The organism is Mycobacterium sp. E787 (assembly GCF_001668725.1).
Taxonomy (GTDB): domain Bacteria; phylum Actinomycetota; class Actinomycetes; order Mycobacteriales; family Mycobacteriaceae; genus Mycobacterium.
Genome location: NZ_LZKL01000007.1, coordinates 1 through 57671, shown reverse-complemented (window position 1 = coordinate 57671; position 57671 = coordinate 1). Strand labels below are relative to the sequence as shown.

General features: G+C 70.8%; 53 protein-coding genes and 1 pseudogene (1 of these 54 running past the window's edge). 18 read left to right on the top strand and 36 right to left on the bottom strand.

Annotated elements, in window-relative coordinates:
- The 5 genes in view from A5705_RS00310 to cydC are tightly spaced (at most 49 nt apart) and all read left to right on the top strand, a layout consistent with a single transcriptional unit that may run on beyond the window.
- Positions 1 to 199: the final stretch of an HdeD family acid-resistance protein gene (locus A5705_RS00310; RefSeq protein ID WP_156762976.1), read on the top strand. Its footprint begins 398 nt before the window's first position; 199 of the gene's 597 nt are visible here — the last part of the coding sequence; its start codon lies off the left edge, out of view; the stop codon is at positions 197 to 199.
- A 49-nt stretch (positions 200 to 248) separates the two neighbouring features.
- Positions 249 to 1715, top strand: coding sequence for a cytochrome ubiquinol oxidase subunit I (locus A5705_RS00305; RefSeq protein ID WP_067878474.1), 1467 nt, complete (start codon positions 249 to 251; stop codon positions 1713 to 1715).
- A gap of 11 nt (positions 1716 to 1726) precedes the next feature.
- Complete coding sequence (gene cydB / locus A5705_RS00300) at positions 1727 to 2776, top strand: cytochrome d ubiquinol oxidase subunit II (RefSeq protein ID WP_067878472.1); 1050 nt, start codon at positions 1727 to 1729, stop codon at positions 2774 to 2776.
- A 47-nt stretch (positions 2777 to 2823) separates the two neighbouring features.
- Complete coding sequence (cydD, locus tag A5705_RS00295) at positions 2824 to 4437, top strand: thiol reductant ABC exporter subunit CydD (protein ID WP_068274429.1); 1614 nt, start codon at positions 2824 to 2826, stop codon at positions 4435 to 4437.
- A 31-nt stretch (positions 4438 to 4468) separates the two neighbouring features.
- Positions 4469 to 6097 carry a thiol reductant ABC exporter subunit CydC gene (gene cydC / locus A5705_RS00290; protein WP_068274426.1) on the top strand — a complete coding sequence of 543 codons (1629 nt, stop codon included), beginning with the start codon at positions 4469 to 4471 and terminating at the stop codon, positions 6095 to 6097.
- Positions 6098 to 6102: 5 nt separating this feature from the next.
- Here the strand turns inward: cydC and A5705_RS00285 are convergent, their stop codons facing one another.
- From A5705_RS00285 to A5705_RS00275, 3 genes are all read right to left on the bottom strand, one after another.
- The gene (locus A5705_RS00285; RefSeq protein ID WP_068274423.1) at positions 6103 to 7020 is read right to left on the bottom strand and encodes an LLM class F420-dependent oxidoreductase; all 918 of its coding nucleotides are present in this window, start codon (positions 7018 to 7020) and stop codon (positions 6103 to 6105) included.
- Positions 7021 to 7065: 45 nt separating this feature from the next.
- On the bottom strand, positions 7066 to 7242 hold the full coding sequence (locus A5705_RS00280; protein WP_231982336.1) for a hypothetical protein: 177 nt from the start codon (positions 7240 to 7242) through the stop codon (positions 7066 to 7068).
- 206 nt (positions 7243 to 7448) lie between these two features.
- The gene (locus A5705_RS00275; protein WP_067878453.1) at positions 7449 to 8300 is read right to left on the bottom strand and encodes a LysR family transcriptional regulator; all 852 of its coding nucleotides are present in this window, start codon (positions 8298 to 8300) and stop codon (positions 7449 to 7451) included.
- Positions 8301 to 8470: 170 nt separating this feature from the next.
- Between A5705_RS00275 and A5705_RS00270 the strand changes: the two genes are divergently transcribed.
- A complete protein-coding gene (locus tag A5705_RS00270; protein ID WP_082956206.1) occupies positions 8471 to 9394 on the top strand; it encodes a DMT family transporter in 924 nt (307 codons plus the stop codon).
- On the opposite strand, the gene A5705_RS00265 is transcribed toward A5705_RS00270, so the two are convergent.
- From A5705_RS00265 to A5705_RS00220, 10 genes are all read right to left on the bottom strand, one after another.
- Positions 9391 to 10785 carry a bifunctional lysylphosphatidylglycerol flippase/synthetase MprF gene (locus A5705_RS00265; RefSeq protein ID WP_067878450.1) on the bottom strand — a complete coding sequence of 465 codons (1395 nt, stop codon included), beginning with the start codon at positions 10783 to 10785 and terminating at the stop codon, positions 9391 to 9393. The two genes, A5705_RS00270 and A5705_RS00265, sit on opposite strands and share 4 nt — an antisense overlap.
- Positions 10786 to 10935: 150 nt before the next feature.
- Positions 10936 to 11811, bottom strand: coding sequence for an acyl-CoA thioesterase II (locus A5705_RS00260; RefSeq protein WP_067878447.1), 876 nt, complete (start codon positions 11809 to 11811; stop codon positions 10936 to 10938).
- Positions 11812 to 11834: 23 nt separating this feature from the next.
- Positions 11835 to 13253: a pyruvate kinase gene (gene pyk, locus A5705_RS00255; protein ID WP_067878444.1), complete on the bottom strand. Its 1419-nt coding sequence runs from the start codon at positions 13251 to 13253 to the stop codon at positions 11835 to 11837.
- 63 nt (positions 13254 to 13316) lie between these two features.
- Positions 13317 to 13703, bottom strand: coding sequence for a DUF2752 domain-containing protein (locus tag A5705_RS00250; RefSeq protein ID WP_067878441.1), 387 nt, complete (start codon positions 13701 to 13703; stop codon positions 13317 to 13319).
- 182 nt (positions 13704 to 13885) lie between these two features.
- A complete protein-coding gene (locus tag A5705_RS00245) occupies positions 13886 to 15520 on the bottom strand; it encodes a prolipoprotein diacylglyceryl transferase (protein ID WP_068274420.1) in 1635 nt (544 codons plus the stop codon).
- A complete protein-coding gene (trpA, locus tag A5705_RS00240) occupies positions 15517 to 16332 on the bottom strand; it encodes a tryptophan synthase subunit alpha (protein WP_068274415.1) in 816 nt (271 codons plus the stop codon). The genes A5705_RS00245 and trpA overlap by 4 nt, the downstream gene beginning before the upstream one ends.
- A complete protein-coding gene (gene trpB, locus A5705_RS00235; protein WP_197521216.1) occupies positions 16329 to 17603 on the bottom strand; it encodes a tryptophan synthase subunit beta in 1275 nt (424 codons plus the stop codon). The genes trpA and trpB overlap by 4 nt, the downstream gene beginning before the upstream one ends.
- Before the next feature lie 32 nt (positions 17604 to 17635).
- Positions 17636 to 18454 (bottom strand): indole-3-glycerol phosphate synthase TrpC, encoded by an 819-nt coding sequence (gene trpC / locus A5705_RS00230; RefSeq protein ID WP_067878427.1) that lies wholly within the window; start codon positions 18452 to 18454, stop codon positions 17636 to 17638.
- Between the two features lie 100 nt (positions 18455 to 18554).
- Complete coding sequence (locus A5705_RS00225; RefSeq protein ID WP_068274409.1) at positions 18555 to 19232, bottom strand: TIGR02234 family membrane protein; 678 nt, start codon at positions 19230 to 19232, stop codon at positions 18555 to 18557.
- Entirely contained in the window at positions 19225 to 20775 is a 1551-nt protein-coding gene (locus A5705_RS00220; protein ID WP_068274407.1) for an anthranilate synthase component I, read from the bottom strand. The genes A5705_RS00225 and A5705_RS00220 overlap by 8 nt, the downstream gene beginning before the upstream one ends.
- 94 nt (positions 20776 to 20869) lie before the next feature.
- On the opposite strand from A5705_RS00220, the gene A5705_RS00215 reads away from it, so the two are divergent.
- Positions 20870 to 21334: a peroxiredoxin gene (locus A5705_RS00215; protein WP_067878418.1), complete on the top strand. Its 465-nt coding sequence runs from the start codon at positions 20870 to 20872 to the stop codon at positions 21332 to 21334.
- A gap of 4 nt (positions 21335 to 21338) precedes the next feature.
- On the opposite strand, the gene A5705_RS00210 is transcribed toward A5705_RS00215, so the two are convergent.
- Positions 21339 to 22436 (bottom strand): calcium:proton antiporter, encoded by a 1098-nt coding sequence (locus tag A5705_RS00210; protein WP_067878414.1) that lies wholly within the window; start codon positions 22434 to 22436, stop codon positions 21339 to 21341.
- 73 nt (positions 22437 to 22509) lie between these two features.
- Positions 22510 to 22866, bottom strand: a pseudogene (locus tag A5705_RS00205) (SAM-dependent methyltransferase); the annotation flags it as partial.
- A 154-nt stretch (positions 22867 to 23020) separates the two neighbouring features.
- Here A5705_RS00205 and A5705_RS00200 point away from each other — a divergent pair.
- Positions 23021 to 24541 carry a serine/threonine-protein kinase gene (locus A5705_RS00200; RefSeq protein WP_068274405.1) on the top strand — a complete coding sequence of 507 codons (1521 nt, stop codon included), beginning with the start codon at positions 23021 to 23023 and terminating at the stop codon, positions 24539 to 24541.
- Here A5705_RS00200 and hisI read toward each other — a convergent pair.
- The 9 genes from hisI to A5705_RS26800 form a co-directional block, all read right to left on the bottom strand.
- The gene (gene hisI, locus A5705_RS00195; protein ID WP_067878404.1) at positions 24538 to 24885 is read right to left on the bottom strand and encodes a phosphoribosyl-AMP cyclohydrolase; all 348 of its coding nucleotides are present in this window, start codon (positions 24883 to 24885) and stop codon (positions 24538 to 24540) included. The two genes, A5705_RS00200 and hisI, sit on opposite strands and share 4 nt — an antisense overlap.
- Positions 24882 to 25667 (bottom strand): imidazole glycerol phosphate synthase subunit HisF, encoded by a 786-nt coding sequence (hisF, locus tag A5705_RS00190; RefSeq protein ID WP_068274404.1) that lies wholly within the window; start codon positions 25665 to 25667, stop codon positions 24882 to 24884. Before hisF ends, hisI begins: the two co-directional genes overlap by 4 nt.
- 1 nt (position 25668) lies before the next feature.
- On the bottom strand, positions 25669 to 26469 hold the full coding sequence (locus A5705_RS00185; protein ID WP_067878398.1) for an inositol monophosphatase: 801 nt from the start codon (positions 26467 to 26469) through the stop codon (positions 25669 to 25671).
- Positions 26470 to 26473: 4 nt separating this feature from the next.
- Positions 26474 to 27205 (bottom strand): bifunctional 1-(5-phosphoribosyl)-5-((5-phosphoribosylamino)methylideneamino)imidazole-4-carboxamide isomerase/phosphoribosylanthranilate isomerase PriA, encoded by a 732-nt coding sequence (gene priA / locus A5705_RS00180; RefSeq protein WP_067878395.1) that lies wholly within the window; start codon positions 27203 to 27205, stop codon positions 26474 to 26476.
- 82 nt (positions 27206 to 27287) lie between these two features.
- On the bottom strand, positions 27288 to 27908 hold the full coding sequence (hisH, locus tag A5705_RS00175) for an imidazole glycerol phosphate synthase subunit HisH (RefSeq protein WP_068274401.1): 621 nt from the start codon (positions 27906 to 27908) through the stop codon (positions 27288 to 27290).
- A complete protein-coding gene (gene hisB / locus A5705_RS00170; protein ID WP_067878388.1) occupies positions 27905 to 28525 on the bottom strand; it encodes an imidazoleglycerol-phosphate dehydratase HisB in 621 nt (206 codons plus the stop codon). Before hisB ends, hisH begins: the two co-directional genes overlap by 4 nt.
- A complete protein-coding gene (locus A5705_RS00165; protein WP_068274398.1) occupies positions 28522 to 29655 on the bottom strand; it encodes a histidinol-phosphate transaminase in 1134 nt (377 codons plus the stop codon). Before A5705_RS00165 ends, hisB begins: the two co-directional genes overlap by 4 nt.
- Positions 29652 to 30998, bottom strand: coding sequence for a histidinol dehydrogenase (hisD, locus tag A5705_RS00160; protein WP_068274395.1), 1347 nt, complete (start codon positions 30996 to 30998; stop codon positions 29652 to 29654). Before hisD ends, A5705_RS00165 begins: the two co-directional genes overlap by 4 nt.
- Before the next feature lie 59 nt (positions 30999 to 31057).
- Positions 31058 to 31756, bottom strand: a complete 699-nt coding sequence (locus tag A5705_RS26800) for a carboxymuconolactone decarboxylase family protein (protein ID WP_082956198.1) — start codon at positions 31754 to 31756, stop codon at positions 31058 to 31060.
- A gap of 219 nt (positions 31757 to 31975) precedes the next feature.
- Here A5705_RS26800 and A5705_RS00150 point away from each other — a divergent pair, with 219 nt between their 5' ends.
- The gene (locus tag A5705_RS00150; RefSeq protein ID WP_067878379.1) at positions 31976 to 32395 is read left to right on the top strand and encodes a nitroreductase family deazaflavin-dependent oxidoreductase; all 420 of its coding nucleotides are present in this window, start codon (positions 31976 to 31978) and stop codon (positions 32393 to 32395) included.
- A gap of 119 nt (positions 32396 to 32514) precedes the next feature.
- Here A5705_RS00150 and A5705_RS00145 read toward each other — a convergent pair whose 3' ends face one another.
- On the bottom strand, positions 32515 to 33543 hold the full coding sequence (locus A5705_RS00145; protein WP_067878376.1) for a zinc-binding dehydrogenase: 1029 nt from the start codon (positions 33541 to 33543) through the stop codon (positions 32515 to 32517).
- Between the two features lie 40 nt (positions 33544 to 33583).
- On the opposite strand from A5705_RS00145, the gene A5705_RS00140 reads away from it, so the two are divergent.
- The gene (locus A5705_RS00140) at positions 33584 to 34150 is read left to right on the top strand and encodes a TetR/AcrR family transcriptional regulator (protein ID WP_067878373.1); all 567 of its coding nucleotides are present in this window, start codon (positions 33584 to 33586) and stop codon (positions 34148 to 34150) included.
- Positions 34151 to 34238: 88 nt separating this feature from the next.
- On the opposite strand, the gene nadC is transcribed toward A5705_RS00140, so the two are convergent.
- The 3 genes from nadC to nadA are packed head-to-tail and all read right to left on the bottom strand — an operon-like array spanning position 34239 to position 37728.
- Entirely contained in the window at positions 34239 to 35093 is an 855-nt protein-coding gene (gene nadC, locus A5705_RS00135) for a carboxylating nicotinate-nucleotide diphosphorylase (protein ID WP_197516966.1), read from the bottom strand.
- A 2-nt stretch (positions 35094 to 35095) separates the two neighbouring features.
- Positions 35096 to 36670 (bottom strand): L-aspartate oxidase, encoded by a 1575-nt coding sequence (locus A5705_RS00130; RefSeq protein WP_369803330.1) that lies wholly within the window; start codon positions 36668 to 36670, stop codon positions 35096 to 35098.
- A complete protein-coding gene (gene nadA, locus A5705_RS00125; RefSeq protein ID WP_067878367.1) occupies positions 36670 to 37728 on the bottom strand; it encodes a quinolinate synthase NadA in 1059 nt (352 codons plus the stop codon). Before nadA ends, A5705_RS00130 begins: the two co-directional genes overlap by 1 nt.
- A gap of 46 nt (positions 37729 to 37774) precedes the next feature.
- On the opposite strand from nadA, the gene A5705_RS00120 reads away from it, so the two are divergent.
- Both A5705_RS00120 and A5705_RS00115 read left to right on the top strand, forming a co-directional pair.
- Positions 37775 to 38485, top strand: a complete 711-nt coding sequence (locus A5705_RS00120) for an NUDIX domain-containing protein (protein WP_067878365.1) — start codon at positions 37775 to 37777, stop codon at positions 38483 to 38485.
- 158 nt (positions 38486 to 38643) lie between these two features.
- Positions 38644 to 39984, top strand: coding sequence for a lipase family protein (locus tag A5705_RS00115; RefSeq protein WP_067878362.1), 1341 nt, complete (start codon positions 38644 to 38646; stop codon positions 39982 to 39984).
- Between the two features lie 28 nt (positions 39985 to 40012).
- Here A5705_RS00115 and A5705_RS00110 read toward each other — a convergent pair whose 3' ends face one another.
- From A5705_RS00110 to bioB, 3 genes are read right to left on the bottom strand one after another with little or no spacing between them, the layout of a single operon-like run.
- Positions 40013 to 40672: a DUF2567 domain-containing protein gene (locus A5705_RS00110; protein WP_067878359.1), complete on the bottom strand. Its 660-nt coding sequence runs from the start codon at positions 40670 to 40672 to the stop codon at positions 40013 to 40015.
- Positions 40669 to 40896: a hypothetical protein gene (locus A5705_RS00105; RefSeq protein WP_067878355.1), complete on the bottom strand. Its 228-nt coding sequence runs from the start codon at positions 40894 to 40896 to the stop codon at positions 40669 to 40671. Before A5705_RS00105 ends, A5705_RS00110 begins: the two co-directional genes overlap by 4 nt.
- A 25-nt stretch (positions 40897 to 40921) precedes the next feature.
- Positions 40922 to 41962 (bottom strand): biotin synthase BioB, encoded by a 1041-nt coding sequence (bioB, locus tag A5705_RS00100; RefSeq protein WP_067879132.1) that lies wholly within the window; start codon positions 41960 to 41962, stop codon positions 40922 to 40924.
- Between the two features lie 129 nt (positions 41963 to 42091).
- Between bioB and A5705_RS00095 the strand changes: the two genes are divergently transcribed.
- From A5705_RS00095 to A5705_RS00080, 4 genes are all read left to right on the top strand, one after another.
- Positions 42092 to 42277 carry a hypothetical protein gene (locus A5705_RS00095; protein ID WP_067878352.1) on the top strand — a complete coding sequence of 62 codons (186 nt, stop codon included), beginning with the start codon at positions 42092 to 42094 and terminating at the stop codon, positions 42275 to 42277.
- Between the two features lie 80 nt (positions 42278 to 42357).
- On the top strand, positions 42358 to 44196 hold the full coding sequence (locus tag A5705_RS00090) for a hypothetical protein (RefSeq protein ID WP_068274390.1): 1839 nt from the start codon (positions 42358 to 42360) through the stop codon (positions 44194 to 44196).
- 4 nt (positions 44197 to 44200) lie between these two features.
- A complete protein-coding gene (locus A5705_RS00085; protein WP_068274389.1) occupies positions 44201 to 44557 on the top strand; it encodes a hypothetical protein in 357 nt (118 codons plus the stop codon).
- The gene (locus A5705_RS00080; protein ID WP_068274387.1) at positions 44554 to 45909 is read left to right on the top strand and encodes a hypothetical protein; all 1356 of its coding nucleotides are present in this window, start codon (positions 44554 to 44556) and stop codon (positions 45907 to 45909) included. The genes A5705_RS00085 and A5705_RS00080 overlap by 4 nt, the downstream gene beginning before the upstream one ends.
- On the opposite strand, the gene A5705_RS00075 is transcribed toward A5705_RS00080, so the two are convergent.
- From A5705_RS00075 to A5705_RS00060, 4 genes are all read right to left on the bottom strand, one after another.
- On the bottom strand, positions 45906 to 46415 hold the full coding sequence (locus tag A5705_RS00075) for a 2'-5' RNA ligase family protein (protein WP_068274385.1): 510 nt from the start codon (positions 46413 to 46415) through the stop codon (positions 45906 to 45908). The two genes, A5705_RS00080 and A5705_RS00075, sit on opposite strands and share 4 nt — an antisense overlap.
- A complete protein-coding gene (gene bioD, locus A5705_RS00070; RefSeq protein ID WP_068274383.1) occupies positions 46415 to 47095 on the bottom strand; it encodes a dethiobiotin synthase in 681 nt (226 codons plus the stop codon). Before bioD ends, A5705_RS00075 begins: the two co-directional genes overlap by 1 nt.
- A gap of 9 nt (positions 47096 to 47104) precedes the next feature.
- The gene (locus A5705_RS00065) at positions 47105 to 48250 is read right to left on the bottom strand and encodes an 8-amino-7-oxononanoate synthase (RefSeq protein ID WP_068274379.1); all 1146 of its coding nucleotides are present in this window, start codon (positions 48248 to 48250) and stop codon (positions 47105 to 47107) included.
- Between the two features lie 100 nt (positions 48251 to 48350).
- Positions 48351 to 52766, bottom strand: coding sequence for a PE family protein (locus A5705_RS00060; RefSeq protein ID WP_068274377.1), 4416 nt, complete (start codon positions 52764 to 52766; stop codon positions 48351 to 48353).
- A gap of 1021 nt (positions 52767 to 53787) precedes the next feature.
- On the opposite strand from A5705_RS00060, the gene A5705_RS00055 reads away from it, so the two are divergent.
- Both A5705_RS00055 and A5705_RS00050 read left to right on the top strand, forming a co-directional pair.
- Entirely contained in the window at positions 53788 to 54066 is a 279-nt protein-coding gene (locus A5705_RS00055) for a hypothetical protein (protein WP_156762974.1), read from the top strand.
- A 267-nt stretch (positions 54067 to 54333) separates the two neighbouring features.
- Positions 54334 to 54990, top strand: coding sequence for an isoprenylcysteine carboxylmethyltransferase family protein (locus A5705_RS00050; RefSeq protein ID WP_156738371.1), 657 nt, complete (start codon positions 54334 to 54336; stop codon positions 54988 to 54990).
- A gap of 45 nt (positions 54991 to 55035) precedes the next feature.
- On the opposite strand, the gene A5705_RS00045 is transcribed toward A5705_RS00050, so the two are convergent.
- On the bottom strand, positions 55036 to 57671 hold a 2636-nt coding region (locus A5705_RS00045; RefSeq protein ID WP_068274374.1), incomplete at its 5' end, for a condensation domain-containing protein.

Here is a 57671-nt window from a genome sequence, read left to right as displayed (position 1 = left end):
CGGCTGGTCGATTTTCGTCGGCGTGATCAGCCTGCTCGCCGGTGTCGTCGTGCTGGCGTCGCCGTTCGCGTCGATCGTCACCCTGGCGATCGTGGTCGGCGTCTGGTTCGTGGTGATCGGCGTCTTCGAAATCGTGTCGTCGTTCAGCATCCGCAAGGCGTCCAAACAACTCACACGGCAAGGCATGGCGCCGGTCTGACCCAACTACTACACTGTGTCGTAGCTGGCCGTAGTCAGGAGAGATGACAATGAACGTCGTCGACATTTCGCGGTGGCAGTTCGGTATCACCACCGTCTACCACTTCATCTTCGTACCGCTGACCATCGGCCTGGCTCCCCTGCTCGCCGTCATGCAGACGCTCTGGGTGGCCACCGGAAACGCCGCCTGGTATCGCCTGACCAAATTCTTCGGCAAGCTGTTCCTGATCAACTTCGCCATCGGCGTGGCGACGGGCATCGTGCAAGAATTCCAATTCGGCATGAACTGGAGCGAGTACTCCCGGTTCGTCGGCGACATCTTCGGCGCCCCGCTCGCGATGGAGGGCCTGTTCGCCTTCTTCTTCGAATCCACCTTCATCGGCCTGTGGATCTTCGGCTGGAGCCGGCTGCCGCGGCTGATGCACCTGGCGTGCATCTGGATCGTGGCGATCGCGGTGAACGTGTCGGCCTTCTTCATCATCGTGGCGAACTCGTTCATGCAGCATCCCGTCGGCGCGCACTACAACCCGACGACGCACCGCGCCGAGTTGAACAGCATCGGCGCGCTGCTCCGCAATAACACTGCGCTGGCCGCGTTTTCGCACACCGTGACCGGCGCGTTGCTGACGGCGGGGACCTTCGTGGCCGCCGTGAGCGTGTGGTGGCTGATCCGTTCGCGTAACACGGCGTCCACCGTCCCCGAGGCGGATGCCCGCACCGTGTTCCGCCCCGCGGCCATCCTGGGCTGCTGGGTGGTGCTGCTGGCCGCCGTCGGGCTGTTCTTCACCGGCGACCGCCAGGGCAAGCTGATGTTCGTTCAGCAACCGATGAAGATGGCGTCGGCAGAATCGTTGTGCAGCACCGAAACCGACCCGAACTTCTCGATACTGACCGTCGGCACGCACAACAACTGCGACAGCATCACCCGCGTGATCGAGGTGCCCTACGTGCTGCCGTTCCTGGCCGAGGGCCGCACCAGCGACGTCACGTTGCAGGGGGTGCGCAATATCCAGCAGGATTTCGAGCACCGATTCGGTCCGAACGACTACCGGCCCAACCTGTTCGTCACGTATTGGTCGTTCCGCGCGATGATCGGCTTCCTGGCCATTCCGGTGTTGTTCGCGCTGGCGACGTTGTGGTTCACCCGGGGCGGCCGGGCGCCCGGCCAGCGCTGGTTCTCCTGGGTGGCGCTGCTCACCATTCCGACGCCGTTCCTGGCCAACATCTCCGGGTGGGTGTTCACCGAAATGGGCCGCCAGCCATGGATCGTCGCGCCGAACCCGACGGGCGATCAGCAGGTGCGGTTGACCGTTCGCGAAGCCGTCTCCCAGCACGCCCCCGGCATGGTCGTCACGTCCCTGGTGACCTTCACCGTCGTCTACGCGGTGCTGGCGGTCATCTGGTTCTGGCTGCTCAAGCGCTACGTCGTCGAAGGGCCGCAGGAACACGACGCCGAACCGGCACCGCCTCGCGCACCCAGCGACGACGAGGTGGCACCGCTTTCGTTCGCGTATTAAGGAGCTGACCGGTGGCATTGCAACAGTTGTGGTTCGGCATCATCGGGATGCTGTTCCTCGGTTTCTTCATTCTGGAGGGCTTCGACTTCGGCGTCGGCATGCTGATGGAGCCGTTGGCCCGCCTCGCTCCTTCAGGCACCGGCGAACCGGAACTGCGGCGGCGCACCGTCCTCAACACCATCGGCCCGGTCTGGGACGGCAACGAGGTGTGGCTGATCACCGCCGGCGCCGCGATGTTCGCCGCCTTTCCCGGCTGGTACGCCACGGTGTTCTCCACGCTGTATCTCCCGTTGCTGGCGATCCTGTTCGGCATGATCGTGCGCGCCGTGGCGATCGAATGGCGCGGCAAGGTCGACGACACGAAATGGCGCGCCTGGGCCGATTTCGGGATCGCCGCCGGATCGTGGCTGCCCGCGGTGTTGTGGGGGGTCGCGTTCGCCATCCTGGTCCGCGGTCTGCCGGTGGACGCCACCGGCCATGTCGACTTGTCGGTCACCGACGTGCTCAACCCCTACACCCTGCTGGGCGGTCTGGCCACCGCGGGGCTGTTCTGGTTCTACGGCGCGGTGTTCGTGACCCTGAAGACCTCGGGCACCACCCGCGATGACGCGCACCGATTCGGTGTGTGGCTGTCGCTTCCGGTGACCGGATTGGTTGCGGCGTTCGGGCTTTGGACGCAGCTGGCACACGGCAAGGGCTGGACCTGGTTGGTACTGGGCGTTGCCGTCGCCGCGCAGCTCGCGGCGGTGCTGTTGGTGTGGCGGCGCGGGTCGGACGGGTGGGCGTTTGCCTGCACCGCCCTGGTGGTCGCGGCCGTGGTCATCCTGCTGTTCGGCTCGCTGTATCCGAACCTGGTGCCCTCGACGCTGAACCCCCAGTGGAATGTGACGATCTACAACGCCTCGTCGACCCCCTACACCCTCACGATCATGACGTGGGTGACCGCGATCATGGCGCCGCTGACGGTGGTCTACCAGGCGTGGACGTATTGGGTCTTCCGGCAACGTCTTTCGTCAGACCGGATACCGCCGCCGATCGGGCTGGCAAGGCGTCCGTCCTGAGCAGCCGGGCGCCGCTGGACCCGCGACTGTGGCGGGCGTCGGCCGCGTTGCGGCGCTACCTGGTCACCGCCGTGGCCTGCGGGGTGGTGATCTCGGGCTGCGCGATCGGCTCGGCCATCGTGCTGGCGGCCACGGTCGCGCGCGTGGTCGCACATCCCCCGGCGCGCGGCCTGCGCGTGTGGCTGGCGCCACTGTCAATCCTGCTGGCACTGTGGATCGTTCGCACGGTGACGCAATGGCTGCAGGCCCGCCTGGCTCAGCGGGGAGCCGGCGCGGTCATCGCCGACCTCAGCGCCCAGGTGCTGTCGGCGGTGACGGCGCGGCAGCCACGCGAACTGGCCGCCCAGCGTGACGCCGCCGCCGTCGTGGTCACCCGCGGCCTCGACGGGCTGCGCCCCTACTTCACCGGCTACCTGCCCACCCTTCTGCTCGCCGCGATCCTGACCCCGGCGACCGTCGCCGTGATCGCGGCCTACGACCTGAAATCGACCGTGATCGTGGCGGTCACCCTGCCCCTCATACCGATCTTCATGGTGTTGATCGGGCTCGCGACGGCCGATCGCTCGGCGGCGGCGCTGCAGGCTATGACGACCCTGCAGGCCCGACTGCTGGACCTGATCGCCGGCATTCCGACACTGCGGGCGCTGGGACGCGGCCGGGGCCCCGAAGACCGGATCGCCGAACTCGCCGCCGCCCACCGCCGCTCGGCGATGGCGACGCTGCGGATCGCGTTCCTCTCGGCGCTGGTGCTCGAACTGCTGGCCACGCTCGGCGTGGCGCTGATCGCGGTCGGCATCGGCCTTCGCCTGGTGTTCGGCGAGATGACGCTGACCACCGGGCTGACGGTGCTGCTGCTGGCGCCGGACGTGTATTGGCCGCTGCGCCGGATCGGCGTGGAATTCCATGCCGCACAGGACGGTAGGACCGCCGCCGACAAGGCGTTCGCCCTCATCGGCGAGCCGGCCGGCCCAGCGGCGGGCAGTCGGACCGTGGACGCGAGCGGCGCCGAGATCCGCTTGGACAGCCTCAGCGTGGCAGGCCGGGACGGCCGCGCCCCGCGCGACCTCACGGCGGTGATCGAGCCGGGGCGGGTGACGGTGCTGACCGGACCCAACGGCGCCGGCAAGAGCACCACGCTGCAGGCCATCGCCGGCATCACCGTGCCGTCGTCGGGCCGGGTCACCGTGGCCGGGGTCGACGTCGCCGACCTGGATCCCGCCGCGTGGTGGCGCCAGCTGTCGTGGCTGCCGCAGCGCCCGGTGCTGGTCCCGGGCACCGTGCGCGACAACCTGGTGTTGCTTGGCGGCGTGGACGATCTCGACGAGGCCTGTGCGGCATCGGGTTTCGACGCGGTGCTGGCAGACCTGCCCGACGGAATGGACACGACGCTCGGGCGCGGCGGCGTCGGGCTGTCGCTGGGACAGCGGCAACGGCTGGGCCTCGCGCGCGCGCTCGGGTCGGCGGCGCCGGTGCTGCTGCTCGACGAGCCCACCGCGCACCTGGACGCGCGCACCGAGCAGCGGGTGCTGCGGGCCGTCGTCGCCCGGGCACGCGCCGGAGCCACGGTCGTCGTCGTCGGCCACCGGGAGCCCGTCGTGGCGGTCGGCGACCGGGTGGTCGAGGTGGCCGCGGAGGCCGGGGTCGATCATGTCGCGGTCTGATCCTCCCGTAGGCGCCGCGGGTCGCCGCGAGATGGCCGTGCAAGCGTTGACGCTCCTGCGCCCGCGGCTGCCGCGGGTCCTGGCGGCCGTGGCACTGGGCGTGCTGTCGCTGGGCAGCGCGCTGGCCCTGGCCGGGTGTTCGGCATGGCTGATCACCCGGGCCTGGCAGATGCCGCCCGTGCTGGACCTGTCCGTCGCGGTCGTCGCCGTGCGCACGTTCGCGATTTCGCGGGGCGTGCTGCACTACTGCGAGCGGCTGGCCACCCACGACACCGCGCTGCGCGCCGCCGGCAGCGCGCGGGCGCAGATCTATCACCGGCTCGCCGGCGGTCCGGCGGCGGCCGCCGTCCGCCTGCCCAGCGGTGAGCTGGTGGCCCGGGTGGGCGCCGACGTCGACGAGCTGGCCAACGTCCTGGTGCGCGCCGTGGTGCCGATCGCCGTCGCGGCGGTGCTCGGCTTGGCCGCCACCGTGGCCGTCGCGGTCATTTCGCTACCGGCGGCGACGGTGTTGGCGATCTGCCTGCTGGTCGCCGGCTTCGTCGCCCCCAGGCTGGCCGGCCGGGCCGCGGCCACACAGGAAGAGGTTGCCCGCCAACACCATTCAGATCGCGACAAATCCGCGATGATCGCCCTCGAGCACGCGCCGGAGCTGCGCGTCGCCGGCGCCCTGCCCGGCGTCATCGCCGATTCGCAACGCCGCCAACGCGCCTGGGCCGACGCCCTGGACGCCGCCGCCCGACCGGCCGCCATCGCCGAGGCGATGCCGACCGCTGCGATCGGGGCCAGCGTCCTGGGTGCGGTGGTGGCCGGGATCGCGTTGGCGCACAGCGTCGCACCCACCACCCTGGCCGTGCTGATGTTGTTGCCGCTGTCCGCTTTCGAGGCGACGACGCCGCTACCGGCCGCCGCGGTCCAGCTGACGCGCTCGCGGATCGCCGCGCGACGCCTGCTCGACCTGGCCCCGCCGGACCGCCCGGCCGAGCCCGGCGAGGTCGTGCCCGCGTGCGGGGCGCTTTCCGTCGACGTCCGTTCCGGTCACGCGGATTCGGCGCGATCGGTCCCGGTGCGACTCGACCTGGCGCCGGGTGCCCGGCTCGCGGTGACCGGCCCCAGCGGTTCGGGCAAGACGACGCTGCTGATGACGCTAGCCGGGCTGATCCCCCCGCTGGACGGGCGGGTAACGCTGGACGGAACCGACCTCGGGCGCTTCGGCGAGGACGAATTGCACAGGGCCGTCAGCTTTTTCGCCGAGGACGCGCACGTCTTCGCCACCACGGTCCGGGACAACCTGCTGGTCGCCCGCGGCGACTGCCGCGACGACGAGCTGACGGCGGCGCTGCGCGCCGTGGGCCTCGGCGGGTGGCTCGCCGGTTTGCCCGAAGGCCTGTCGACGGTGCTGACCGGTGGCGCGCAGGCACTCTCGGCGGGACAGCGTCGGCGACTGCTGCTGGCCCGCGCCGTCATCTCGCCGGCCCGCGTCGTGCTGCTCGACGAGCCCACCGAACACCTCGACGCGGCCGACGCCGACCGGGTGCTGAGCGACCTGCTGGGCCCGGACGCCGGCCTGATGTCGGCGGAGCGGACCGTCGTGGTGGCCACCCACCACGTGCCTGAGGGTATTCGGTGTCGGGAACTTCACGTCGATCACGTCGCGGCCTGACAGGCTCACAACGAGGCGGTAAGGCTCCACAATGCTTCGCGATCAACCGATTCCGAGCGGTCCACCGGGCTGATCACGACGTCCGTCGCGCCCGCGTCCAGATAACGCCGCAGCTGCCGCAGCACCGATTCCCGGGTCCCGATCGCGGCGAGTTCGGTGATGTTGGCGACGCCCTCCCTTGCAATGACGTTCCGGTACGACGGGATGGTCTGGTAGAAGCTCAACTGCTCGCCAGCGGTGGCGCGCGCGGTGTCCGCGTCGTCGGACAGCAGCACGGGAACCGCGGCGATGATCCGCGGTGACGGGCGGCCTGCGTCGGCGGCCGCTTTGGCGATCGCCGGCGCGATGAATTCGGCGATGGTGCGAGGCCCGGCGAGGTAGGGCAGCGTGCCGTCCGCGAGTTCGCCGGTGACGCGCAACGCCTTGGGCCCCATCGCGGCGACGTACACGGGCACAGGCGTTCCGCCGGCCACCGCCACAGGAAACGCGGGGCTGGCGCTCAGCTCGGCGCCATGGACGTCGACGCTGCCGGTGTCGAAGACGGCGCGCAGGATGGTGAGATGCTCGCGCAGCCGCTGGATCGTGTTCGACCAGTCGGTGCCGAACGTCTGGCGTTCTATCGCACGGGCGCCGAGGCCGAGTCCGAGGCTGAAGTTGCCGTGCGAGGCGGCTTGCGCCGTCTGAGCCAACGAGGCGACGATCAACGGGTGTCGCGGGTTGATCGGCACCACCGACGTGCCCACCCCCAGCCCAGGCACGGCGGCCCCGATCAGGCCCGCCAGCGCGATCGCGTCGTAATGGGCCTGCTGGGCCAGCCAGATCTGGCGGACGCCGAGTTCGTATGCACGCCTTGCCTGTCCAATCACGTCATCGACGAGGTTTTCGGCATCCTGGCGCGCCGTGATGATGATTCCAGTGGTCATGACGCAACCAACGCACCCGGGTCGGCCGGGGATTCCCCTCGGATCTTATTGATCCCAATCCAGGCGGCGCAGGACGTCCTCGATTGTCTCGGCGTTGCCGTACGGATCGCGCAGCCGCGCCGGACAACGCCCCCACAGCACCAGCGGCAGCTCGTGGGGCAGTAGCTCTATCACCACGCCGTCGCGGCCCGCGGTGGCCGACAGGCCGCGGCCCGGCGCCACAACCAGATCGGACCGGCCATCGCTGCGCAGAACAACCGGCCGCGACACCACGTCGGCGCCGTCGACTGTAGTTGCGACAGGCTCACGATGAATGCGCGCATGGCCTCGTCGCGCAATCCCGATGTTTCGGCCATGGGGCCCACCCAACAGGCCCGCGCGGCCGGAGGCTAGCGGCTTTGCGACATCACAGCCGGCCTTGGCTACCTTCAGTTCTCGGCGGCCAGCACGTCACGCACCGCGGCGTCGACGGTGCTGAGCAGGTCGGCGTCGATGCCGGTCCGACCGCGAACCAGTATCGAGGCGAAATTGGCCGGCGGCAGGCCCTCGGCCGGGCACAGGCCATCGGGAAGCTTTCCGATCATCGGGAGCAGCGCCACCCCGAGACCCGACCGCACGGCCGCGTAGAGCCCGGACAGATCGCCGCACTCGACGGCGATCTCGTAGGCGATGTCGCGCCTTTCGAGGATCGAAAACGCCGGTTCCCGCAACGTGCACGGTTCCGAGAAGATCACCAGCGGCAGCGGATCGCGCGTCGACGCCGCGAAGGTGCGGGCCGAAACCCATTGCAGCGGGACCGATCCCGACGCGTTGACGCGATCCAGGCCCGCTCCGTCGAGCATGACCGCCACGTCCACCAGCCCGCGTTCGATGGAGTCGGCCAGCGACACATTGCGGTCGAGCCGAAAGCGCACCCGCCGGTCGGGAAGTCGCTCGCGCAGCGCCCCGGTCAGGCCGGCCAGCATCACGTCGGCGCCGTGCTCGGTAGCGCCGATCGTCAACAGCGCCTGTTCGGTTGCGCCCAGGTCGTCGAGCGCCGCGTCGTGGGCGGCCAGGATGGCGCGGGCGTGCCGCAGCACCTTGTGGCCGGCTTCGGTGAACACCATGCCGCGGCCCGAGCGTTCGACCAGTGTCTGGCCGACCACCGCTTCGATCCTGCGCAGGTGCTGGCTGACGGCGGACTGGCTCACGTGCAGCGCGGCGGCGGCACGGTGAAATCCGCCACAGTCGGCGACGGCGACGAGGCTGCGCAGGGGTGCGATGTCCAGGACCTGAGCCATGTCTGCACCCTAATTCGATTCGTATTCACGATCAATAGCCGAGGTAACCATGTCGAAAATTGGATTTTGGACCAATCACCGATAAGTGCTCACGATCGATCCCGACCCGTAATAATCGTTGGACTCGGTCAGTCGAGCACGCGAACATGGGTGGCATGGACTTGCCGCGCATGCCACTGTCCACCGCTTCCGCGGTGACCCTCCTCTACGCGTTGGGCTATCCGATCGGGGCCCTGGCCGTGGCGGCGATGACGCCGATGGCCGCCCTGGTCCTCCGGTTCGCTTTGGCCGCTTTGATTTTGGCGGCCTGGACCCTGCTGGCCAAGGCGCCCTGGCCGCGGGGGGTGCAGTTCGGCCACGTGCTGGTGGCCGGCCTGCTGATCCAAGCCGTCCAGTTCTGCTGCCTCTACGAGGCTCTTCAGCTGGGCTCGCCCGCGGTGCTCGGGGCGGTGGCGATCGCGATGAATCCCGTGACCACGGCAATCCTCGGTGCGGTGTTCCTGCGGGACCCGCTCGGCCCGCAGCGGTTGGCCGCACTGGTCCTCGGCGTCGTCGCGGTGCTCGCCGCCTGCGCCCGACGGCTGATGAGCACTCACGGCCTCGACCCCGTCATCGTGCTGCTCGTCGTTGCCCTGCTTGGTCTTTCGGCGGGCGGCGTCTATCAGCAGCGGTTCTGTGCCGGGGTCGACTTCCGCGCGATGAGCGCGATGCAGAACGCGGTGGCGCTGATTCCCGCGGCGGCCCTTGCGGCCCTCACGCCCTTCGCCGTCCACGACGGGATCAAGGCGGCGATGGCGGTCGGCGGCATCGTGCTGTTGAATGCCACGCTGGCGGTCAGCCTGTATGTGCGCGCCATCAATACCCACGGCGCGGCGGCGGTGGCGATGCTGTTCGCCGTCATTCCCGCGGTCGCCGCGGTGCTGTCGTGGCTGATGCTCGGCCAGCGGCCGGATCCCGGCGTCGGGGTCGGCCTGGTGGTCGGCGGACTCGCCTGCTGGCTCAACAGCAGGGCGTCCGGCCGGCGCCGCGACGCCAAGCCCCCCGCCAAAGCCCCGGAGGCCCAGGCGCTTTCCAGGGCCTGCGCCGTCGGCTAGAGGTGCCGCCGGCGCGGCATGAACTCGAGCGTCAACAACACGACCACCAACGGAAGCAGTTGGGTCATCGAGATCAGCGCGTAGCGCCGCGCGTCCATGGCGTGAAACTTGCGTACGTAGCGGTACAGCGACTCCAGCGCGATCAGCGGGTCGAGAATGTGGATCAGCCGGTAGAAGACACGCTGGACCCGGCCGCGATTCTTGTCCTCGAAGATCTCGGGGAACGCCGCGAATGACAGCGATACCCGCTGCGCCCCAGCCTCTTTGGCGGCCATGATCATGTCGATGCTGAGCCGTTCGTCGATCCCGTTGGGGGACCCGCGGCGGCGCCAGGGGACGTCAAGCGTGACGTCGCTGCCTCCGCCGGCGGTCGCGTAGCGGTGGAAGCCCTGCACGCGACCGTCGGCGTCCCTGGCGATGATCAGCTGAATGCCGGGGAACCGTCCTTCCAGCACGCCGTCGAGGTTCATGTAGAAGCCGCGGTCGTGGTGGGCGCCGCTGGGAGAGGCCCGCACCACCTCGGTGAGCTCCGCGAGCAGCTTCTCGTCGAGTTCCTGCTCGGCCACGATCTCGGTGGTGATGCCGGCGTTGTGCGTGCGCTTCACGGCCTGACGCAGGTTGCGGAACTTGCGGCCCACCATGTCGAAGCCGGCCACGTCGACGACGACGTCGCGGCCAATCGGGACCGCCCGCAGCGATTGTCCGATGACCGCGGGGTCACGCCACAGCTCGAGTCGCCGCTCGCTGCACCCGACCACCGCGATGCGCCAGCCGTGCGTGTGACACATGGCGGCGAAGTCGGCGACCAACTCGGGGAATCTCGCCTCGTCACCGATCGGGTCGCCGCCGACCGCCGCGTACCCCAGCCGGGTCCGGTAGGCCAGCGCGGCCCTGCCGTCGGCGGTGAAGTGGTAGCACTTGCCCGTCTGCATGGCGAAGGGCGCCAACGGGTCGTCGCCGGTGGCGTCGATCAACGACCACACCCGGGGCAGGTCATCGGGCCTCGGACGGGCCGACGTCGGCCACATCAGCACCATCCCGGAGGCGACGATCAGCACATTGCCGAGCAGGTCGAAGGACAGCACGTGCGCCCCCAGCCCGGCGACCACGAAAAGCGCGGCGGCAACGGCGTGCACGGTCGTGACCGGGCGTCCCAGGAAGATGCCGCGCGCGATGAACGCCACCGCGCCCAGCACGGTCAGCGACCAGCCCAGCCGGTCGGCGTAATGCCAATAGGGCTGCTGGTGGTGGCGGGCAAGGACGACAATCAGCCAGCCCGCAGCGCAGAGCAGGGCCAATGCCCCCATCCAGCGGGCCGCAAGTGAATCGACATGGACGACTACGCGTTCCCGCGCGCGGGGCTTCGCTGAGAGGTCGACGGGTCCGTTCACTCTCACCTCCCGATGCGATCAGTTCACTTCGGCAGTTTGTTCCCGCCCACTCGCACCGAATACCCGGCTGTGTAGAACTTACGCCGGATTGCGGCCGCGGTGGGCTCGAATCAGGCGGTTTTCCTGCAGGTATGCCGTACTGTGACCTGTTTATCGTCCGGAGGGCGGGAAATATATCAACACGCCCTCCTGGACGACCGTGGCGACCATCTGCCCGGCGGGGTCGAAGAAATGCCCGGTGCCCAGCCCGCGCGAGTCCGCGGCCACCGGCGACGACGTCGAGTACAGCACCCAGTCGTTGAAGTTGACCTGCCGGTGAAACCACACGGAATGGTTCGCGGACGCGGCGAAGATGCGGTCGAAACCCCAGGACAGCCCGTGGGTGGTGATGACCGAGTCCAGCACCGTGGTGTCCGAGGAGAACAGCATGGTGGCGGTGTGCAGGACGGGGTCGTCGGGCAGCACACCCAGCGCCTTCATCCAGACCCGGTTGTGCGGGAGCCGCTCACCCTTGTCGCGCATCACCCAGGACGGGTCGTTGGTGAAGCGCCACTCGATCGGCTGCAGGGCGTTGACGAAGTGCGGGACGGTCTTTTCGTACCCGCGCAGCAATTCGCCGAGCGGTGGCTGCGTGTGGGGCTGCGCCACCTGCGGCGGGTCGACGGCGTGCTCGAGGCCCGGACCGCCCTGCATGTACGAGATCAGCGCCGAGGACAACACGACGCCGCCCTGCACCGCGTCGACGCGCCGGTTGGCGAAGCGGCGTTCGTCTCGCAGCCGCACCACGTGGAATTCGATGTCCTTGGCGGTGTCTCCACCGTTGACGAAGTGCACCGACAGCGCGCTGGGCGGCAAGTCGTCGCGGTTCAGCGTGCGGCTGGCGGCGACGAACGACTGCGCCATGAGCTGGCCGCCGAAGGTGCGCATCGGGTTCTTGCTGGGGTGGGAGCCGAGGAAGCGATCGTCGGATACGCGGTTGAGGTCCAGTACCGCCAGCAGTTCCTCGAAATCAGAGGTGGTCTTGATCGCGGCCTCTCCTCTCCGGCGAGCTAGACGTCGTCCTCCCCGATCCGGTGCACATGGATCAGGTTTGTCGACCCTACTGTGCCAGGCGGCGCGCCGGCCACGATGACCACCAGGTCACCGCGCTTGTAACGACCGAGTTCGAGCAGCGACTTGTCGACCTGGCGGATCATGCCGTCGGTCGACGTCATCATCGGGACGATGAATGTCTCGGTGCCCCACGTCATCGCGAGCTGGCTGCGCACCTCGGGCCACGCGGTGAAGGCGAGCAGCGGCAGCGGGGTGTGCAGGCGCGCCAGCCGCTTCACCGTGTCGCCGGACTGGGTGAAGGCGACCAGGGCCTTGGCGTCGAGCCGCTCGCCGATGTCGCGGGCGGCATACGAGATCACCCCGCGTTTGGTGCGGGGCACATGCGTCAACGGCGGCGCGGCCGTGGAGTTCTCCTCGACCGCGCAGACGATCCGCGACATCGTCCGGACGGCCGCCAGCGGATACTTGCCCACCGACGTCTCCCCCGACAGCATCAGCGCGTCGGCGCCGTCGAGCACGGCGTTGGCGACGTCGGAGGCCTCGGCGCGGGTGGGCCGCGAGTTCTCGATCATCGAGTCCAGCATCTGGGTGGCCACGATGACGGGTTTCGCGTTCTCCCTGGCGATTTGGATCGCCCGCTTCTGCACCAGCGGAACCTCCTCGAGCGGCAGCTCGACGCCCAGGTCGCCGCGGGCCACCATGATGGCGTCGAACGCCAGCACGATCGCCTCCAGATTGTCGACGGCTTCGGGCTTTTCCAGCTTGGCGATCACCGGTACCCGGCGCCCGATGCGGTCCATCACCTCGTGCACCAGCTCGACGTCGGATGGCGAGCGCACGAACGACAGCGCGACCAGGTCGACGCCCAGGTTCAGCGCGAAGGTCAGATCCTCGATGTCCTTGTCGGACAAGGCGGGGGCGGAGACGTTCATGCCGGGCAACGAGATGCCCTTGTTGTTGCTGACCGGGCCGCCTTCGACGACGGTGCAGACCACGTCGTCGCCGTCGATGGCGTCGACCACCAGGCAGACCTTGCCGTCGTCGACCAGGACGCGGTCACCGACCATGGCGTCCTGGGCCAGCTTTTTGTACGTCGTCGAGACCCGGTCGTGGCTGCCCTCGCAGTCGGCGACGGTGATGCGGACCGTTTCCCCGTCGGCCCAGAACGTGGGCCCGGTGGCGAAGCGTCCCAGCCTGATCTTGGGGCCCTGGAGATCGGCGAGCACGCCGACCGCGCGGCCGGTCGTGTCGGAGGCGGCCCGCACGCGGTCGTAGGCGGCCTTGTGATCGGCGTAGTCGCCGTGGCTGAAGTTCATTCGAGCGACGTCCATTCCGGCCTCTACCAGCGCCAGAATCAGTTCGTCGGAGTTTGTTGCCGGGCCAAGGGTGCAGACGATCTTCCCGCGTCTACTCACGGCGAACCAGCATAGTCGTGCCGGGCGAGAGCAGCCCGAGTTCACCGATTCGACGCAACCCGGCTACCCGCTGAGGACGGTCGGGATCAGCGGGAAGCCCGGCAGGTTGCGCAGCACCGTCCACGCGATCGCCACGACGGTGAGCGTCACCACCGCCGGCGTCGACAGCACCGGCCGGCCCCGCCGCCGGCGAAACACGATCCAGCCGGCCAGCGCCGGGATGGCCAGGAGCACGAAGACGTTGTCGTTGACGGTGGCCGCGAGGTCGCCGTGCAGCAGGTCGTGCGTCATGCGAAGCCCACCGCACAGCGGGCAGTTCCAGCCGGTGAGCCATTTGAACGGGCACAGCGGATACACCGAATTCGTGTTGTGCGGGTCGACCAGGCCGACGTAGCCGACCGCACCGGCCAGCAGCAGGCCGGTGCCGGCCGCGGCGTACGTGCGGTTCACGTCGTCAACCTTAGTCGGGCGGGCGTCGACTACTCGAGGGAATACGGCGCAATCCGCGCCACTATTCGACCTTCGCGGCGAGTGTGAATCCTGGGCGATGACACGCCGACGAACGCCGCCGCCAGCTCACACCAAAAGCCCTGAGTTCACCCTTCGACCCGCCCGCGCCGGGCAGGTCGGCGCTACGGGCCGCGTCGATTTCTCAGTCGGAAGCTCAATCGCCGCCTGGTGGTGCCGGCCCCGCTGTCCTCCGCGGGCTTCTCCGTGTCGTCCTCCGGCTCCGAGTCGGCTTCGGGCTCTTGACCTTTGGGCTCGGCGGCCTCGGCTTCGAGGTCTTGGGCTTCGGGTTCGGCGCCCGCGGCCTCCTCGGCCTCCGCCGCGACGGCCTCGGACGCTTCGGTCTCCTCGCCGCCCGGCTCGGTCGGTTCGCTTTCCTCGGCCTCCGCCACAGCCGCCTCGGCCTCGGCGACTTCGGGTTCCGACGCCTCGGCCTCTTGGGGTTCTTCTGCTGCTGCTTCGGGTTCCGGTTCCTCGCCTGCGGCCGCCTCAGCCGCTTCGGGTTCCGGTTCTTCGGCTTCCGTGACTGCGGCCTCGGCCGGGGCGGTCTCCGGCTCTTCGGCTTCCGATTCCGCGGCTTCGGCCCGGGCGGTGGCGGGCTCTTCGGCCTCCGCCGCCGGCGGCGGAACTTCGGCATCGGCGGTTTCCGGCTCCCCGGCCTCCGGCGCCGCCGTCTCGGGAACTTCGGCATCGGCCTTCACGGTCTCGGCCTCGGTTTCGGCCTCCGCAGCCGTTACCGGCGCCGGCCGCCTCCGCGGAATCAGCCTGCTCGCCGCCCTGCCCGCCGCCGCCGCACCAGCCACCGCGGCCGCCGCCGCAACCGAGGGGCCGGTTATTCGCTCGGGTTCCTCTTCGGCCTCCGGCTCGGGTGGCGGCGCCTCCTCGGCAACGTAATCCTTGCCCCGCAAGGTCGCGGGATCCTCGCGGCCCTTCGGCGCCAGGATGATGTACACCACCGCGCCGATGAACACGAAAGTCGATGTGAAGACGTTGATCCGGATCCCGGCGATGAGCGTCGCCGTGTCGTTGCGCAGCAGCTCGACGCCGAACCGCCCGACGCAGTAGGCGGCGACATACAGCGCGAACAGCCGCCCATGGCCGAACTTGAACCGCCGGTCCACGTAGATCAGCGCGACGAAAACCAGGACGTTCCAGATCAATTCGTAGAGGAACGTCGGTTGCACCACGAACGCGACCTGCCCGGTCGAGACACCGTCGAGCGAATGCGGATCGACATATCCCGACGGGTCGCGCCGGTAGAAGATCTCCAAACCCCACGGCACCGTGGTTTCCCGGCCGTAGAGCTCCTGGTTGAAGTAGTTGCCGAGCCGGCCGATGGCCTGCGCCAAGACGATTCCCGGCGCGATGGCGTCGCCGAAGGCCGGCAGCGGAATCCCCCTACGCCGACAGGCGATCCACGCGCCGACGCCGCCGAGCGCGACCGCACCCCAGATGCCCAGGCCGCCGTCCCAGATGCGCAGTGCCGCACCGAATCCCGCGCCGCCCGGCCCCCAATAGGTCCGCCAGTCGGTGGCCAGGTGATAGAGCCTGCCGCCCACCAATCCGAACGGCACGGCCCACAGGGCGATGTCGTAGATGACGCCGCGCTGGCCCCCGCGGGCCTCCCAGCGCCGGTCGCCGATCATCAGGGCGACCACGATGCCGACGATGATGAACAACGCGTAGGCGCGAATGGGCAACAGGCCGAGGTGCCATACCCCCCGCGGTGGGCTCGGGATATAGGCGAGCACGCGCGTCACGAGGCGGCCTCCCGTTGCCGCACACCCGTAGCCAGTTCCCCCGTCAGCGCGCGCAGGGCGGGCACGCCGCCGTCACCCAGCGCCGACACCAGCGCCGAGCCGACGATGACGCCGTCGGCGTAGCTGCCGATCTGCGCGGCCTGCTCGCGGGACCGCACTCCCAGGCCGACGCCGACGGGTATGTCGGACACCGCCTTGACGCGGCGCACCAATTCGGGTGCGGCCTGCGACACCGCGTCGCGTGCACCGGTGACGCCCATCGTCGAGGCCGCGTAGACGAAGCCGCGCGACGCCTCGACCGTCAGCGCCAGACGTTCCGGCGTCGAGGACGGCGCGACCAGGAAGATGCGATCCAGTCGATGCTCGTCGGAGGCCGCCAGCCACTGCCCGGCTTCGTCGGGGATGAGGTCGGGAGTGATCAGGCCGTGGCCGCCGGCGGCGGCAAGGTCGCGGGCGAACGCGTCAACGCCGTAGCGCAGCACCGGGTTCCAGTAGGTCATCACCACCGCGCGGCCGCCGGCCGCACTGATCGCCTCGACCGCGGCCAGCGTGTCCCGGACCCGCACTCCCCCAGCCAGCGCGGCTTCGGTCGCCCGCGCGATGGTCGGGCCGTCCATGCCCGGATCCGAGTAGGGGACGCCGACTTCGATGATGTCGCAACCGGATTCGACGAGGGCGATCATCGCATCGACGGAGGTGGGCACGTCCGGGTAGCCCGTGGGCAGGTAACCGATCAGCGCCGCGCGGTTGTCCCGGCGGCAGGACTCGAAGGTCGGCCCCAACCGGCTGGCTTCGCTCTGCTGCACCGTCATTGCTCGTCGGGCCCCATCAAGCCGAACCACTTCGCGGCCGTCGCGACGTCCTTGTCGCCGCGGCCCGACAGGTTGACCACGATGACGGCGCCCCTGCCCAATTCGGCGCCGAGCTGCAGCGCGCCGGCCACCGCGTGCGCCGATTCGATGGCCGGGATGATGCCTTCGGTCCGGCACAGCAGCCCGAACGCGTCCATCGCCTGGGCGTCGGTGATGGGCCGGTACTCGGCGCGTCCGGTTTCCCGCAGCCATGCGTGTTCGGGGCCTACGCCCGGATAGTCCAGACCCGCTGAGATCGAATGGGATTCGATGGTCTGGCCGTCCTCGTCCTGCAACAGGTAGGAGAACGATCCCTGGAAGGCCCCGGGCGAACCGCCGCTGAACGTCGCCGCGTGCCTGCCGGTCTCGACGCCGTCACCGGCCGCCTCGAATCCGACCAGCCGCACGCCGGGATCGTCGATGAAGGCGTGGAAGATCCCGATGGCGTTGGAGCCGCCGCCGACGCAGGCCGTGACCGCGTCGGGCAGCCGACCCGCCTGCGCCTGGATCTGAACGCGGGTCTCCAGGCCGATGATGCGCTGGAAGTCGCGCACCATGGTGGGGAACGGATGCGGCCCCGCCGCGGTGCCGAAGCAGTAGTAGGTGTTGTCGGCGTTGGTGACCCAATCCCGGAACGCCTCGTTGATGGCGTCCTTGAGGGTTCGCGACCCGCTCTCCACGGAGACGACCGCGGCGCCCAGCAGCCGCATCCGGGCCACGTTGAGCGCCTGGCGGGCGGTGTCCACGGCGCCCATGTAGATCACACAGTCCAGCCCGAGCAGTGCGCACGCGGTGGCCGTGGCAACGCCGTGCTGCCCGGCGCCGGTCTCGGCGATCACCCGTGTCTTGCCCATCCGCTTGGCCAGCAGCGCCTGGCCGAGGACATTGTTGATTTTGTGAGAGCCGGTGTGGTTCAAGTCTTCTCGCTTGAGGAAGATCCGCGCCGAGCCGGCGTGCTCGGACAGCCGGGCGGCCTCGTACAGCGGCGACGGCCGGCCCGCGTAGTTGGCCTGCAATTCGTCGAGGGTGTCCAGGAAGTCGGGGTTGACCCGTTCCTTCTCGTAGGCCGCGGTGACCTCTTCGATCACCGCCATCAGCGCCTCGGCGACGTAGCGGCCGCCGTAACCACCGGGGCCGCCGAAATGACCACCCGGATCGGGGTCGTGGCGGGTGGGTTCGGCGATGGCCGCACTCGAAAGCGGAAGCTCCGGGCGGGACAGGTCTACCATCACCAATTCTCGACGCGGGGACAGCTCATCGGCGGCTAGCGAGACGGTTTGGGGCAGGACGGATGGGTGCCCGCGGTGACCAGGTCGGCGACCGCCGCGCGGGGGTCACCGCTTTTGACCAGACCCTCGCCGACCAGAACCGCGTCTGCGCCGGCGCCGGCGTAGGCCAGCAGGTCCCCGGTGCCGCGCACGCCGGATTCGGCGATCCGGATCACCTTGCTGGGCAGCCCCGGCGCGATGCGGGCGAAGCAGTCCCGGTCCACTTCCAGCGTCGCGAGGTCGCGGGCGTTGACGCCGATCACGTTGGCGCCTGCCTTGAGCGCCCGGTCGGCTTCCTCCTCGGTGTGCACTTCGACCAGCGCCGTCATGCCGAGCGATTCGGTGCGGTCCAGCATCGAGACCAACGCCGACTGTTCCAGCGCGGCAACGATGAGCAACAGCATGTCGGCGCCGTGCGCGCGCGCCTCGTGGATCTGGTAGGGCTGCACCACAAAGTCCTTGCGCAGCACCGGAATTGACACCGCGGCCCGCACCGCGTCCAGGTCGTCGAGCGAGCCGCGGAAGCGGCGCTCCTCGGTCAGCACGCTGATGATGCGGGCGCCGCCGTCTTCGTAGGCCCGGGCCAGCTTCGCCGGATCGGCAATGGGCGCCAGTGAACCCGCCGACGGGCTGGCGCGCTTGACCTCGGCGATGACGCCGATGCCCGGCTCGCGTAGGGCGGCCATCACGTCCAGCGGCGGGGGCGCCGCGGCGGCGGCCGCCTTGATTTCGCTCAGGCTGACAACGGCTTCACGCGCGGCAACGTCGGCCCGGACTCCCTCGAGGATGGAGTCGAGCACGGATGCCGGACTCATGCCTGTCGTTCCCTTCTCACTGCCATCACACTGTCGCCACGATTACTTAGCCGATTTCGATGACGTGAAAGAAGGGTAGCGACCGTCACCGCGCGGCCCGTCACCGACCCTCGGTGTCGGACTCGCGGGCCCGATCGGTCGGGTCACGTCCCTCGTCAAGCGCATCCCAGATCATCCGCTCCGACATGTCCGACATGTCCGGCTTTTCACCGCCCTCCGGCATCGCCCGGCCGGAGTCATCGCGCCGCGCATTCGATCGGCGGGCCGCCGGTGCGGCGTATTTCGTTGCGCTGCCCCGGGCCTTGGAGGCCGACCGCATCAACAGAACGGCCGCGGTCAGCGTGCACACGGCCGCGGCCACCGCGATCCCGGCCCCCCAGTAGCGCCGCTCGCTGCCCACCAGGAACATCACCGGGATGTGCGCCAGCTCGGCACCGCGCACCGCCACGTCCGCAAGCGCCCACAGGCTGACGCCCAGATAGCCGACCGCCAGGCTGGCCACCGCCAACAGCCCCGCCAGCACCCGCAGCGGCCAGCCGCGCACGGCGAGCGCCGCGACGGCGGTGGCCAGCATGAGCAGCGCCAACGGCAGCAGCGCCGTCGACCAGGCGGCGCCCGACAGCGCCACCTGCTTCGGCTGGCCCAGCCCGTCGAAAGAGCGGATCACCACCCAGGGCAGCCGCGACGCGACCCACAGGGCCCCCGCGGCCACCACCAGCAGCAGTTGGGCGACGACGATCGTGACCCGGCCCGCCCGAGCCGGGCGCGAATCACCCATTGCGGCCCGGTGGCGGCGCCGTCAGCGTCTCGGCGGCGGCGATCGCGCTGAGCACCGCCCGCGCCTTGTTGGAGGCCTCGGTGTATTCGTAGGGGCCGTTGGAATCGGCCACCACCCCGCCGCCGGCCTGAACGTAGGCCGTGCCGTCGCGCATCAGCGCGGTGCGGATGGCGATCGCGAAGTCGGCGTTGCCGGCGAAGTCGAGGTAGCCGACCACGCCGCCGTACAGACCGCGACGCGTCTTCTCCACCTCCTCGATCAGCTCCATGGCCCGCACCTTGGGCGCGCCCGACAGCGTGCCGGCCGGGAAGCAGGCCGTCACCGCGTCCAGCGCGGTCCGGCCCTCGCCGAGCAGCCCGGTCACCGTCGACACCAGGTGCATGACGTGGCTGTAGCGCTCGATGTGGCTGTAATCGTCGACGCGCACCGTGCCCGGTGTGCAGACCCGCCCGAGGTCGTTGCGGCCCAGGTCGACCAGCATCAGGTGCTCGGCGCGTTCCTTCTCGTCGGCCAGCAGCTCCTTTTCCAGCAGCTGATCCTCCTCGTCGGTGTGCCCGCGCCACCGGGTGCCGGCGATCGGATGTGTCTTCGCCCAGCCGTCGGCGACGGTGACCAGCGCCTCCGGGCTGGAACCCACGATCGAAAAGTCCGTTGCCCCAGCGCCGTTCGGCACATGCAGCAGGTACATGTAGGGGCTCGGGTTGGTCGCCCGCAGCATCCGGTACACGTCGATGGGATCGACGTCGGTGTCCATCTCGAAGCGCTGCGAGGGCACCACCTGAAACGCCTCGCCGGCGGCGATCTGCTCGACCAGGTAGTCGACGATCTTGCCGTACTCCTCGACGGTGCGCTGCGACCGATACCGCGGCTCGGGCCGCGCGAACGTGGCCACCGTCGACGGCAGCGGCTGGCCCAGCGCCGCGGTCATCACGTCCAGCCGGGCGATCGCGTCGTCGTAGGCCTCGTCGACGCGTTCGTCGGTGCCGTTCCAGTTCACGGCGTTGGCGATCAGGGTGATGGTGCCCTCGTGGTGGTCGACGGCCGCCAGGTCCGTGGCCAGCAGCAGCAGCATGTCGGGCAGCCGCAGGTCGTCGACCGCCAGCTCGGGCAACCGTTCCAGGCGCCGCACCAGGTCGTAGGCGAAGAACCCGACCATGCCGCCCGACAGCGGCGGAAGACCGGGCTTGAACGAACTGGGGGCGGCGGTGGCCAGCAGCTCGAGGGTGTCCCGCAGCGCGCGCAGCGGGTCCCCGCCCGTCGGCGCGTCCCGCGGCACGGCCCCCAGCCACACCGCCTCGCCGTCGCGGACGGTCAGCGCCGACGGCGCGCCCGCCCCGACGAACGACCAGCGCGACCAGGATCGGCCGTTCTCGGCCGACTCGAGCAGGAACGTGCCGGGCCGGTTCGCGGCGAGCTTGCGGTAGGCCGACAGCGGAGTCTCGCTGTCCGCCAAGACCTTGCGGGTCACCGGGACCACACGGTGCTCCACGGCGAGGTGGCGGAACTCCTCCCGTGACGTGGTGGCGGCGAGGTGGGCGTGCACCGACCCATCCTCCCAGATGGGGTAGGGCGGCTCGCGAGCGTAACCTGGCTGCGCTTATCTGCGGCCGGATTCGCAGTGGGGTTACGCTCGGCCCATGAAACCTGGTGACACCGTGGCCGACTTCGAGCTCCCCGACCAGACGGGTACGCCCCGCAAGCTCAGCGCCCTGCTCGCCGACGGGCCCGTGGTGCTGTTCTTCTACCCCGCCGCGATGACGCCGGGCTGCACCAAGGAGGCCTGCCACTTCCGCGACCTCGCCGCGGAATTCGCCGCCGTCGGGGCCAACCGGGTCGGCATCAGCGCCGACCCCGTCGAGAAGCAGGCCAAATTCGCCGACCTGCGCAAGTTCGACTACCCGCTGCTGTCGGACACCGAGGGCACCGTCGCCGCGCAGTTCGGTGTCAAGCGCGGCCTGCTGGGCAAGCTGATGCCGGTCAAGCGCACCACCTTCGTCATCGACACCGATCGCAGGGTGCTCGACGTGATCGCCAGCGAATTCAGCATGGACACCCACGCCGACAAGGCGCTGCAGACCCTGCGCGCCCGGTCGTCGGCCTAGCCCGTCAGGGGATGACCGCCAGGAACACGTAGGCGGCAAGCAGCACCAGGTGCACCTCACCCTGCAGCCGCGTGGCCCGGCCGGGCACCACGGTGAGCATGCTGATCACCACCGTGAGCGCCAACAGCACCAGCTGGGTGGGCGCCAGACCGAGCACCAGCGGTCCCTTCAACCAGATGCTCGCCAGCGCGATGGCCGGGATCGTCAGCCCGATGCTGGCCATCGCCGAGCCGTAGGCCAGGTTCAGGCTGGTCTGGATGCGGCCCCGCCGCGCCGCACGCACGGCCGCGAGCGTCTCGGGGAGCAGCACCAGCATCGCGATCACCACCCCGACGAACGTCTGGGGAAATCCGGCGGCGGTCACCAGACGCTCGACGGCCGGCGACTCCTGCTCGGCCAGACCCACCACCGCGACCAGCGCAACCAGCAACAACAGCAGGCTGATCAGCGCCGTCCGGGCGCTGGGCGGATCGGCGTGGTTCTCGTCCTCCTCGAAAATCCTTTTCTGGCCCCGCTGCGCGACGGGCAGGAAGAAGTCGCGATGCCGGACGGTCTGGGTGAAGACGAACAGCAGGTACAGCAGCAGCGAGGCGGCCGCGGCGAAGATGAGCTGCCCGGGCGAGAACTCCTTACCCGGATGGCTGATGGTGAACGCGGGCAACGCGAGGCTCAGCGTCGCCAGCGTGGTGAGCGTGGCCAGCGCGGCCCCGCTGCCCTCGGCGTTGAACAACGTCACCCCGTATCGGCGGGAGCCCCACGACAGCGACAGGCCGGCGATCCCGTTCGTCGTGATCATGAAGGCGGCGAACGCGGTGTCGCGGGCCAGGGTGGCCGCCTCGTTGCCGCCGGACGCCATCAGCTCGACGATGAGGGCCACCTCGATGATCGTCACCGCACCCGCGAGCACCAGGGACCCGAACGGCTCCCCGACCCGGGCCGCGACCACCTCCGCGTGCTCGACGGCGGCCAGCACGGCGCCGATCAACAGCACGGCCTGCAGCGCGACCAGGGCCGGTCCCAGCTGCTCGTCCCAGGTGGCCATCAGCACGACGACGGCAATCAGCGGCACCACTGTGTTCCAGGACGGCAGCCGCTTCAACATCGCTCGCCATTCTCACCGAATACGCGTCCCGGTGCGCGACGGGCGACCGTGGAGTCAGGCCATCTTCAGTCCGTCACGAAGATTTGGTCGCCACCACGAAATAGCCGCGCGGCATGCCGGGCACGTCCAGCGGAACCACCGGGTGCTCCCATCGGTGCCACCGGCTGCCGGGTTCGGCCACGTCGGTGACGACGGCGCTCCAGCCGTGCCGCTCGACGAGGGCGGCCGGCGCGTCGGTGCCGAACGTCCAGGGCGCGCCGAGCCGCCGGATGAATTGCCGGGTGGACTGCAGAAATGGCGCCTGCAGCAACGTCTGGCCGATCACGTTGTACAACAGCACATCCCCCGGAGCCGACAGCGCGTCGACGCGCGCGAACAGGGTGCCGACGGCCGGTGCGTCGAGGTACTGCAACAATCCCTCGACCAGCCACGCCGTCTTCGGCAGCTGGACCCGCGGTGTCGCCAACGCCCGAAGAATTCGACGTATTCGGCCAGGGGCAATGGCGGTCGGTACAGCGTGGGTCCGTAGACCACGGCAGGTCCTTTCTGCCATTTCGGGCCTCGGCCCTCAGTAACATGCTCACATGCCAGAAAGCGACGGCCTGACCGAGGGACAGGTGTTCGCCGGGTACACGATCATCCGTCGGCTCGGGTCCGGCGGCATGGGCCAGGTGTATCTGGCGCAGCACCCGCGGCTGCCCCGCCGCGACGCCCTGAAGATCCTGCCGCGCGCGCTGACCGCCAACGACGAATTCCGCCAACGCTTCAACCGCGAGGCCGACCTGGCCGCGAGCCTGTACAACGAGCACATCGTCGGCATCCACGACCGCGGCGAATGCGACGGGCAACTGTGGATCTCGATGGACTACGTCGAGGGGACCGACGCGGCGAAACTGCTGCGCACGAAGTACCCGTCGGGGATGCCGAAAGCCGATGTGGTCGAGATCATTTCGGCCGTCGCCGACGCGCTCGACTACGCCCACGAGCGGGGGCTGCTGCATCGCGACGTCAAGCCGGCCAACATCCTGCTCACCGACGCCAGCCCGCGGCGACGGATCCTGCTCGCCGATTTCGGCATCGCCCGCGAGCTGGGCGACATCAGCGGGCTGACGGCGACCAACATGCTGGTGGGCACCACCGCGTACTGCGCGCCCGAGCAACTGCAGGGCGCGGACCTGGACGGCCGGGCCGACCAATACGCCCTCGGCTGCACCGCGTTCGACCTGCTGACCGGGTCGGCGCCGTTCCGCCACTCCAACCCCGCGGTGGTCATCACCCAGCACCTGTCCACGCCGCCACCGAACATCAGCGAACGCCGACCCGAACTGGCCGACCTCGACGGCGCCCTCGCCAAGGCCCTGGCGAAGAAACCCGGGGATCGCTACCCGACGTGCGCCGATTTCGCCGCGGCGCTCGGCAGCCAGCTCAACACGTCCGCATCCGAGGTGCCGGCGGGTCCCACGACGGTCATCCCGGCACCGACCGAAGTCATCGCCGCGCCCCGCAGCCCGTCACCGCCGCCCCCGCCCGAGGCGCGCGCCGGCTCCCGGCGACCGGCGATCGTGATCGGGGCGCTGGTCGCCGTCGCGGTGGTCGCCGTGGGCGCCTACTTCGGCGTCCGCGCCCTCGGCGCCCGAAACCACCAGCACCACAACGCCACCGCCCCGGCTCAATCGGCCGCGCCCGGCAGTCCCGTCGCGCCCGCGCCCACACCGGGGATCAAGCTGTCCGGTCAGATCACCGACCGGGTCGGAGTGCTCGGCCCCCTCGAATACGACGCGGTGAACCGGGTGCTCACCGGGCTGTACAACGGGCGCGGCACCCGGCTGTGGGTGGTATACGTCCCGAACTTCGGTGGCCTCAAGCCGTTCAAGTGGGCCGAGGACACCATGGCGGCCAACCATTTCACCGACAGCGACGCCATCCTGGCCGTCGCGACCGAGGGGCCGGCGTACTCCTTCCGGGTGCCCAACGCGGTGATCACCGGCAAGGCCATCGATCTCGAGGCGATCCGCCGTGACCGCATCTCACCGGCCGTTTTCCGGCACGAGTGGGCCCGCGCGGCCATCGCCGCGGCCCAGGGATTGGACGTCGCGCCGGGCTAACCTTCGGGCCCGAGCAGCAGGTCGGCATCGAAGCAGCTGTGATCGCCGGTGTGGCAGGCGGCGCCGACCTGGTCGACCGTGAGCAGCACGGTGTCGCCGTCGCAGTCCAGCCGCACCGAGTGCACGCGCTGGGTGTGGCCGGATGTCGCGCCCTTGACCCACTGCTCGCCGCGGGACCGCGAAAAGTACGTGCCCTCACGGGTTTCCAGCGTGCGGGCCAGCGCGTCGTCGTCCATCCACGCGACCATCAACACGTCGCCGCTGCCGCGCTCCTGCACGACGGCGGCGATGAGCCCGTCGGCGTTGCGCTTCAAACGCGCGGCGATCGCCGGGTCGAGCGTCATCGGACCGTGATCCTCTCCGCGGCCATGGCCGCCTTCACCTGCCCGATCGTCAACTCGCGGAAGTGAAAGACGCTGGCCGCCAACACCGCATCCGCCCCGGCGGCGACGGCGGGCGCGAAGTGTTCGACCGCCCCGGCGCCCCCGCTGGCGATCACCGGAACGGTGACCGCCGCGCGGACCGCGCGCAGCATCGGCAGGTCGAAGCCCGCCTTGGTGCCGTCGGCGTCCATCGAGTTGAGCAGGATCTCGCCGACCCCGAGCTCGGCGCCGCGCGCCGCCCACTCCACGGCGTCGATGCCGGTGCCACGCCGCCCGCCATGGGTGGTGACCTCCCAGCCCGAGGGCGTCGGCGCGGACCCGGCGGGAACCGTGCGGGCGTCGACGGACAGCACGATGCACTGCGACCCGAATTGCGTTGCCATTTCGGCCAACAGGTCGGGGCGGTCGATCGCGGCGGTGTTGACCGACACCTTGTCGGCCCCGGCGCGCAGCAGCGTGTCGACGTCGGCGACGGTGCGCACCCCGCCGCCCACCGTGAGCGGTATGAACACCTGCTCGGCGGTGCGGCGCACCACCTCCAGCATCGTCGCCCTGCCCGACGAGGACGCGGTCACGTCCAGGAAGGTGAGCTCGTCGGCGCCCTCGGCGTCGTAGGCCGCCGCCAGTTCCACGGGATCCCCCGCGTCGCGCAGGTTTTCGAAGTTGACGCCCTTGACCACGCGCCCGGCGTCGACGTCCAGGCACGGGATCACGCGCACGGCAAGGCCGGTACCCGAGTACATCTCAGTAGTCCCCCGGATCGCCAACCGCGCTCAGGATGTCCAGGATCTCGCCGTGCGCACCGGGTGCGGCGGCCAGCACCGAGTCCGACGCGGGGGTCCACGGCTTGCCGGCCAGGTCGGTGACGATCCCCCCGGCGGACCGCACCTGCGCCACACCAGCGGCGTGATCCCACACGTGACCGCCGAAACTGATTGCGGCACCCACGATTCCGTCGGCGACGTAGACCAGGTCGATCCCGGTCGAGCCGTGCATGCGCAACCGCGACGACACCCGGCTGAGGTTCTCCAGCAGCGCGATCCGGTAGCGCCCGGGGAACCGGCCCCGCGAGTCGGCGCTGAAGGTCCCGACCGCCAGCAGGCTCTCCCCCAGCTCCGTGGTTTCCAGCTGCGGCTGCGGCGCACCGTTTTTCACCAGAGGGCCTCCCGCGACGGCCGTGTAGCGCTCGTCGATGAACGGCAGCCAGGTCAGGCCGGCCACCGGATCTCCGTCGTGCAGCAGGGCCAGCAGGATCGCGGCCATCGGCGAGCCGGCGGCGTAGTTGAACGTGCCGTCCACCGGGTCCAGCACCCACACCCACGGTGAGTCGACGTCGGTGCCGCCGAACTCCTCGCCGTGTACGCCGATCCCGGTGGTGGCTTGCAGAGCGGTGACGACCTGGCGCTCGATCGCGAGGTCGATCTCGGTGGCAAAGTCGTTGCCCTTCTTGGCAACCGCGGAGTCGGCGCGGTGGCCATCCAGGAACCGTGGCACGGCGGCATCGAGGATCTTCGATGCCACGGACACGAGCGCGTTCAGGTCCACCCGGCTACGACCTCACCGCGGCCAGGGCCTGCGGCAGGGTGAACCGCCCGGCGTAGAGCGCCTTGCCCACGATGGCGCCCTCGACGCCGCGGCCGGTGAGGGTGGCGATCGCGCGCAGGTCGTCCAGGCTGGACACGCCGCCCGACGCGATCACCGGCGCCTCGGTGCGGTCGGCGACCGCGGCCAGCAGGTCGAGATTGGGGCCGCCGAGCGTGCCGTCCTTGGTGACGTCGGTGACCACGAAGCGCGAACACCCCTGGCCGTCAAGGCGTTCCAGCACCTCCCACAGGTCACCGCCGTCGGTCTCCCAGCCGCGCCCGCGCAGCCGGTGCCGGCCGTCAACGATCTGGACGTCGAGCCCGACGGCGACCTTGTCGCCGTGCTCGTCGATGGCCCGCGCGCACCATTGCGGGTTCTCCAGCGCCGCGGTGCCCAGGTTGACCCGCGCGCAGCCGGTGGCCAGCGCCGCGGCCAAAGAGTCGTCGTCGCGGATCCCGCCCGACAGCTCCACCTGCACGTCGAGCTTGCCCACCACCTCGGCGAGCAGCTCGCGGTTGGAGCCGCGCCCGAACGCGGCGTCCAGGTCCACCAGGTGGATCCACTCGGCCCCGTCGCGCTGCCAACCCAGCGCGGCGTCCAGCGCCGAGCCGTACTCGGTTTCGCTGCCGGCCTTGCCCTGCACCAGGCGCACGGCGCGGCCGTCGACCACGTCGACCGCCGGTAACAGAATCAACACAGCCCCTCCCGCGCGCCGAAAGTGCCGCCGGCGACGCCTGTTCTCGGCTTTTGCGTCGCCGGTTGCACTCTCGCGAAGTCGTTCACAGTCCCTCGACCCAATTGCTCAGCACGGCCGCACCGGCGTCGCCGCTCTTTTCCGGGTGGAACTGGGTGGCCGACAACGGCCCGTCCTCGACGGCCGCCAGGAACGGCACCTCGTGGGTCGCCCACGTCAGGACTGCCTCGGCAGCGCCCTCCCAGCGCTGCGCGGCGTACGAATGCACGAAGTAGAACCGGGCGCCGGCGTCCAGCCCCCGGAACAGCACGCTGCCCGGCCCGGCAGTCACCACGTTCCAGCCCATGTGCGGGATCACCGGCGCGTCCAGCCGGGTGACGGCCCCCGGCCACTGCCCACAACCCTTCGTCTCCACCCCGAATTCCACGCCGCGGGCGAACAGGATCTGCATCCCGACGCACACCCCCAGCACCGGGCGCCCCGCGGCCACCCGCTCGGCGATGATCCGCTCCCCGGCGATGTTCCGCAGGCCCGTCATGCACGCCTCGAAGGCGCCGACGCCCGGCACCACGAGCCCGTCGGCGGCGGCGGCGTCGCCCGCGTCGGCGGTTACCTCGACCGACGCGCCCACCCGCTGCAGCGCGCGTTGCGCCGACCGCAGGTTGCCCGAGCCGTAGTCGAGCACCACAACCGATTTCCTTGTCACAGAACACCTTTGGTGGACGGCACGCCCGACACCCGGGGATCGGGTTCGACGGCCTGGCGCAGCGCGCGGGCCACCGCCTTGTATTCGGCCTCGGTGATGTGGTGCGGGTCGCGGCCGTACAGCACCCGCACGTGCAGCGCGATGCGGGCGTTGGCGGCCAGCGTCTCGAACACGTGCCGGTTGACGACGGTGTGATACGGCACCGAGCCGCCGGCGATCGTGGTGTGCTGCAGGTGATCCGGCTCCCCCGTGTGCACGCAGTAGGGCCGCCCGGACACGTCGACCGCGGCGTGGGCCAGCGTCTCGTCCATCGGGATGTAGGCGTCCCCGAAGCGGCGGATGCCCTTCTTGTCGCCCAGCGCCTGGCCGAGCGCCTGGCCCAGCGCGATGGCGGTGTCCTCGATGGTGTGGTGGCCCTCGATCTCGACGTCGCCCTTGGTGCGCACGCTCAGGTCGAAGCTCGCGTGGCTGCCCAGCGCCGTCAGCATGTGATCGTAGAACGGCACACCGGTGTCGACGTCGACCTGGCCGGTGCCGTCGAGGTCGAGTTCGATGACGATGTCGGATTCCTTGGTGCGGCGCTCGATACGCGCCCGCCGCGCTTCGCGAGTGGTCACTGGGCTCCTACTGGGGTGGCTCGGGCCAAGTCGGTGGCCGCGATCTGGGCGCTGGCCCGCAGGAACGCATCGTTCTCCTCGGCCAGCCCCGTGGTGGCGCGCAGATAGCCGGGGATCCCGACGTCACGGATCAGGATGCCGGCTTCCAGGTAGCGCTGCCAGGTGGCCGGCGCGTCGGCGAACTCACCGAACAGCACGAAGTTGGCGTCGCTAGGGATCACCCGGAAGCCCATGCCGATCAACGCCTTTGACACGCGTTCGCGTTCGGCGATCAGGGTGGCGACGCTGCCCAGGGTGTCGTCGGCGTGCCGCAGCGCGGCCCGGGCGGCGGCCTGGGTGACCGACGACAGGTGATAGGGCAGCCGCACCAGCAGCATCGCGTCGATCATCGCCGGCGTGGCGATCAGGTAGCCGAGCCGCCCGCCGGCGAACGCGAACGCCTTGCTCATGGTGCGGGTGACGACGAGCTTGGTGGGATACTCCTCGACGAGCGCGACCGCGCTGGGCCGCGCGGAGAATTCACCGTAGGCCTCGTCGACGATCAGGATGCCCGGCACCACGTCGAGCAGCCGCCGCAAATCCGGCAGCGAAACGCTTTGTCCCGACGGGTTGTTGGGGCTGGCGATGAAAACGACGTCGGGCCTGCGTTCGGTGACGGCGGCGACCGCCGCGTCCACGTCGAGGCCGAAGTCGTCGGCGCGCGCGGCTTCGAGCCATTCGGTGCGGGTGCCGTCGGCGATGATCGGGTGCATCGAGTAGGACGGGACGAAGCCGATCGCGGTGCGGCCCGGCCCGCCGAACGCCTGCAACAGCTGCTGCAGGATCTCGTTGGAACCGTTGGCGGCCCAGACGTTTTCGGTGGCCAGCGGGACGCCGGTCTGCGCGGTGAGGTAGGCGGCCAGGTCGCGGCGCAGGTCGACGGCGTCGCGGTCGGGATACCGGTGCAGGTCGACGGCGGCCTCGCGCACCGACCGCACGACGTCGTCGACCAGGGCCCGGGTCGGCGGGTGCGGGTTCTCGTTGGTGTTCAGCCGGACCGGGACCGCCAGTTGCGGTGCGCCGTAAGGGGATTTGCCGCGCAGGTCGTCGCGCAGCGGCAGCTCGTCCAGCGTCGGGCGCTCTGCGCTCATCGCTCGAACCTCCGGCGTACCGCCTCGCCGTGCGCGGGCAGGTCCTCGGCCTTGGCCAGCGTGACCACGTGCCCGGAGACGTCCTTGAGGGCCGCCTCGGTGTAGTCGACGACGTGGATGCCGCGCAGGAACGTCTGCACCGACAGGCCGCTGGAGTGGCGGGCGGAGCCGCCGGTCGGCAGCACATGGTTGGAGCCGGCGCAGTAGTCGCCGAGGCTCACCGGCGCGTAGGGGCCGACGAAAATCGCCCCGGCCGAACGGATTCGGCCGGCGACCCGCGGGGCGTCGGCGGTCTGGATCTCCAGGTGTTCGGCGGCGTAGGCGTTGACGACGGTGACGCCGGCGTCGAGGTCGTCGACCAGGATGATCGCCGACTGGGGTCCGCCGAGCGCGGTCGTCACCCGTTCGCGGTGCACCGTCGTCCGCAGCTGGGCGGCCAGCTCGGCCTCGGTGGCCGCGGCCAGTCGCTCGCTGGGGGTCACCAGCACGCTGCCGGCCAGCTCGTCGTGCTCGGCCTGGCTGATCAGGTCGGCGGCCACGTGCGCGGGGTCGGCGGTGTGGTCGGCCAGGATGGCGATCTCCGTCGGCCCGGCCTCGGCGTCGATGCCCACCCGCGAGCGGCACAGCCGCTTGGCGGCGGTGACGTAGATGTTGCCGGGCCCGGTGATCATGTCGACCGGCGCGAGCTCTCGACCGTCGGTGTCGGTGCCGCCGTAGGCCAGCAGCGCGACGGCCTGCGCGCCGCCGACGGCCCAGACCTCGTCGACGCCCAGCAGCCGGGCCGCCGCCAGGATCGTCGGGTGGGGCAGCCCGGCAAAGCGGTCCTGCGGCGGGCTGGCCACCACCAGCGAGCCGACGCCGGCGGCCTGCGCCGGCACCACGTTCATCACCACGCTCGACGGGTACACCGCGTTGCCGCCGGGCACGTACAGGCCGACGCGCTCGACGGGGACCCAGCGCTCGGTGACCGTCGCGCCCGGACCCAGGGTGGTGGTGACGTCGGCGCGCCGCTGATCGGCGTGCACGGCGCGGGCGCGTTCGATCATCACCTGCAGCGCCTCGGCCACGTCGGCGTCGAGCTCGGCCAGCGCCTTGTCGAGCGCCGCGTCGGGCACCCGCACCGCCCGCGGCCGTACGCCGTCGAACGACGCCCCGTACTCCAGCGCCGCCTCGGCCCCGCGCTCGGCGACGGCCTGCACGATCGGGCGCACTGTCGGCAGCACGCTCTCCACGTCGGCGCCGCCGCGGGGCAGCGCGGCCCGCAGCCGGGCGGCCGTCAGCTCCGTGCCGCGCAGGTCGATGCGGGCGATCGGCGACGCTTGGGTGGGGGTCACGTTCTCCATTGTCCCCGATGGGAGCAACCGCATTTGCTCTCGGGGGTTCGGACCGGGCGGGTCGGCGTTCAGCCGCCGAACGCGTTGCTTCCCGTGACCAGTGCTGCGGTGCCCCCGTATAGGTATCCCACCTCGACCGCCTCGGTGACCTCGGGTTCGCTCGCGCCCGCCGCCCTGGCGTTGTCGGCCAGCATCCTGACACCATCCGGGTGCGCCGCGATGGCGTCGGTGACCATACCGATGAGCAGCTTGTACTTGGCGGGGATCGCGCCGTCCTTCAGGATGCGCTCCCGCATCGCCAGGTAGGAGTCGGCGAACTGCGGATCGCGCCGCTCGATCGTTGACAGCCACGGCGGTTTGGAAAGGCCGGCCTGCGGCGGCGGGTCCGCGGCGGGCGCGCCGGGCGGGGCGCAGCCACCCCCCGGCGCCTGCGCCCCGCCGACGTCGCCGCACACGTCGGCCCGGCCCGGTGCAGCGGTCTGCATCAGCAGGGCCGCGCCGACCATCATGGCGGCCACGCACAGGGCCAGATAACCCCGCAGTGTCCGCGGTCGCGAGGTTTCGGCGGCCGCCACGGGCAGACTGGCGGCGCCAACGGATCGTCGGATCTCGACCGCCTCGGCGATCTCCGCGTTCGAGGCGCCGGCCGCTCGAGCGGCGGCGGCCCACGCGCTGACACCGTCGGGACGCGCGGCGGCCATGGCCACGAGCAGTCGGTACTTGGCCGGGATAACGCCGTCATTCATGTGCTCGCACGCGATGGTCATGCGCAAACCGTACGCCCGCGGCGCCGTCGGCCGCAAACGAAATCCCTTGTGCGGCTTGGCTTATTGCGGTACAGGGGTCATGAGCCCCGGTCGCGCACGCGGCGGCCGGGTGCCACACACTCTCCCGGAACGGCTCAAGCAGGCACCCGACCGGTACAGTGCCGGTGAAAGGCCGGGGAAGACCGGCCAAGGCCCGCAGAGATCACTCAAGGAGCCGTCGTGTCCAAAAAGGATCACCCCAACAACGCCCCGGGTGTGCCGATGGTCTTTCCGGTCTGGTTCGAGAACTTTCAGGTGAAATACCTCAACAATGTGCTCAAGCCGATCGCGCGTTTTCTGCCCGGAACCGGGACCATCGAGCATCGCGGTCGCAAGTCCGGGAAGCCGTACGAGACGATCATCACGGCCTACCGCAAGGGAAACGTGCTGGCGATCGCCTTGGCCCACGGCAAGACCGACTGGGTGAAGAACGTGCTGGCGGCGGGCCAAGCGGACGTGCGCTTCGCCCGCCGCCAGGTGCACGTGACCAACCCGCGGATCCTCCCCGCCGGCTACGACGGCCCCGACGCGCAAAACCTGCCGCGAATGGCGCGCATGCAGCTGAGCCGGGTTGGCGTTTTCGTCGCCGACATCGCCTGAATTGAGGCCGCCGCCGTTGAGTGTGCGCTGACGGCTTTCCGCGTGCGCTCAGGGCGCGATTTCGGCGATTTTCGCGCCCCACCCACACACTCAATGCCCTGGATACCCACCCGATAGGCCTACGCCCTGGTGAAGACGGTCTTGCCGGTCATCGCCGGCCACGCCGACGGGGCGTCCTCCCAGGCGACCACGCGGTCGACGGCCGGCGAGAGGTCCAGGCCGCCGGCGAGCAGCTCGAGCACCCGCGGGATGACCGTGCGCGCGCTGACCCGCCCGGTGACGAACCGCACGCCGCGGCTGTACATCGGCAGCAACGGCATCTCGACGTTGTATTCGGGGTAGATCCCGGTGTCGGTGCACACGCCATCCGGCCAGGTCGCGCGCAGGGTGGCCGCGAGCAGCGCCGCGTCGCTGGTGGTGTGCACGGTGACCGGGTACGCGCCCCACGACTTGTCGGGTTTGTCGACGTCGTGCACCACCGCGCCGACCTTTTCGGCGGCGGCCAGCCGCTGCGGATCGGTGTCGACGTAGTCGACGCGCGCCCCCAGCGCCGCCGCGATGGCGGCCGCGTACAACCCGATCGACAGCCGCCCGAGCACCAGGACGCGGCGATCGACGGGATCGAGGCCGTCCAACTCCGCGGTGAACGGGCCGACGGCCCGCCAGCCGTCGGGAATGTTGTCCGACAGCGACGCGATCGAGACGGGGTCCACGCCGTCGGGAAGCGGGACCAGCATCGCGTCCGCGTAGGGCACCAGCACCAGTTCCGACATGAAGCCCCCGCCGTCGAGGCCGACGATCGGGGCCATTCCGTAGGCCGCCATCAGCGGCACCGAGCCGCAGGATCCGGTCACGCCGCGGCGACATTCGCGGCAGGTTCCGCAGCTGATCTGGAACGGCACGACGACGCGGTCGCCGGCCCGGACGCCCGTGACGGCGTCGCCGACGGCGACGACCTCGGCCAATCCCTCGTGGCCCACCGCGTACGGCGGCGGAAACGGCAGCCGCCCGTGGCACACCGCGACGTCGAGGTCGCAGCATGCCACCGTCAACGGCCGGACCAACGCCTGCTCGGGCGCGCTGAGTTGCGGCTCGGGCACGTCGCGCCACGCGTATCGCCCGGTCTCTTCGTAGGTCAACTGCCTCATCTCAGCATTCTTGAGTGGTCATTCAAGTAAAGTCAATAGCGTGCCCCGACCAGATCGCAGCCGCGCGGCGCTGATCGACAAAGCCGCCACCCTGTTCCGCCGGCAGGGCTACGCCGCGACCGGCCTCAACCAGATCCTCGAGGAGGCCGGCGTCAAACCCGGTTCGCTGTATCACCACTTCCCGCGGGGCAAGCAACAGCTGGCCGCCGCGGTCGTCGACGCCGAGGGCACCGGCATCGAGCAACTGCTGCGCCGCTTCCTGGCGACGGGCCGGCCGGTGGCCGACATCGTCGACCGCTGGGTGGACCTGCTGATCGCCGGGTTGGCCGGCGATCAGCGCGACGGCTGCCCGATCGAGCCGATCGCCACCGAATCGGTCAACGCGAGTCCGCTGGTGCGCGAGGCGTCCGCACGCGCCTTCAACGGGTGGTGCGCGGCGGTCGAGGAGCGGCTGCGCTCCGACGGCCGGCCCGCCGCGGAGGCGCACCGCGTGGGGATCGCGGTGATCTCACTGATCGAGGGCGCGCTGATCCTGTCGCGGATCTCCGGTGATGCGGGCGCGCTGGAGGCCGCCAAGCCCGCGGCGCGCACGCTGCTGCGCGGCTGATGCCAATATCGGCGCGAGAGTGCAACTGGCTACGCGTTTCTCGAGTAAAGCTGTCGGTAGCTGCACTTTGGCGGCTGACGCGGACTCTTTACATGTCCAGGCCGATGTCGAGCGCGCGCACCGAATGCGTCAGCGCCCCGACGGCCAGGTAATCGACACCGGTGGCGGCGTAGGTCGCCGCGTTCTCCAGGCTGAGCCCGCCCGACGACTCGAGCAGCACGGCGGGCGCCCGGGTGTCGCGGCGCTGCACGGCGATCTGCGTCTGCCACACCGGGAAGTTGTCCAGCAGGATCAGCTCGGGCTTTTCCGCCAGCACCTCGTCCAGCTGCTCGAGCGAGTCCACCTCCACCTCGCACGGCAGGTCGGGGGCCGCCTCGCGCACCGCGCGCAGCGCCTCGACCACCGAGCCCGCGGCCGCGACGTGGTTGTCCTTGATCAGCGCCGCGTCCCCTAGACCCATTCGGTGGTTGACGCCCCCGCCGACGCGCACCGCGTACTTCTGCAGCACGCGCAGGCCCGGCAGGGTCTTGCGGGTATCGCGGATCTTCGCGTTGGTGCCGTGCACCGCGTCGACCCAGGCCGCGGTCGCGGTGGCGATCCCCGACAGGTGGCACAACAGGTTCAGCGCGGTCCGCTCCGCGGTCAGCATGCCCCGCGTGTCCGCTCGCACCGTCAGTGCCGACTCACCCGGGCCCAGCCGGGCGCCGTCCTCGACGCGATCGAGCACCTGGTAGCCGCCGGTGCCGAGCACCTCGTCGAGGACCAGCAGCGCCACGTCCAGCCCGGCGATCACCCCCGGCTCGCGGGGCACCATCGACGCGGTGGCCACCGCCGCGGCGGGCACCGTGGCCAGCGTGGTGACGTCGGGACCGTAACGCAGATCCTCGCGCAGGGCCTGCCGAATGGCGTCGCGGGCGGCGTCGAGTTCGCAGTCGGAGAACATCGTCAGCACACCGCCGCCAACGCCTCCACCAGCACGGAGTTTCCGTCGTCGGCCAGCCGGAGCACGCTGCTGCGGGCCTGTTCCGGTGCGGCGTCAGGGTACTCGGCGCGGTGGTGGCATCCGCGACTTTCATTGCGCGCCAAGGCCCCGGCGGACACCGCCCGGGCGGTGAGCGTCAACGCGACGTCCTCGAAGTCGCGGCGGCCGGCCACGTCCCGGACCGGCGCGCCGGACAGCTCGTCGCACAAGCGGTTCAGCCCGGCGGCGTCGCGCACCACCGAGGCGTGCCGGCCCATCGCCCGGTGCAGGTCGCCTCGCTCCAGGGCGGTGTGGGCGACGGGCTCGGGGGCCGCCGCTGTGACGCGGCCGGCCGTCGCCGCGTGCGCGGCCGCGGCCCGTCCGGCGCGACCGCCGACCACCAAGCCCTCCAGCAGGCTGTTGGAGGCCAACCGGTTGGCGCCGTGCATTCCGGTGCGGGCCACCTCGCCCGCGGCGTACAGCCCCGGCAGTTCGGTCTGGCCGAACACGTCGGTGACGATGCCGCCGCAGCTGTAGTGCGCCCCCGGAACCACCGGGATGGGCTGGCGGACGGGGTCGATGCCGGCGGCGCGGCACGCGGCGGTGACGGTGGGGAACCGGGCCTCGAAGCCCGCGATGCCGCGCGCGTCGAGGTAGACGCACGGGTCGCCGGTCTCCCGCAGGCGCGCGTCGATGGCCGCCGCGACGACGTCGCGCGGGGCCAGATCGCCCATCGGGTGAACGCCGGCCGTGACCGAATTGCCTCGGCTGTCAAGCAGAATGGCGCCCTCGCCGCGGATGGCCTCGGTGACCAGCGGGCGCCGGCCGCCACTCTTGCCGCCAAACAGCATCGTCGGGTGGAACTGGATGAACTCGAGGTCGCTGACCGGCACGCCGGCCCACAGCGCCAGCGCGATGCCGTCGCCGGTGGAGCCGTCGGGATTCGTGGTCGCGCCGTAGAGGTGCCCGAGCCCGCCGGAGGCCAGGATCACCGACGGCGCGTTGATGATTCCGTAGCCGTCCACGCTGCCCAGCAGGACCCCGGTGACGGCGTCGTCGTTGTGCAGCACCCGCAGGGCCACATGGCCGGGGCGGATGTCCAGCCTGGCCGCGGCGCGGTCGAGCGCCCGCTGCACCTCGGCGCCGGTGGCGTCGCCCCCGGCGTGCACGATCCGCCGCCGGGAGTGGCCACCCTCGCGCGTCACGTCCCAGCGACCGGGGACCACTTCGTCGAATCGCGCCCCGTCACCGACCAATTCGGACACCGCCCGGTAACCCTCGGCGACAATGGAGTACACCGAGTCGGGATCGCACAGGCCCGCGCCGGCGGCCAGGGTATCGGCGACGTGCGCCTCGACGGAGTCGTCGTTGTCCGGCAGCACCACCGCGATGCCGCCCTGCGCATAGTGGGTCGCGGTCCCCCCCTTCGCCTGATCGGCCTTGCTCAGCACCACGACGCTGCGCCCGGCGCGATGCGCGGCCAGCGCGGCGGCCAGCCCCGCGACGCCGGTGCCGACGACGACGACGTCGGCGGTGTGCGTCCAGGTGGGACGGGCCATCATTCGCCGCCGCCCGGCTGGCCGATTGCGATCATGCGCTGCACGCTGCGCCGGCCCGCGGCCGCGATCTCCGGGTCGACGTGCACCTCGTCGGCGCCCTCCACCAGGCAGCGCAACAGGGCCGCCGGGGTGATCATCTTCATGTACTTGCAGGCTGCCCGGTCGTTGACCGCCTGAAAGTCGACTTTCGGTGCGGCCCTGCGTAATTGGTGCAGCATGCCGACCTCGGTGGCGACCAGCACCTTGCGGGCGCGGGTCTGGTGCGCGGCGTCGAGCATGCCGCCGGTGGACAAGATCTTCACCCGCTCGGCCGGGAAGGCGCCCTCGCCGGCGAGGTACAACGCCGAAGTCGCGCAACCACATTCGGGATGGACATACAGTTCGGCGTCCGGATTGGCCCGCGCCTGCGCGGACAGCTCGTCGCCGTTGATGCCGGCGTGCACATGGCATTCGCCGGCCCACACGTGCAGGTTCTCCCGGCCCGTCACCCGGCGCACGTGGGCGCCGAGGAATTGGTCCGGGCAGAACAGCACCTCGCGGTCGGGGTCGATGGACTCGACCACCTCGACCGCGTTGGACGAGGTGCAGCAGATGTCGGTGAGCGCCTTCACGGCGGCCGTGGTGTTGACGTAGGAGACGACGACGGCGCCGGGGTGCTCGTCGCGCCAGGCGCGAAGTTCGTCGGCGGTGATGGAATCGGCCAGCGAGCAGCCGGCCCGCTGGTCCGGGATGAGCACGGTCTTGTCGGGGCTGAGGATCTTGGCGGTCTCGGCCATGAAGTGCACGCCGCAGAACACGATGGTGTCCTCGGGCGCCTCGGCGGCGATCCGCGACAGCGCCAGCGAGTCGCCGACGTGGTCGGCGACGTCCTGGATGGCCGGCAGCTGGTAGTTGTGCGCCAGCAAGGTGGCGCCGCGCAGCTTCGCCAGCCGCCGAACCTCGGCCGCCCACAGTGCGTCGCCGTCGAGACCGGTGTAGCCGGTGGGCGTGTTGGTGATGCGGCCGGTCAGGTCGGCCCCGTTGTCATCGAGCGTGTCCATGCGAGTCAAGACCGTCATGGCGGCTCCTTTCGCGCCGGGAGGTTTTCGACTTACAATCGAAAACATGGGCCATACTAGCACTGAACACGAGGTGCTTGCGGTGGTGTTTCAGGTTCGCCAGGTAACGGCGAGCCCGCGCAGAGAGAAACCGCAGCTGAACGTGCTGTTATGGCAACGCGCCAAGGATCCGCAGCAGGGCGCCTGGTCGCTGCCGGGCGGCCGGCTGCGCAGCGACGAGGACATGACCACCTCGGTTCGCCGCCAACTGGCCGAGAAGGTCGACCTGCGAGAGCTGGCTCACTTGGAGCAGCTGGCTGTGTTTTCCGACCCACAGCGGGTGCCGGGTGCCAGGGTGATCGCGTCGACATTCCTGGGCCTGGTGCCCTCCCCCGCCATCCCCGAGCTGCCGCCGGACACCCGCTGGCACCCGGTGAATGCCCTGCCGCCGATGGCGTTCGACCACGGCACGATGGTGGAGCACGCCCGGACCCGGCTGGTCGCCAAGATGTCGTACACCAACATCGGGTTCGCCCTGGCGCCAAGGGAATTCGCGCTGTCCACGCTGCGCGACATCTACGGCGCCGCGCTGGGCTACCAGGTGGACGCGACGAACCTGCAGAGGGTGCTGGCCCGGCGGGGGGTAATCAGCCAGACCGGCACCATCGCGCAGTCCGGCCGGAGCGGCGGGCGCCCGGCGGCGCTCTACCACTTCACCGACTCGCGGCTGCGGGTCACCGACGAATTCGCGGCGTTCCGGCCGCCGGGCCAGGTTTGAGTTACCGTGAAAGACGCCCCCGTCCGGGCGACCGGGGGTTTTTGCTCGGGCCGCGTCAGTAACTGAGCGGGAAGAACTAGCTCACAATGCGGCGATTACGTTTTGGCCACCCCCAGTACATGCGCGAGAATGCCGGGTGGCCAAGAAGGGACCGGCGAATGGTTGAACTCGGCAATCTTGCGGGAACGCAGGGCGCGCAGTGGATCGCGCGGCCGCCGCACGAGGAGCTGCGGCGCAAGGTGCGCCCGCTGCTGCCCTCGGACGACCCGTTCTACCAGCCGCCGCCGGGCTACCAGCACGCCGAGCCCGGAACGGTGCTGCGCTCGCGCGACGTCGAGCTGGCGTTCCTGGGCCTGGTTCCGCAGCCCGTACGCGCCGTCCAGCTGCTCTACCGGACCATGGACATGAACGGCGAGCCCGAGGCGACGGTGACCACCGTGATCGTCCCGGCGAAGCTCGCTCCGGGGCAGACCTGCCCGCTGCTGTCCTACCAGTGCGCGATCGACGCGATGACGTCGCGCTGCTTCCCGTCCTACGCGCTGCGGCGCCGGGCCAAGGCCCTGGGGTCGCTCAGCCAGTTCGAATACCTGCTGGTCACGGCCGCCGTCGCCGAGGGCTGGGCCGTCTCGGTCCCCGACCACGAAGGCGTCCACGGGTCGTGGGGCGCCCCTTATGAGCCCGGCTACCGCGTGCTCGACGGGATCCGGGCGGCGCTGGGCTCCGAGCGGCTGAACCTGTCGCAGTCGGCGCCGGTCGGGCTGTGGGGTTATTCCGGCGGCGGCCTCGCGAGCGCCTGGGCCGCCGAGGTGTGCGCCGACTACGCGCCGGAACTGGACATCGTCGGGGCGGTGCTCGGATCGCCGGTCGGCGACCTCGGCCACACGTTCCGCAGGCTCAACGGGGGCTTCCTCGCCGGCCTGCCGGCCCTCGTGGTGGCGGCGCTGGCGCACGTCTACCCCGACCTCGACCGGATGATCAAGGAGCACGCCAACGACGAGGGGCGCGCCTTGCTCGAATCGCTGGAGAAGATGACGACCGTGGAAGCGGTCCTGAAGATGGCCGGCAAGAACATGGGCGACTACCTCGACGAGCCGCTGGAAGACATCCTGTCGACGCCGGAGATCATGCACGTCTTCGACAGCATCAAGCTGGGCGCGGCGGTGCCGACGCCGCCGGTGCTGATCGTGCAGGCCGTGCACGACTACCTCATCGACGTGCACGACATCGACGCGCTCGCCGACGCCTACTCGGCCGGTGGCGCCCGGGTCACCTACCACCGGGACGCATTCAACGAACACCTGGTCCTGCATCCGCTGTCCGCCCCGATGACGCTGCGCTGGCTCACCGACCGGTTCGCGGGCCGGCCGCTGACCGAGCACCTGATCCGGACCACGTGGCCGACGATGTTCAACCCGATGACCTACGTCGGCATGGCGCGGCTGGTCAAGATCGCGGCCAAGGTCATCACGGGGCGGAGGATCCCGCACAGGCCGCTCTAGGACGGCTCTGCCGCCGCCACCAGAGTCGCTACGAGACGGCCGCCTCCGGGGCCTCCGGCTCCAGCGGGAGCGCGGAAGCCGGCCGCGCGATGACCGGCAGCCCGCCCAGGTCGTCGCGGGCGTCCGCGGCGGCGAGCAGGGCGTACACCAGGCCGGCGACGCCGGCGGGCCACGCCAGGGTCAGCGCGACCTGCAGCGGCGTCCGCGCGAAGAACACGGGCGGCGCCTGGGTGACGTAGGCGACCGCGGGGCTGCCGGACAGCGGGACGGCATCGAAATTCAGCGCGCCGTAGCCCAGCCGAACCAGCACGACGCCCGTCGCGGCGGCGACGGCGGCGGAGGCCACCATGCCGAGCGACAGCCCGAGGACCATCGCCGCCCCCCGATGCCGGCGCCACTGCCACACCAGCACCGTCCCCACCACCGCCAGGACCGTCAACAGCCCCAGCAGCAGGCACGGCGCGTCGAAGAAGTGCTGGGATTCGCTGCCCAGGTAGTCGTGCACCCGCTCGCCCGCGCGGGTGATCGCCACCACCGCGTGGATCGGCGGGGCGATCCAGGCCCACAGCGCGCCGATCACCACGCCGGTCGCCGTCAGTCCCAGCGCCGCTGTGACGACCGCGCGCGTCCGCGCCGTGCGGGAAACGCCCGTCGGCTCGAACGCCCCGGGCGCCGCCTGCTCGGTCATCGCCGCGCCTCCAGGTCGGCCGAGTCGACCTGGCCGTGCCGCGAACACCGCGCCCGCCAGCCGTCGGGACGGACCTGGACCACCATCCGGCGCCCGCACTCGGCGCAGAACCGCGGCGGCTCGAGGCCCAGCTGGGCGGCCGTCGGCATGGCGGTGCCCCCCAATTCCCCGGTGTAGACGTTGTAGACGCCGGCGCTCACCGGAGCGCCCAGATCCCGAACCACGGCTCCAGTGTCTTACAAGGTGGCTTTACAAACTGGCATTGAGCGCCTTGATCGGCATCTGCAGGTCGTCGAGCAGCTCCAGGTCCGCCTCGGCGGGCCGGCCGAGCGTGGTCAGGTAGTTCCCGACGATCACGGCGTTGATGCCGCCCAGGATGCCCTGCTTGGCGCCGAGGTCGCCCAGGGTGATCTCACGGCCCCCGGCGAAGCGCAGCATGGTGCGCGGGAGCGCCAGCCGGAAGGCGGCGACGGACTTCAGCGCCTCGGCGACCGGCATGACCTCCAGGTCGCCGAACGGGGTGCCCGGCCGCGGGTTGAGGAAGTTCAGCGGCACCTCGTCGGGCCCGAGTTCGGCCAGGTCGGCGGCGAATTCCGCGCGCTGCTCCAGGGTTTCACCCATGCCGAGGATGCCGCCGCAGCACACCTCCATGCCCGCGTCGCGCACCATCGACAGCGTCTGCCAGCGCTCCTCCCAGGTGTGGGTGGTCACGACGTTGGGGAAGAACGAGCGGGCGGTCTCCAAGTTGTGGTTGTAACGGTGCACGCCCATCGCCGCGAGCTGCTGCACCTGTTCGGCGGTCAGCATCCCCAGCGAGCAGGCGATGTTGATCTCCACCTCGTCGCGGATGGCCTCGATGCCGGCCGCGACCTGCGCCATCAACCGTTCGTCGGGCCCGCGCACCGCGGCCACGATGCAGAACTCGGTGGCGCCGGACTTGGCGGTCTGCTTGGCCGCCTCGACGAGGCTGGGGATGTCCAGCCGCGCGCTGCGCACCGGCGAGGCGAACAGCCCCGACTGCGAGCAGAAGTGGCAGTCCTCCGGGCAGCCGCCCGTCTTCAGGCTGATGATGCCCTCGACCTCGACCTCCGGCCCGCACCAGCGCATCCGCACCTCGTGGGCCACGGCCAGCAGGTCGTCGAGCCGGTCGTCGGGCAGCCGCAGCACCTCGAGCACCTGGTCCCGGCTCAGTCCCTCGCCGCGCTCGAGCACCTGATCCCGCGCCACCGCGAGAATGTCGTTGTTCGCGTCGTCGGCGCCGGTCGCCGGCCGAGTTGCCGCTCGAGTCACCAGGTACTCCCCTGCCTTCGTGTCCGTGCGCGCGCAGCCGCGCCTGCCGAATCCGGCAGCCTGAATCAATCGGTGTTCAAAGTAGGGTAACGGCCGCGCAACATGGGGGCTGCGGGGTATCCCTGCAGAATGACCGTTTGGCAGACCGCCCCGCACGTCGAATACCTCGGCCACCACATGCTGCTGCTGGCCATCCCGGCGTTCCTGCCCGCGATCCTCGTCGTCGCCGTCATCCTGTATGTCGCGCTCAAAGACCGGCGCACCGGTGGCAAACCCGCCGAGGGACGTGCCGACGCCGACCAAAAGGGTGATTGACGGGCCCGCGATCGGGGCATTCCGGTTGCTGCGAGTTTGCTCACACCACCTTCGGTCAGGCGTGTTGGGAGGGTTTGACGATGAAATCGGCGGATCTGACTGTTGTTGCCGAGGCACCGGCGCGCGGCGCGGGTTTGAACCAGGTGATCGGGCTGTCGGTCGCCGCGGTGGTGATCGCCGCGGTCATGCTGTGGGTCGGGCACGCCCATCGCACCCATCGCATCGAGTGGCTGACCCGGATCGCGGACAAGATGGGCGAGAAGTTCCACCGCCCGAACTGGGTGGCCCTGCCGGTGCTGGTGTTCACCACGTCGATCATCTGCGCGCTGTTCGGGTTCATCTGGGACGTCAGCTGGCACATCGGCAACGGCCGCGACCCCGGCCCCCTGGCGAATCCGGCGCACTACTTCATCATCATCGGGCTGTTCGGGATCTTCGTCGGGGGCATGCTGGCGGTGGTGCTGCCGTTCGACAAGCCGGGCCCGGCGGCGGTGCGGATCACACGTGACTGGCACGCCCCGGTCGGCGGCGTGCTGATGGCCGGTTGCGGGCTGTACGCGATGATCGGGTTCCCGCTCGACGACATCTGGCACCGCATCTTCGGCCAAGACGTGACCCTTTGGGGCCCAACGCATCTGATGATGATCGGCGGCGCGTGCTTCTCCCTGTTCGCGGTGCTGATGCTGGAGCGCGAGGGCGAGGCTCACGAGGCCGGGGAGGTCTACCACGGCGTCTTCATCACGTTCCTGCGCTACCTGTCGTTCGGCGGCTTGTTCATCGGCCTGTCGGTCTATCAGATCGAATTCGACTTCGGCGTACCGCAATTCCGCCTGGTGTTCCAGCCGATGTTGATCGCCGCGGCGGCCGCGCTGGCGGCCGTCGCCGCCCGCTACACGATGGGACGCGGAGCCGCGATCATCGCGGCGCTGTTCGCCATCGCGCTGCGCGGCGCTGTCTCGTTGCTGGTAGGCCCCATCTTGGGCGCGCCGATCAACTGGTTCCCGCTGTACCTGGGCCCCGCGCTGGTCGTCGAACTGGTGGCGCTGACCCCATTGTTCAAGCGCCCCATCGCCTTTGGCGCCGTTTCCGGCCTCGCCGTCGGGACCGTCGGGCTGTGGCTGGAATCGTTGTGGATCGGAGCGGTGTACCACTACCCGTGGCCGACCAGCATGTGGGGCGAGGCGCTGGCGATGGCGGTGCCGGTGGCGGTGCTGACCGGCGTCTGCGGGGCGCTGTTCGGCCTGGTGCTGACGGGGCAGCGCCTGCCCGGCCGCAAGGTCGGCATCGCGGCGGTCGCGCTGACCGTGTTGGTGATCGGCGGCGCGGTGGCCAACGGGCTGCACATCCTCGTGCCGCGGCAGAACACCGCCACCGTCAACTTGACGGACCTGCCCAGCCCGCCCGGGCAGCGCATGGTCTCGGCCGACGTGCAGCTGAATCCGCCGTTCGTCAGCGACCACCCGGACTGGCTGACCATCCTGTCCTGGCAGGGCCGGATGCAGAACAACCGGGGCCTGATGATCGACCGGCTCGCCAAGGTGGGACCGGGGCACTACCGGTCCACCCAGCCGGTCCCGGTGTGGGGGGAATGGAAGACGCTGCTGCGGGTCCAGGACGGCCGCACGATGACGGCCGTCCCCATCTGGGAACCGGCGGACGACGCCATCCCGGCGCCCGAGGTTCCCGCGCTGGCGTCGAGCACGCGGCCGTTCGTGCTGGAGGTCACGATCCTGCAGCGCGAACGCGACCAGGGCGCGCCAACCTGGTTGTTCACCGCCGGCGGGATCGTGGTCCTGATCCTGACGCTGATGGTGATCTCGGCCCTGGCGTGGGGCGCCGGTCGCCTCAACAACGCCGAGCAGGCGCCCGAGCCGGTCGAGGAGAAGCAGCCCCTGCCCGGCGCGCCCAGGGCGGCCTGATTCGATGACGGTTCGGAGCGCCCTCGTCTGGGTGGCGGCGCTGACGTGGGCGCTGGTCGCCTGCGGCGGCTCGCAAAACCAGCCCGCCGGCGCCGGCCCGGTCGTCGACATCACCATCGCCAAGGGGCAGGTCACCCCGACCAACGCCACCCTGCTGGCCAAGGTGCACCAGCAGATCACCCTGCGGGTCAGCAGCGACGCGACCGACGAGCTGCACGTGCACTCGACGCCCGACCACAAGTTCGCGGTCGCGGCCGCGCCCAACCAAACCTTCCAGTTCAGCGTCGACGTGCCCGGCAACGTCGAGGTGGAGCTGCATCACCTGGACCGCACGATCGCGACCATCCAAGTACAGCCGTGAGCGACCGCGGCGCGGCGGTGGTGCTCGCGCACGGTCTGGGCGGGTCGGGCGACCTTCCGGTGCCGTACCTGTACGCGATGGTCGGCGCGGCGTGGGCGTTGACGTTCACCTTCGCGCTGGTCGCGTTCGCCTGGCGGCGCCCGCGGTTCGACCCCGGCAAGCCCGGCCGTCCGCTGCCGGAAGCGCTGACCGCGGTTGTCGATGCGCCGGCGACCCGGTGGACGGCCGCCCTCCTGGCGCTGGCGTTCACGGTGTGGGCCGTGGCGGCCGGGGTGTGGGGGCCGCAATCGGAGTCCAACGGGCTGCTCGGGGCGTTCTACGTGCTGCTGTGGGTCGGGTTGGTGGCGCTGTCGCTGGCATTCGGGCCGGTCTGGCGGGTGATCTCGCCGATGCGCACGGTGTATCGGCTGCTGCACCGTGTCCTGCCGGGAGGCGGACGGCGGCCGTGCCCCGAGGGCTGGGGATACCGGCCCGCCGCGGCGGGGCTGTTCGCGTTCGTGTGGGCGGAGCTGGCCAGCCCGAATTCGGCGTCACTGCCGATGGTCAAGGCGTGGCTGCTGGTTTACGCAGTGCTCATGCTGGGCGGCGCGTGGCTGTGCGGGCAGCGCTGGCTGGCGCGGGCCGACCCGTTCGGCGTGTACAGCATGGCGGTGTCGCGGCTGTGCCCGTTTCGCCGCAACCCGGACACCGGGCGGATCGTCGTGGGCAACCCGCTCGACCACCTGCCGTCGCTGCCGGTGCGCCCGGGTGTGGTCGTGCTGCTGGCGGTGCTGCTCGGGTCGACGGCCTTCGACAGCTTCTCGTCGTCGGCGACGTGGCGCGGGTTCGCCGACGGGATTTCGCGCGGCTTCGGCATGCCGCCGACGCTATCCTCGTCGGTGTTGCGAACGGTTGGCCTGGTCGTGTTCATTTCCGTTGTGGCGCTGACGTTTTCGCTGGCCGCCCGCGCCACCGGCGGCGTCGACCGCGAGCGGCGCCGCGCCCTGCCCGGCGAGATGGCGCACTCGCTGATCCCGATCGTGTTGGGCTACATCTTCGCCCACTATTTGAGCTACCTCGTCGAGCGTGGACAACGGGCGGTGGCCGCCCTGGCCGACCCGTTCGGCCGCGGCTGGAACCCGTTGGGGCTGGCGCACTTTCACGTCGCCTACGTGCTGTCCAGCCATCCCCCGGTGCTCGCCGGCATCAAGGTGGCGTGCGTGGTCACCGGGCACATCCTGGCGGTGATCGCGGCCCACGACAGGGCGCTGCGGCTGCTACCGGCGGGGCATCAGCTCACCGGGCAGCTCACCATGATGCTGGTGATGGTGGGCTACACCTTCACCGGCCTGTATCTGTTGTTCGGTGGCTAACGGATCGCGTGTTCGGCCTTCTTGTTGCCGTCCCAGCGCCGCAGGCCGGCGAAGCGGCCGTCGACCTGCGTCGGGCGCCCCGCGATGCGCAGCGCCCGCCCGAGTTGGGCGCCGCCGACGCGGCGGGCCAGCGTGACGTGGGCGGTCCACTGGCCGGGCAGGCTGTTGGACATCGGCTTGGGCGACAGATGCGCACCGCACAACCGGTGCACCTCGGCGTGCAGCGCCAACAGCTCGGTCGTCGGCACCACGAGCCGCGCGAACACGACGGTTGCCCGCCCGAAGAGCACCGGGGCCCCGATCGTGGCCGTCAGCGGCAGGCGCCCGCTGACCGGGCCCAGTAGCGCATCCACGTCGGGGTCGATGCGTTCGGCGACGGCAAGCGTCACGTGCGGCCGGCTGGCGGGCGCCTGGCTGGGGATGCCGGCGCCGGCGAGGCCGGCCCAGATGCGGCGGATCGCCGCCTCGGTGTCGGGGTCGAAGACCAGCTCGATCGAATGGACCATCAGCGCACCAGCGCGCTCACCCAGCCGCGCTCGAACGCTGCGACGCTCATCGCGGCGAAGTCGGTGGCGCCCAGCGCTCCGGCACCGGCCGGCAGCACCGCCCGGACGGGCGCCAGCTCGGCCAGCGCGGCGCGGTTCGATTCCTCCACCAGCCCGGGCCGGGGCGGCCAGCTGCCAATCACCAACCCTGCGCATGAAACTCGTTGCGCGGCAAGCGCTTCCAGTGTCAGCGCGGTATGGTTGAGAGTGCCCAGTTCCGCGGTGACGGCGACCAGCGCGTCCGCGCCCAGCGCGGCGGCGAGGTCGCGCAGCGTGACGCCCCCGTCGGCGAGCTCGACCAGCAACCCGCCGGCGCCCTCCACCAACGTCAGCCGCCCCGGCCGGTCGAGTTCACGGATGAGGCGCTCCAGATCCTCGCGCGTGGGCAGCGCCATGCCCGCCTGCCCGGCCGCGGCCGCCGGCGCCAGCGGTTGCGGGTAGCGGGCGAGCCCGGCGAGCTCGGTGACCCCGGACAGCCGGGCCACCTCGGCCAGGTCGTCGTCGCCGCAGTCGGTGCCGGTCTGGACGGGTTTGCAGACCGCGACGTCGATGCCGGCCTGGCGGGCGTGGCACGCCAGCGCCGCGGTGACGACCGTCTTGCCGACCCCCGTGCCGGTACCGGTGACGACCAGGACGGTCAACGGCGCGCCCTAAACAAGTCCCGTGAGCACGTCCGTCAGCACGCGGCGCGCCAGCTCGAGGTCGGTGTCGTCCAGCGACGCGCGCGCCGACAGGCGCAGCCGCGACGTTCCGGCGGGCACGGTCGGCGGCCGGAAGCAGCCGACCCGCACCCCGGCGTCCAGGCACGCGGTCGCCGCGGCCAGCGCCACCTCCGGATCGCCGAGGATCACCGACACCACCGCCGACCGCGGCTCGTCGGGCACGTCGCACGTCTTGGCCAGGAGGCGCGCATGCTGCAGGACCGCCCCCGGGCGCCACGGCTCGGCCTGCAAAACGCGCAGGGCGGCCCGCGCGGCGCCCACCGCCGCCGGGGCGAGGCCGGTGTCGAAGATGAACGGCCGGGCCGCGTCGATCAGGTGTGCGCGCACCTGCGCCGGCCCGAGCACCACCCCGCCCTGGCTGCCGAGCGCCTTGGACAGCGTCGTGGTCATCACGATGTCGGGCGCGCCCGCCAGGCCGAGCTCGTGCAGCAGCCCGCGGCCGTCGCCGCGCACGCCGAGGCCGTGCGCCTCGTCGACGATGAGCAGCGCGCGGTGGCGGCGGCACACCGCGTGCAGTTCGCGGACCGGGGCCAGGGAGCCGTCGGCGCTGAAGACGGAGTCGGTGACGACCACGGCGCGCTCCTCGCCGCGGGAACCCAGCGCCGCGTCCACGGCGTCGACGTCGCGGTGCGGCGCCACGACCACGCGGGCGCGCGACAGCCGGCAGGCGTCCACCAGCGACGCGTGCGAAAGGGCGTCGGACACCAGCAGCGAACCGGGGCCCGAGAGGCCGACGACGGCGCCCAGGTTCGCGGTATAGCCCGACGAGAACAGCAGGCCGGAGGCCGCGCCGACGAACTCGGCGAGCTCGGCCTCGAATTGTTGATGCAGTTCGGTGTCGCCCGTGACCAGGCGCGAACCGGTGGCCCCCGCGCCCCAGATGCGGAGCGCCGCGACCCCGCCCTCGATCACGTCGGGGTGCTGGGACAGCCCGAGGTAGTCGTTGGACGCCAGGTCGAGCTCGGTGGCGACGGCCGGGCGCGGCCGCAGCGAGCGGCGCAGCCCGGCCTCGCGGCGCTGCTTCTCCACCTCGTCCAGCCAGGCCAGCGGTGACGTCTCGATCGGTGCCCTCATCGGAGCTCAGCCTACGAGTCGCGCGGCCTCTGCCGTCGCGGAGGTGATCCGCCGGGTGCTGAGCGGAGGGACCGCTGTTGTCCAGCCGCGTGGGAAGCCGTCAGCCGCCGGCGCCCCCGGCGCCCGCGGTGCCGCCGCTGCCGCCGGTCCCGCCGGTGGCACCGGTGGGGGCGCTGCCGGCATTGCCGCCGCCGCCGTTGGTGCCAGGGAGGCCGGGAAGCACACCGAGGTCGCCGCCCGTGCCACCGTTGCCGCCGAAACCACCGGTGCCGCCCGTGCCGCCGGTGCCGGTGCCGTTGGCGTTGCCACCGCTGCCGCCCGTGCCGCCGATCGCACCCGACCCGCCTTTGCCGCCCGACCCGAGGAGGCCACCGCTGCCGCCGGTGCCGCCGTTGCCGCCGACGCCACCACCGCCACCGGTACCGCCGTTGCCGTTGCCGCTGCCGCCGGCGCCGCCGACGCCCGCGATACCGGCCGTGCCGCCGGTACCGCCTTGGCCGCCGCTGCCGGTGCCGATGCCGCCACCGCCGGTCCCGCCCGTTCCGCCCGTGCCGGCAACGCCGCCGGTGCCGCCGGTACCGCCGCCGGTGCCCCCGACGCCACCGGTCCCCGCGGTGCCGCCGGTGCCTCCTTGGCCCCCGATGGCGCCATTGCCGGTGCCGGTGTTGGCGCCGCCGGTACCACCGGACCCGCCGGTGCCGCCGCCACCGCCGGTTCCGCCCTGGCCCCCGCCGACCCCGCCGATACCGGCACCACCGGTACCACCGGTACCGCCGGCACCGCCCTGACCGCCCTGGCTGCCGCCGGTGGGACTGGCGCTTGACGTGCCGTTGGCACCCGTGCCCCCGTTTCCGCCGGTGCCGCCGGCGCCGCCCTGACCGCCGGTGCCGATGCCGCCGTTCGCGCCGCCGTCGGTTCCGACGCCGGCGGCACCCGCGGCGCCCCCGGCCCCGCCGTTCCCGCCGGTCGCCCCATTGCCGCTGCCGGTGTTGCTGCCGCCGTTGCCGCCGGCACCACCGGCTCCGCCGATGCCGCCGGTTCCGCCCTGGCCCCCGCCGACCCCGCCGATGCCCGCACCGCCGCGGCCGCCGGCACCGCCGCCACCGCCCTGACCGCCCTGGGTGCCCGCGGTGGGACTGGCGCCCGACGTGCCCGCAGCACCGGGACCGCCGACGCCGCCGGTGCCGCCCGTGCCACCCGTGCCGCCGGTACCGATGCCGGCCCCACCGGAAGCCCCGGCCGCGCCACCTTGACCACCCTGGCCGCCGGTACCGCCGTTGCCCACGGTGCCGATGCCGGCCCCCGCCGAGCCACCGGTGCCGCCGTTACCGCCGGTACCTCCGGCACCACCGGCCAGGGTTGCCGTGCCGGTGCTGCCGGTTCCCCCGGCCCCACCCTGCCCGCCGGTTCCACCGACGCCGTTCACCGCGGTGGCATTGTTGGCTGCCCCGCCCTGGCCACCGGCGCCCCCGTTACCGCCACTGCCCGCATGACCGGGAGCGCCGACACCGCCGCCCGCGTTGCCGCCGACGCCGCCGGCGCCGCCGTTCCCGCCGATGCCCGCGGTGCTCCCGGCGTTGCTCACCGCCGCACCGGCACCGCCCTGACCCCCCGTTCCGCCGGAACCACCCGAGCCGTCATTTCCCCCGGCTATACCGGCGCCGCCGCCGCCACCGGCGCCGCCGGTCCCGCCGGTGCCGGCGGTGCCGGCCGCGCTGATGATCGAGCCGCTGCCCGCGGCTCCGCCGAGGCCGCCGTTCCCGCCGTTGCCGCCGTCGGCCCCCGTCAGACCGGTGCCCCCGGCACCACCGACACCGCCGGTGCCGCCGTTGCCGCCCGTGCCGCCCGCGCCGCCCGTGCCGACCGCCCCGCCGGCGCCTCCGACACCGCCGGCGCCGCCGTTACCGGCGACGGCCCCGGCCAGCGCGTGCGGGTCGGTCGACGGGTCATACCCGGCACCCCCGGCACCGCCCTGACCACCCTGACCACCCGAGCCGTTGATGGCCGTGGCGCCGGTGGCATTACCGCCGTTGCCGCCCGCACCGCCGCTACCGCCGGCCGTGCCGTCCGGGCTGAGGGCCGTGCCGGCCGTCCCGGCAAGACCGGTACCGCCGTTTCCGCCCTGTCCCCCGACGGCCGAACCGGTTCCGTAGTTGTACGCGGCACCGCCGGTGCCCCCGTTTCCGCCGAGGCCGAGCAACCCTGAGGCACCGCCGGCTCCGCCGTTCCCGCCGGTGGCTGTTCCCCCGGCGTAGTCGAAGGCAGCGCCGCCGTTGCCGCCGTGGCCGGCAACCAAAGCACCGGTACCACCGACTCCCCCGTTACCGCCGGTGGCGTTCAGGCTCGCGGGCGCGTTGAGGAACCAGGTGCGGTCGCCTGCCGTGGTGAAGGGGTAGTTACCCATGACGGCGTCGCCACCGTTGCCGCCCGCACCGCCGGTGGACGCGGGGCCCGTGCCGTTACCGCCGTCACCGCCGTTCCCGCCGACGATGGAAGTCCCGAATCCGTCGGCCAGTACGCCCCCGCCGTTCCCGCCGGCCCCGCCGCCCAGGAACCCGTCTCCACCGTGCCCGCCGGTACCGCCAACCGCGACGCCATTCCCGCCGTTGCCGCCGCCCCCGCCGGTGAAGGTCGCGCTGGTGCCACCCGCACCCCCGTTGCCCGGGGTCCCGAAAAAGCCGACGCTGCCGCCATTCCCGCCGGCCCCGCCGTCGCCCAGGAGACCGGTCGCGTTGCCGCCGATGCCGCCGGGGCCGCCGTTGCCGGCGAAGAACCCGCCGTTACCGCCGTTCCCGCCGGCCCCGCCGGCAAGAAGCCCACTGGACCCCCCGGCACCGCCGGCCCCGCCGTTACCGAGCAGCAGCGCGCTTCCACCGTTGCCGCCGGCCTGGCCGGCCGCACCGGCGCTGCCGTTGCCCCCGTTACCGATCAGACCGGCGTTGCCGCCGCGGCCGCCGTCAACCCCGTTTCCACCGTTGCCGAGCAGCCATCCGCCGTTATAACCGTCGGGGTGCGACGGCGTCCCGTTGGCGCCGTTGCCGATCAAGCCGCCCGTCAGTTGGATGAAGGGCTGGCCAAGTGCCGCTTTGACGTCGTTGATGACGATTCCCACGTCCGTCAGGTTGTTCCCGACGAGCGGGTCGACGCCGCTGGGGCCCATGGAGCCGAGGTTCAGGCCGATATTCGAGGGGGCGCCGGTGCCGGTCATCATGTTGACGGCGAGGCCCGTCGTGCCCGGGGCGCCGACGCCGCCCAACCCGACCCCGGGGAGTCCGGGGGCCCCGCCGGTGACCGTGCCGCCGTTCAGGTAGTTCGTGAGAACGGACGCCAGGATGTTGTTGAGGGCGTTATTGCTCTGCGCGGCTTCGACATAGAAGGGCCGGAGGAAGTTGTAGCCACCCAAAAACGCGTTCCCGCCGTTGCCCGCGTTCCCGCCGACGCCGGTGGTGCCGGCTCCTCCGTTACCGCCGGTACCGCCGGTGATGGCGGCGAAACCTCCCAAGTCGTTGTTGAACACCGAGCCGCCGTTACCGCCGTTACCGCCGATGACGCCGTCGCCGCCGTTGCCGCCGGTGCCGCCGAGATAGATTCCGGAACCGCCCACGCCGCCGTTGCCGCCGGTGCCGGCGGTGCTGCTACCGCCGTTACCGCCGATCCCGGGGTGTGCCTTGAAATCGGTTGGGCCGCCGAGGTTGAACCAGCCCGCGCCGCCGCCGTTACCACCGTTACCGCCGTTGCCGGCGGAACTCGACGCCGCCCCGCCAGCCCCACCGGCCGCGCCCATACCCTCGAGGAAACCGCCGGCCCCGCCGTTTCCACCGTTCCCGCCGTTGCCGCCGAAGAGCCCGGCCAGGCCGGCGCCACCGATCCCGCCTAGACCACCGTTACCGAGGAGGGTCGCGTTCCCGCCATTCCCTCCACTCGCGCCGGCCCCACCGCTCCCGCCATTTCCACCGTTGCCCACCAATCCGGCATTACCACCGCTGCCACCGGCTTGCCCGGGGACATTGGAGTTCCAGCCGTTGCCGCCGTTGCCGAACAAGATGCCGCCGGGCTTGCCATTGGGGCTGGCGGCTGTCCCGTTGGCGCCGTTGCCGACCAGGGGGGTGCTCAGGAAGGTGGTGCCGACCAAATTGATGTTGTCGAGGATCGTCTGCAATGAGAACTGGTAGGGGAATATGGCCGCGGGCGTTTCCGCCGCGACCAAGCCTTGCGCCGCCTGCAACGGCGCGACATTGACCGCCTCCGCACCCGCGTACGCGCCCCCCGACCCGGTCAGGGCCTGCACGAACTGGGCATGAAAGGACGCCGCCCGAGTGGTCAGGGCATGGAACTGCTGCGCGTAGTTGGAAAACAGCGCCGAGATCGCTGCCGACACCTCGTCCTGAGCGGCGGCCACGATCTGGGTGGTCCGGGCTGCCGCCACCGAATTAGCCGCGCTGATCGACGAGCCGATCCCTGCCGCCTCTGCCGCCGCGGCGACCAACACTTCCGGCGCCGCGATCACATACGACATTGGTGTCCTCCGAAGGCTATCTCGGCGTCGTGCCCTCCCACACCGCGGTCACGATCCACCAGCCAAAGTGAAAACGTATCGTGTTCGACACGTGCCCTACAACGTTTCGCGGAATTTCGTAGACGCCCTCGATTGGGCACTGCCGCAGCGCTGCTGCCACGTCCGTCGCATTCGGGATACATAACGTCATTCCTCTGAGTACAAGGCAATCCATCCTAAATCACGATTGCGTTCGATATTCCCAACTTTGGGTATATTTGCCCGACCTGCGTATACGACCTTGACGCATCGCGGCTCAGGATCGCGCCTCGCCGCTTGCGACCATTCGACGATCGGGCGATTTTGCTGTCGCCGAGCTGCGCCCGGGTGATCGCGACGCGGACCGTGCCGGGCTGGCTCGCTCAAACTAAGCCGGCTCCATCGGTACCGCAGTCGGGTACCGGGGCGCGCCCCCGAGCGTTGCTGGTCGCCTCGCGCGGCTCGCGGCGAGCGGGCCGTCCTCTCGCGGCCGACCGCCTCAGGCGGACGTCGCGCCGCAATCGCGTCGGCGTCGCCGGCGTCGAGAAAATCGGCCGGCGGGCAATTTCACGAGCTGCTTTGTGGCCTACTACCGTCATCTGCCGCTCGGAGTTGTGAGGCTGAATCGCCTTCGTCGGCCGGCCCGCGGGCCGGCGACAAACTGAAAACCATAATTTGCATTTACGAGTCGGTTGGATAGCTGCCAATCGTATTTGCCAACCTCTGGCGGCGGCGTGGGCACCTCGACCCGTCGATCGCGGGCTTGGGACCAAATGCTTTGTTGTGCAGCGGTCTAATTTGCCGCCTCGGCACGGCGACTCGTTGGCCGGGATGCCTGATGGCCTGCCTGAAGTTTGCTTGCCATGCAGCGCGGATATTCTGCTCGGCGGACGCTTAATGAGTAAAATAGGAACCACAACAATTGCTCAAACTCGGCTTGCGGGAAAATTGCGGGCGGTGACTTGTCTTACGCGTGAGCGGGCGAAGGGCACTCAATCTGTCATTGAGACTTGATCGGGGGGACATGCAGGAGGACGACTTTCTGATAGCCGTGGGCGAGGCGGCACAGGATGCGGTTTGGAAAACGCAGCATCCGCTCACCCACCACTTGGCGGAGGACGACCCGCGCCGGGAGCAGTACCTGCGCGAGTACCAAATGTCGGTCGGTCGCCAGGTGCTGGCGGCCATCGAGGGCCTGCTGCGGGGCAGTTCATGTCACGGGAGGCCGCAGGGATGCCCGCCCGCGGTACCGCCGTTGGCCGTTTTCGCTCCCTTTCTGTAGAGCCGCCTACCCGCCGGATGTCGCCGGTGCCGGGCGACGAAATCCGGCCGCTGATCGCCGACGCGCAACGTCCTTCGTCGACGCACCAACGGCGCACATCACGCTCGCTGAGCGCAGCACAAGCTCGCCGTCGGATTCGTACACATCCTTCGGAATGGGGCGGTAGTTTCAGTCCGGCGCATCTGTCGTCGCTGCCCGCAGCGATGCCGCGCCGACAGCCTGCGGTACGGGACGGACTTAGGAGGATCGGTGAAAACCGTTCCCAAGATGGTGGTCTTCGGTCTGGTCGAGTTTGTCGTGTTCGGCTCGATGTTGTTTCTTCCGGCAGGCACGTTCGATTACTGGCAGGCGTGGGTCTTTCTGGTGGTGGTCGGCCTTTCGGCGTGGATCCCCGTCGTCTACCTGGCACGAACGAATCCTGTTGCGCTGCAGGCGCGAATGCGCGGGGGGCCGGCGGCCGAGACTCGGATGGCGCAGAAGGTCGTCATCGCCGGCCTGTACCTGTCGTTGGCGGCGATGGTGGTGTTCAGCGTCCTCGACCACCGCTACGGCTGGTCGCCGGTGCCCGCGGCAGCCTGCCTGGTCGGTGACGTGCTGGTCGCCATCGGGCTGGGCGTGGTGGGGGCAGTCGTCATTCAGAACAGCTATGCCGCCGCAACCGTCCGGGTGCAGGCGGGGCAAAACGTCGTCTCCACCGGACTGTACGGGCTCGTGCGCCATCCCATGTACACCGGCAACTTAATCATGATGCTCGGCATCCCCCTGGCGCTCGGCTCGTACTGGGGACTGGTCTTCGTCGTGCCCGGGCTGATCGTGCTCGCCTCGCGCATCCACGACGAGGAGGAGCTGCTCCGGAAGGAGCTGGACGGATACCGCGAGTACACGCAGAAGGTGCGCTATCGCCTGATGCCTGGTATTTGGTAGCCGCCCCGGCACCTCCACTTCGGAGTTGCGGCAGCCCGGGTCTTCCTAAGACTCGCCGGCCGGACTCACGAGGGGCACTTCCGCTTCCGAGCAGGCCTGTCCACCCAGCCACTGGCTCAAGCGACTGACGGAGGGCGCCTCGAAGAGGGCGGCCACCGCGAGGTTGGTGCCCAGGGCTGTGTTGATCCCGACAATGGCCCGCATGGCGGCCAGCGAGTCCCCGCCGAGGTCGAAAAACGACTCGTCGACTCCGACGCGCTCCACACCGAGGACCCGCGTGTAGACGCCGGTGACGATCTGTTCGACCGGGCTGGCGGCGGCATGGTGATCGCCGCCGTTGGGATGGGGTGGGGTTGCCGACACCGTTGTCGGTGCGGGCTTGGGCGGCGGCATCTGGTCGCTCGGCCCGCCCAGGCCGGCGTGCTTGCCCGTTTGGTGACCATCGGGAGACGACAACGGTCGCGTCGGATCGGTGGTCATCGCCACCAGCGCCTGGGTGAACCGCTCGATCAGCGCCTCGACGTCGGCCGGGTCGAACACATCCGCCCGGAATTGGAGGTGGAATTCCAATTCGCGGCCCGGGACGGCCTGGATCGCGAGCGGGTAGTGGTAGTAGTCGCGGTTGGTGAGCTCGGTGACACTCAACCCGTCGGCGCCCGACAACGCCGCAGCGTCGGTTGGGTAGTTCTCATACACGAAAACGGTGTCGAAGAGTCGTCCATGGCCGGCGACGCGGTGGATCTCGCTGAGCGCCAGGTGCTGGTGATCGAGCGTCCGGTTGTGGGCGCTTTGCAGCTGATCGAGCAGGTCGGTGGCAGTGGTGGGCGCGGTGATGCGGGCGCGCACCGGCACCGTGTTGATGAACAGGCCGACCATCGAGTCGGCGCCGGGCACCTCGGCCGGCCGGCCCGACACCACGGTGCCGAAGGCGACTTCGCGCTGGCCGGTCAGCCAGGTCAGCAGCTGGGCCCAGGCGGCCTGCAGGACGGTGCTGACGGTGGTGTGCCGCGAGCGCGCGAGCTCGCCGATGGCCCGCGTGGTCTGTTCGGGTACGCGGAACGAGGCGACGCCTCGCCGCCCGAGCCCGAACCAATCCGGTGGGCCGACCAACGTGGGCGTGTCGAAACCGTCCAGCACCTCGCGCCAGGCCGCGCGGGCGGCATCGAGGTCGCGGTCGGCCAGCCAGGTCACGAACCGGCGGTAAGAGCCCGCCGCGGGCAGTCGCTGCCCGTAATAGCTGGCAAACAGTTCACCCAGCAGGATCGACAACGACCACCCGTCGAGCACGATGTGGTGGTTCGTCAGCACGAACCGGTGCTGATCCTCTCCGGTGCGGATCAGGGCGACCCGCAGGGCCGGATGGTCGGCCAGGTCGTAAACGGCGGCGCGTTCGGCGGCGCACACCTGCTGGATCCGCTCGTCGAGGTCCGGGCCGGCGCCGGTGAGGTCGACATACCGCCAGGGCACCACCGGATCGGCCGGGATGATCTGCACCGGCTGGTCGAAGCGTGCGCTGAACCTGGCCGCCAGGTTGGGATGGCGGGTCACCACGGTGTGTACCGCCTCGCGCAGGCGATCCTGATCGAGCCGGCCGCTCAACGTGACGTCGAGCTGCACCGCGTAGACATCGTCGCCGCCGCGGGCGGTGCTGGCATGGAACAACAGGCCCTGCTGCAAGGGGGTCAACGGCAGGACGTCGGCGATGGGGTACCGCCGCTGCAGCTCGTCGATCTCCGGCTGGCTCAGGCGAGCGGGCAGGAGGTCCGACGGTGTCAGCCCGCCCCCGCCGCCGCGCACATGCGCGCAGATGCCGGCCAGCGCGTCAAACCACAATCGGCTCAGCCGGGAGACCTGCGCGTGATCCAGGACCGATGGCGCCCACGTCCACCCAGCCCGTAGGCGCGGGCCTGCGCTGGTGTCCAGGGTGCCCGCGTTGAGCTCGACGGTGTGCATCAACGGCATCGGGATCGCCGCGGCGACACCGGTCACCGACCAGCCGTCCTGGCGGATCTCCCAGATATCACCGGACACCTCGGCCGCTCCGGCGCCCAGCCGTCCCAGATAGTTGAACCCGATCGCCGGGTCAGAGCCGTCCAGGTCGGCCTCGCCGTTCAGGTAGCGCAGCACGCCGTAGGTCAGGCCATCCGGCAGCGCGCGCAGCTGTTCTTTGGCGTCCTTGATCACGGCGCCGAGGTCCACGTCGCCGGCCACCACCTGCGCCCAGGACAACCCGCCGACTTTCAAGGCCACCGGGTACTTGGTGGTGAACCAGCCCACGGTGCGCGACAGGTCGACATGCTCCCCCGACGCGGCCAGCTCCTCCTGGCGTCCGTGACCCTCCGCGTCGATGACGATCGGCGCGCCGCCGGTCCCCAGAAACTCCGTGCAGGCCAAGGCGAACGCGATCAGCAGAATGTCGTTCACGCCGGCATGGAAGGCCGCGGGCACCTCGCCGAGCAGCATCCGGGTGGTCTCGGCGTCCAGCTCGACCGACAAGTTCCCGGCGCTGGCATAGGTGTCCGCGTCGGGGCGCACCGCCGGCAGCGCGGTGGGCAGCGCGGCGATCTGCCGCCAGGCCTGCGCCAGTTGCACCACCTCGGGGCGGTGCGCGTACTCACCCAGCAGCGACGCCCACCGGGCGAACGACGTCCCCGGCGCCGGCAACACCACCTGCTGCCCAC

Coding starts and splice junctions, on each gene's coding strand:
- A5705_RS00145 (WP_067878376.1), bottom strand. CDS start 33,543: ATGAGGCAGTTGACCTACGAAGAGACCGGGCGATACGCGTGGCGCGAC.
- hisI (WP_067878404.1), bottom strand. CDS start 24,885: ATGACGCTCGACCCGGCGATCGCCGCGCGTTTGAAGCGCAACGCCGAC.
- A5705_RS00120 (WP_067878365.1), top strand. CDS start 37,775: ATGGGCCATACTAGCACTGAACACGAGGTGCTTGCGGTGGTGTTTCAG.
- A5705_RS00110 (WP_067878359.1), bottom strand. CDS start 40,672: ATGACCGAGCAGGCGGCGCCCGGGGCGTTCGAGCCGACGGGCGTTTCC.
- nadC (WP_197516966.1), bottom strand. CDS start 35,093: ATGTTCTCCGACTGCGAACTCGACGCCGCCCGCGACGCCATTCGGCAG.
- A5705_RS00065 (WP_068274379.1), bottom strand. CDS start 48,250: ATGAGGGCACCGATCGAGACGTCACCGCTGGCCTGGCTGGACGAGGTG.
- hisF (WP_068274404.1), bottom strand. CDS start 25,667: ATGTACTCGGGTACCGGCCTTGCCGTGCGCGTGATCCCGTGCCTGGAC.
- A5705_RS00210 (WP_067878414.1), bottom strand. CDS start 22,436: ATGTTGAAGCGGCTGCCGTCCTGGAACACAGTGGTGCCGCTGATTGCC.
- A5705_RS00200 (WP_068274405.1), top strand. CDS start 23,021: ATGCCAGAAAGCGACGGCCTGACCGAGGGACAGGTGTTCGCCGGGTAC.
- A5705_RS00060 (WP_068274377.1), bottom strand. CDS start 52,766: ATGTCGTATGTGATCGCGGCGCCGGAAGTGTTGGTCGCCGCGGCGGCA.
- A5705_RS00275 (WP_067878453.1), bottom strand. CDS start 8,300: ATGGCTCAGGTCCTGGACATCGCACCCCTGCGCAGCCTCGTCGCCGTC.
- hisD (WP_068274395.1), bottom strand. CDS start 30,998: ATGGAGAACGTGACCCCCACCCAAGCGTCGCCGATCGCCCGCATCGAC.
- cydC (WP_068274426.1), top strand. CDS start 4,469: ATGGCCGTGCAAGCGTTGACGCTCCTGCGCCCGCGGCTGCCGCGGGTC.
- A5705_RS00130 (WP_369803330.1), bottom strand. CDS start 36,670: ATGGCCCGTCCCACCTGGACGCACACCGCCGACGTCGTCGTCGTCGGC.
- A5705_RS00165 (WP_068274398.1), bottom strand. CDS start 29,655: ATGAGCGCAGAGCGCCCGACGCTGGACGAGCTGCCGCTGCGCGACGAC.
- A5705_RS26800 (WP_082956198.1), bottom strand. CDS start 31,756: ATGACCATCGCGTGCGAGCACATGAATGACGGCGTTATCCCGGCCAAG.
- A5705_RS00095 (WP_067878352.1), top strand. CDS start 42,092: ATGACCGTTTGGCAGACCGCCCCGCACGTCGAATACCTCGGCCACCAC.
- nadA (WP_067878367.1), bottom strand. CDS start 37,728: ATGACGGTCTTGACTCGCATGGACACGCTCGATGACAACGGGGCCGAC.
- A5705_RS00090 (WP_068274390.1), top strand. CDS start 42,358: ATGAAATCGGCGGATCTGACTGTTGTTGCCGAGGCACCGGCGCGCGGC.
- A5705_RS00225 (WP_068274409.1), bottom strand. CDS start 19,232: ATGGGTGATTCGCGCCCGGCTCGGGCGGGCCGGGTCACGATCGTCGTC.
- A5705_RS00270 (WP_082956206.1), top strand. CDS start 8,471: ATGCCACTGTCCACCGCTTCCGCGGTGACCCTCCTCTACGCGTTGGGC.
- A5705_RS00050 (WP_156738371.1), top strand. CDS start 54,334: ATGGTGGTCTTCGGTCTGGTCGAGTTTGTCGTGTTCGGCTCGATGTTG.
- A5705_RS00075 (WP_068274385.1), bottom strand. CDS start 46,415: ATGGTCCATTCGATCGAGCTGGTCTTCGACCCCGACACCGAGGCGGCG.
- A5705_RS00215 (WP_067878418.1), top strand. CDS start 20,870: ATGAAACCTGGTGACACCGTGGCCGACTTCGAGCTCCCCGACCAGACG.
- A5705_RS00085 (WP_068274389.1), top strand. CDS start 44,201: ATGACGGTTCGGAGCGCCCTCGTCTGGGTGGCGGCGCTGACGTGGGCG.
- A5705_RS00285 (WP_068274423.1), bottom strand. CDS start 7,020: ATGACCACTGGAATCATCATCACGGCGCGCCAGGATGCCGAAAACCTC.
- A5705_RS00305 (WP_067878474.1), top strand. CDS start 249: ATGAACGTCGTCGACATTTCGCGGTGGCAGTTCGGTATCACCACCGTC.
- A5705_RS00115 (WP_067878362.1), top strand. CDS start 38,644: ATGGTTGAACTCGGCAATCTTGCGGGAACGCAGGGCGCGCAGTGGATC.
- trpC (WP_067878427.1), bottom strand. CDS start 18,454: ATGAGTCCGGCATCCGTGCTCGACTCCATCCTCGAGGGAGTCCGGGCC.
- trpA (WP_068274415.1), bottom strand. CDS start 16,332: ATGACGGTGCAGCAGAGCGAAGCCAGCCGGTTGGGGCCGACCTTCGAG.